This is a genomic window from uncultured Psychromonas sp. (genome assembly GCF_947489755.1).
GTDB lineage: Bacteria > Pseudomonadota > Gammaproteobacteria > Enterobacterales > Psychromonadaceae > Psychromonas.
In genome coordinates this window covers 1-46,224 of the sequence record NZ_CANLFB010000030.1, presented here as the reverse complement: position 1 = coordinate 46,224, position 46,224 = coordinate 1, and the positions used below count along the sequence as shown (strand labels likewise).

Below are 46,224 nucleotides of genomic sequence, written 5' to 3'. Positions count from 1 at the left end.
ACCCAGACAGAGATAAAAAAAGAGGTAGATTGCAATATGGTTTGCACGCGGTTACCTCTTAATGTCCAACCTATGAGTTTTTATTAGTTATTTTTTTGTTTGTATATCAGGGTAGGAAAAAAAGTTTATGATGAATAAAATGTCTAAAGTAGCGGTTAAGAAAGTTGCGATGGTAGCGACAGTCGCTTCATTAACAAGTGCTTTATCGGCTTGTGTTGGTAGTAACGCTGTGACAGACAAGGTGATGCAATTTAACTTAGAAGTTGTCGATAACCGATACGCCCGTGGCGGCGTAAATATATTATTATTCCCTGTTTATGCGTTAACGCTCGCTGTTGATGTTGTCGTTTTTAACTCTCTTGAGTTTTGGACTGGAGCAAATCCATTAAACGGTAGCCCACATATTTTTGATTCTGAAGTGAAAACACAATATCAAATTAATGATGATTTAGACCCATCATTAAGAAAGGCTCCTTTAAAACCATTGTCTCAAAATTCTGCTACTAAAACATCGGATACTGAAAAGTCTGTCTATTCAGTAGAAGTTAATCCTGTTAATGAAAACACTATCGATTACGATATTGTTTATACAAACGGTGAAAAAGCAGTATTACGTGGTGAGAAAACGGGTGAGCTTGTTAATTTCTCATTAAATGGTGAGCATGTGACAACGGCTTCAATTGATGATTTACAAGCTTATATGACACCTAAAGATAAAACAAAATCTTAGTCGATTCACTGACGAGGTTCATTGTTACCTGCTTGTAGAAAGAAGCAGACAATAAAAGTAGATAACCAAAAGCCTTAACTATCTAATAAGTAGTTAAGGCTTTTTTGGGTTTTAAATAGTTTAAAAACTACTTAAAAACTACTTAAAGGCTATTTTAAAACTATTTAAAAGCTATTTAAAAACAACCGTTCGATTAGCGTAAACAAATACTTTGTCGTCTAGCACTTGCTGTAAAGCACGACTTAATACCGATTTCTCAACATCTCTACCTGCTTTTGCTAAATCTTCTGCGCTGTAAGCGTGATCAATATGAGCGACATCTTGAGTAATAATTGGACCTTCATCTAAGTCATTATTAACAAAATGGGCGGTTGCTCCAATAATTTTTACGCCACGATCAAACGCTTGCTGGTAAGGTTTAGCGCCGATAAAAGCAGGTAAGAATGAGTGGTGGATATTGATTAGTCTATTTGAATACGTTTCAACAAATTTAGGCGTTAAAATACGCATATACTTCGCTAAAATAACGTAATCAGGCGTATAAGGTGCAATCGCTTCTAATACTTTATCTTCATGCTCTTCACGTGTTAGCCCTTCATGGCTTACCGTGTGATAAGGGATATTAAATTTAGTGACTAAATCTTCTAATGCATCGTAATTACCAATGACTGCCGCAATTTCTACATCAATCCCGCCATAGGTGCTCTTCATTAAGATATCACCAAGACAGTGTGCTTCTTTAGTGACTAAAATGACAATACGTTTACGCGTTGTTGCATTAATAAGCGCGCGTGAAGAACCTTTTGGTAAATTTAAATCTAAATCGGCCAATAACGTGTGATCATTAAATATGCCTTCAATTTCTGTACGCATAAAAAATCGATTGTATTGATGATCAACAAATTCATTATTTTTAACGATGTTTAATTGGTGCTTTTGACAGATATTAGTAATTTGTGCAATTAACCCTTTTGAATCAGGGCAATTTGTTAATAGTGTTTTCTTTTCCATTATTTTCTCTATTGATTCGATTCTACTGTTAAGCACAGCATTTTTTATATTTCTTTCCACTGCCACAGGGGCAAGTATCATTGCGCTGTATCTTACCTGATTTTTCACCAGGATAAAAAGTACCATCGCAATAAAGCCATTGATCATTTTCTTTCACGAAGTTAGAACGTTCATGATGACAATGCAGCTGATCTTCAAATAAATACCAGGCTTTAAATTCCACAGTACCTTTATCTAATCCATTATAAGCATCAACAATCTCTAAATTTGTCCAATTTAATGATTTTTCTGAGAGTTGCTCAATCGTTAAATCACCACGAAAGTTGGGATGGTAAGTAGAAAATAAGTATTCACCTAACTGTAAACAAAAAGCACTGAATCGAGAACGCATTAATTGCTCACAAGTATCAGGTTTTTGCTGTCGTTGATGAAAAGGCTGACAACATTGTTGGTATGTTTGACCACTTTTACATAAACAATTATTTGTATTCACTTTCTTACTTCCCTAAAAATCTATAAAAAAAGGGTATAAAAAAAGCGCTCAATGAGCGCTTTAATTATTTCAGTTTATACTGACATTATTTTTGCGCGTAAGCATCGTTATGAATGCCCGCTGCACGACCCGATGGATCTGCATTGTTTTGGAAACTTGCGTCCCATGCTAATGCTTCAACTGTTGAACAAGCAACAGATTTACCATGAGGAACACATTCTGCTGCACTATCAAGTGGGAAGTGACCTTCAAAAATACTACGGTAGAAGTAAGCTTCTTTCGTATCTGGTGTATTAATTGGGAATTTGAATTCCGCACTCTCAAGTTGTAGATCTGTTACTTGTGTTTCAATATGTGCTTTTAATGTATCAATCCAGTTGTAACCAACACCATCAGAGAATTGCTCTTTTTGACGCCATAAAACTTCTGGTAACAATTGACCATCAAACGCTTCACGTAAGATGTTTTTCTCAATTTTGCCATCTTTGATCATTTTAAGTTCAGGGTTAGTACGCATTGCTACGTCTAAGAACTCTTTGTCTAAGAATGGTACACGCGCTTCAATACCCCAAGCGGCCATTGATTTGTTAGCACGTAAACAGTCAAACATGTGTAGTTTGCTTAGTTTACGGTTTAACTCTTCATGGAACTCTTTTGCATTAGGTGCTTTATGGAAGTATAAGTAACCACCGAATATTTCATCAGCGCCTTCACCTGATAGTACCATTTTGATACCCATCGCTTTAATCTTACGCGCCATTAAGTACATTGGCGTAGAAGCTCGAATAGTCGTTACATCGTAAGTTTCTAAGTGATAGATAACTTCTTTAAGTGCATCAATACCGTTTTGTACGGTAAAGATAATAGGGTGGTGAACCGTACCTAATTCATCAGCTACTTTTTGTGCCGCAGCTAAATCTGGCGAACCTTCAAGGCCAACAGAGAATGAATGTAGTTGTGGCCACCAAGCGCCAGTTTCATCATTATCTTCGATACGTTGCTTAGCAAATTTTTGAGTGATTGCTGAAATCACTGATGAATCTAAACCACCTGATAATAATACACCGTAAGGTACATCACACATTAGTTGGCGTTTTACCGCTGCTTCTAATGCCTCGCCAATTTCAGCCGCGCTGCCGCCATTGTCTTTAACTGCATCAAATTCCATCCAATCGCGTGTGTAGTATTTTGTTAACTCGCCGATTTCACTGTCTAAGTAGTGCCCTGGTGGGAATTCAGATACTTTTGAACAAATAGGTGTTAATGCTTTCATTTCAGAGGCTACATAGTAGTTACCATGCTCATCCCAACCTTGATACAGTGGGATAATACCCATGTGATCACGGCCGATTAAGTATTTACCTTTTTCTTCGTCGTATAAACAGAAAGCAAAGATACCGTTTAGGTCATCTAAAAATGCATTTCCTTTTTCTTCGTATAAACCAAGAATGATTTCACAATCAGATTTAGTTTTAAACTGATAGCCACACGTTAGCTCTTTCGCTAATTCTTTGTGATTGTAGATTTCACCATTTACAGCAAGTATGTGTGTATTATTTTGATTGTATAAAGGCTGTGCACCTGTATTCACGTCAACGATAGAAAGACGTTCATGAACAAGGATCGCTTTATCAGAAGAATAAACGCCAGACCAATCTGGGCCGCGATGACGAAGCAGTTTTGACATTTCAATTGCTTGTTGGCGCAATGCGATAGGATCGCTTTTAATGTCGAGCACACCAAAAATAGAACACATAGGGTTACCTTTTTTATTGTAAACGGATAGTAAAGTTACCCGTTACTTCTTGAATTACTTTTAAGCACAAGTTTATTAACTGACGTGCTTCGTGATCAAACTAGATCAACATATTGAGAGATATGATTTTTGCAGAATAAGCATCAAAAGTCACACGAAATCAGTACAATTTTTTAACAAAAATCACTGATGTATTGATATTTCTCTTTATAAGTCCATTTTCTGTGGACTTTTACCTAAAATAGCTTGGAAATCTGTCCATACATGGCGGGCAAAACCTGCACCCGCTTCCTCGTACATATTGAAGACTAAATTAACGCCTAGGGCATTTAACTCTTGTTCATCGGTTTTATAATGAGCAAGTGCGGCGACTTTGAAGCTACAGTTTTGAATATTATTTAATTGCTCTGCTGCATAACGGTTACCATTATGATCCGGCATCGCTAATAGAATCAGTTTAATATTATTAGTCAGTTGTAATTTAGTCCAAAAATCAGAGTCGAGCGCATCGCCTGTGATCACGCGTCTTCCGACTTCTCTATGCTGTAATGTTGTTAGGTGGTTATAATCAATGCCCATTACTTTTTCACCATAGGTAGTTTTTAACGCATCATAGGCACCTACGCCAATTCGGCCCATACCCATTACTAATATTTGCGCATCACCCACACGAACAGGTCTGTCATCTAAATGTAAGCGTGTTGCTTGATAACGCTTCAGTGCGATTCGGTAGCGGTCGTAAATTGCATCTGCATATTTATTTAATAAAGCGGCAATGATAAAACTTAACGAAACAGCGATAGCGGTAATGATTAACCAATCTCTAGTTAGCCAACCTTTATGGGTGGCTAGTGAAGCTACAATGAGTCCAAATTCGCTGTAATTCGCTAAACTAAACGCGGCAAATAAAGACGTACGTGAGCGTAATTTAAATTTACTGAGGGTTAAAAAATAAAGAGCAATTTTACCAAAGAGTAATATTGATAAGACAGCCGCAATCATTAAATGATCGACATTAGGTAACCCACCAAAACCTATATTTAAAAAGAAGCAGACTAAAAATAGTTCCTTTAAATTAAATAATGAGCGTGCCATTTCTTTTGCACTTGGGTGCCCAGCTAATAACATACCTGCTATTAATGCCCCTAAATCAGCTTTCATGCCGACGCTTTCAAATAAACCTGCACCAACGACTAGCGCTAAAAAGAAGCCATATAAAACCAGTAGTTCTCCATGTCCTGCTTTGTCTAATAATTTATATAGCAGCGGTCTAACCAGGGGAAGGGCAATTAAACCGATCGCCCAAATAGACGGTATTTTACCCACTGAAATAGTTAAAAAGAGTACTGCGAAAATATCTTGCATGATCAGTATACCGATCGCAATACGCCCATAAAGCGAGTTTGCTTCGCTCTTGTCTTCTAATATTTTAACTGCAAATACAGTACTGGAAAAGCTTAAAGCAAAGGAGATGAGTACAATGCCGAAAATATCTAAACCTGCAAAAAGAGACACACCAAGTTGCTTGATAACAAATAAAATGCCGGTATAGAAAATAAGACTAGCGATAAGATGGATACTTGCCCCGCCCCATACTTCAGACTTGAATAGGGTACGTATATCTAGTTTTAGACCGATTGAAAATAATAATAAAGTAACACCCAAATTAGCTAATGTGACAAGGTTATCGGTTGATTCAAAGCCAATAAAGTTAAGGGTAAAGCCTGCTAATAAAAAACCCACCATAGGAGGGAGGCCAGTTAAATTGATCAGCATACCAAAGGTAAATGCAACGCCTATAAAAAGTAATATTGTGCTATCCATGAATTCACTTATTTGAATGTTTAATTGTTTGTCGATGGTTCATTATGTTGTAGGTTTTTGTATTCTATCATTTTCCAATAGTTAGGTTTTAATATTTAACCCCAATTCTGCTTACTTAATAGAAACGTAATTTAAATTAAAATTAATTAGTTATATTTTTTTAATAATCAATGGCGTGTCATTCAAAGCAATTTATTAAAGTAATAACAGGGTATTGGGAAATAATGTCATGTTTTCTCGCTTAATGTTATTGAGCCACGAGGGCTCATAAGGAAATAAAAATATAAAAATGAGGCAATGTAAAAGTAGCGATGTTAGTGGAACGATGCAATGTGAGAATCATTATCTTTAGTTAATTAAGAATAAAAATAAACAAGTGAATCAGCCTTTGGTGTAACGCTGGCTTATTGGTTCAGGGGGGGGTAGTGCTATATTGGTATTTATTGGAAAAACTCTGCCTGTGAATATTCAACAAATGTTGTTGTATCAGGCCAAAGACGGAAAACACGTAGAATAATGTTATCTGTTAATCGCCATTGAAAACTAGCTTCGCCTTGCAATTGATTACCTTGTGAATAGCTCGGTTGGCCATAAGTTTCTACTAATTTATCTTTAACGGTTATTATGAGTGATGGATTATTTCGACCTACAAAAGTATACGTTGCTTGCGTAAATTCATTGTCTTCAGTGTAACGAATTGTTAACTCACTCGATCCTTTTGTCATTGCTGCGGTGAAATACGTATCTGTCGTTAAATCATCATCTTCAGAGATGACTTTGATTTTCTGTAGTTTTATTTTTTCTCTTAACAACTCACGGTTGGCGCAACTTATTTTTTCATTGAATAAAAGAGTCGTTGCTGTTTTCAAGCATCGAGCATGTGTTATTAATTTAAATAAACGTTTCTTTGCCCATTTCTGAGAGGATTGTTGATATAGCAAAATAGCTGCTTCTTTATCTACTTTAGTAAAAATACCGTGCTCATAAAAGTATGCCAATTTTGCATGGGCTAAAGGGTAGTTTAATGAAGAAGCATATTGATAATTTTTAAAAGCTTTTTGTAAATTGGGAGAAATATTATGCTTAAAATCAGTCGTGCCATTTTCATAAAGTTGAGCTAGCTTATAATAAGCTTCTGCATGATCACGACGTGATGCTTGTGTATACCAATCAATAGCGCGTTGAATGCTTTTGGTAGTACCTGTTCCCGTTTCTGATAAATGACCTAATTGAAATTGGGCATCAGTATTACCTTTCAAAGCGGCGAGACGGTACCAAGCAATCGATTTTTTATAATCGATTTTACCTGCATTTCCTGACTCATAAATCTGACCTAGTTTATAAGCGGCTTGCGAGAAATTATTATTCGCAGATTGGTTATAAAGTTGAATGGCTTTGTCGTAGTCTTGTTCTTTACCTAAACCATTTTCATAGATGTAGGCAAGTTGGTACTGGGCCAACGGATTGTCTTGATCAGCGGCCGATTGATACCAGTAAAATGCTTTTTTATAATCTATTTCAAGCGCTTCGCCTAACTGATATATATTGCCTAAATCTATTTGTGCATTGACATGACCTTGTTCGGCGGCTTTTTGATACCAAACAATGCTTTTTTTGTTGTCTTTTTTTGTGCCAATTCCGTACTGGTAATAATTGCCAACTTGATATTGAGATATTGCATCGCCTTGTTTTGCTGCAAGAAGATAATAACTTAATGCTTTACTGCTATCTTGTTCAACACCGGTTCCTTTTTCATACAGTGTTGCAAGAACATATTGTGCCGCTTTGTATTCCTGTTTGGCAGATTTCAAGTACCAATATATAGCCTTTTTTAAATCTTTTTTAACACCTTGACCACTTTCATACATCCATCCGACTGTATATTGCGCTGGTGCATCACCTTTTTCTGCAAGGGGAACCCATATCTTAACGGCTTTTTTATAATTACCTGAGTGAGCGGCTTCGTAGCCTTCCGAAAATTTCGCTTGTGCTAGTAAGCCCCCAGAGAAAAGGATGGTGATTGTAAATGCAATAAATATCTTATATTTTTTTTGCTTCATGCAAATACTAAATTCCATATGATAAAAAAATGATATTATTTATTATGCCATTAGACAGTGATTAAAGCAGGTTTTAATTGCTTATATTGATATACAAATCGCTTTTGTGGAATTTATTGATCATGAAATTGTCAATTTTAAGTGCGGGTGTATTTGACGTAAGTTTGGGAGGTAATGAATATGGTCTCTATAGACTTTTAATGGTGATATTTTTTTCACTTTTACTACAACAAAGCAAAATTTCACCCTCTTTTAGATAAGCCATCGGAAAACTACTGTATGTGACATCACCAGAAACGAGCATTGAACGACAAGCCCCACAATGTCCATCTCGGCAATGAAACTCGACAGACACTGCTTGAGACTCTAAATTCTCAAGCAGTGTCTTATCTGCATCTAATGTATATTGTTGATCATTATAAATTAGTTTAGATGGCATTATCTGTACGCTTATAGTTCAAATGTACTTAAATCTTCGCTATCGACAGTACTGTTAATTTGACCTACTAAGTAAGAGCTAATTTCAGCTTCTTGAGGTGCTACTTGTACATTGTCGCTTACTAACCAATGGTTAATCCATGGAATCGGGTTACTTTTAACTTTAAAAGGGGCTTCATAACCAATGGCTTGCATACGTTGATTAGCAATGTATTCAACATACTGACATAGAATTTCTTCATTTAAGCCTATCATCGAACCATCTTTAAATAGGTATTGAGCCCATTCTTTTTCTTGTTCTGCTGCTTTTAAGAAAATCGCTTTACCTTCTGCAAAACACTCTATCGCAATTTCTGCCATTTCAGGGTCGTCTTTTCCATCTGCCCATAAATTTAGCATTTGTTGCGTTGAGTTCAAATGTAAGGCTTCATCACGTGCAATTAATTTGATGATCTTAGCATTGCCTTCTAACAAGTCGCGCTCAGCAAAGGCAAATGAACAAGCAAATGAGACATAAAAACGTATTGCTTCTAGTGCATTCGTTGAACAAATACAAAGGTAGAGTTTTTTCTTAATATCACGCAATGTTAAGGCTTCAGTTTCACCTTGAATATTGACGTATTTAATATCAGTTTGTGCAAATCCGTGTAGTTGCATAAATTGCACTGCATGGATTAGTTCATCGTAATAAAAAGAGATATCAACAGCACGTTTTTGAATTTCGTCATTATTCACGATATCTTCAAATACTTCATTCGGATCTGTGAATAAGTTACGTAAAATATGCGTGTAACTACGACTATGGATAGTTTCAGAGAATGACCATGTTTCAATCCATGTTTCTAGCTCTGGTAATGAAACAATAGGTAATAATGCAACATTTGGGCTACGACCTTGAATCGAATCTAATAGCGTTTGATATTTCAAGTTTGAAATGAAGATATGTTGCTCATGATCTGGCAAGTTCAAGAAATCGATACGGTCACGGCTTACATCGATTTCTTCAGGGCGCCAGAAAAACGATAGCTGCTTTTCGATTAATTTTTCAAAAACTTCGAACTTTTGTTGATCGTAACGAGCCACGTTAACAGGATTGCCAAAGAACATCGGTTCTTTCATAGCGTCATTGGAAAGGGTAGAGAAAGTTGTGTAAGCCATGTGACTCTCCGTTAGAATTATAATTTTGCGTATACTAACAACTTACTACGTTACAATCACTGATTTAGTTTAATTTTGTCTTTGTTTTTTACCGTAAAAAGTATTGGATTAGCTTACTTTTTACGTTTAAAGGGCATGAACAGTAAGCCTAATAAATTTGCATTGTCTTTTGCATCTGGAAATTCCTTGATGCCAATATCAATCTCTAAATCTGGTTTAGTCGCTTCAGCTGAATAACTACCAAATAATCTATCCCACCATATAACACTGAACCCATAATTTGAGTTACTTTCTTTAAATAACTGGCTGTGGTGAATGCGATGTAATATTTGTGTCATTAAAATTAAACGCGTGACCGCTTCAACTTTTTTAGGTAAGCGAATATTGGCATGGTTAAACAACGCAAACCCATTTAATAACACTTCAAATAAGATAACGGCAAAAGCAGGAACACCTAATAAGATGACAGCGATGGCTTTGACGAAGATACTGGCCACTATTTCTAATGGATGAAAGCGTAATCCAGTGCTGGCATCTACATGTGAATCTGCATGGTGTACTTTATGTAACTGCCATAATAAGGGGATTTTATGAAATAAACGATGTTGCCAATAAATGAGCATATCTAACAGCAGTAAACTTAATGCAATCGTTAACCAAGAAGGTAAGTTTAAAAGATTAAATAACCCCCATTGTTGTTGAGTGCAATAAAGTGCGATACCCGTTAATCCAATAGGGAGAGCTAACCTCGCTGATAACCCTGATATGAAAACAATACCAAAGTTTCCAATTAATCGAGTGGTTTTTGTTGGCGCTTGTTTTTTAGTCGATAATTGTCGAGCGGGAAAGGCCTGCTCGACAATTATCATTATCGCTAAGATACTAATGAATATGCCAAGGCGAATAAAAGTATCATCGATCATCGTTATTTATCCTGTTCTTTTTCTAGACTGTCAGTCTGATGACTTTTTAATGTTTGGTAACCACCGTGGAGACGAGTAAAAACAGTGATCGCCCCTAAAAAAGCAAAAGTATAAGCTAGTTCAGGAAAGTAGGCAGGCCATAAACAAAAAGCAATAAAAAAGGCGATAGTTTCAGTACCTTCAGTTAATCCATTTAAAAAATAAAAGCTTTTATTCGCAAACTGTGGCCTTGCTAAGTTAAGTTTTTCAGCGGGTATGGCAAAGGCTAGAAAGGTTGAACCAGTGCCAATAAAAACACATAACAATATAACAGCAGGTAAAGCATTAACGGCTGGGTTCGCTAAAGCAAAGCCGACAGGGATGGCTGCATAAAAGAGAAAGTCGACACAAATATCTAAATAACCGCCAGCACTACTACTGCTTTTTTGATGACGGGCTAATGCACCATCTAAACCATCTAAAACACGGTTTAGTATTATCATTATTAATGCTGCACCCCAAAGTTGCGCTGTTAATAACGGTACTGCTAATAAGCCAATAACAAACCCTACTAAAGTGACTTGGTCTGGATGTATGCCACGTTTATCTAACAATTCCACGACAGGTGTTAGAATCGGTTTAATGTAGGGAGTGACAAATTTATCTAGCATGTCTTTTTCCTATTTTTCAGTGTTATGAAGCCGCTTTATTTAAAGAGAGAGCATCTAATGTAATTACTTTTCCTTGCGCGGCAATAGCATCACTTTCATCATGCGTTACCATTACTGCAGGCAAACTATATCTTTGTATTTGTTCAAAAACTAACTGACGTGTCTCTTGACGTAATTGACTGTCTAATTTACTAAAAGGTTCATCCAATAAAATAGCCTTTGGTTTACTTAATAATACACGTAACAAAGCCACTCGTGCTTGTTGACCACCAGATAAGTTTTGCGGACACCGTTTTTCCATACCTGCTAAACCCACTTGATTCAACGCTTCACTGATTTCATCTTTACGCGTTTGCTTGTCGCCTTTGGGCATAGCAAAAGCAATATTGCCTTCAACCGTTAGATGCGGAAATAATAAAGGGTCTTGATATAGCAAACCGATATTACGAAGATGACTGGCTGTATTCGTAATAATTTGTTGGTTTAAGTAGAGCTCACCATTCGCATAAAAGTCATTTGGCAACATACCAACTAACCAATTTAAGAGTGTCGATTTACCGCTACCCGATGGCCCCATAATAGTCAGGACTTCGCCGCCTTTTACTTCTTCATTAAGGGAAAGTAACAACTTACCTTGCTGACTTAATTGTAAATTATCGATTTTTAGTGATGACATTGATTGTGATTTCATTTGATTTCCTAACCTCGGTTCCGAAAGAACAACTTTGGTGCCGCCCAAGCTAATATAAAAAATAATGCTGGTAGTAACATTTGCATTAACGCGTAGACAGCACTGGTTCTTCTGCTTGCACCATTGGCAAGTGTAACGGCTTCGGTGGTAATGGTGTTGATTCGGCCTGCGCCTGATAAGAGTGTTGGTAAATATTGGCTAAAACTAATCGCTAAGCCTAACGCACTGGCGATTAAAATGGGCGATAGTAGTAACGGTAATTTCAACTGCCAAAATATTTTAGAGGGCGGTACACCAAGGCTTGCTGCGACAGTGCTAAAACGAGGATCTAAGCGGCGGTAACTATTTGCTAACGATAGAAATACATAAGGTAAAACAAATAGTAAGTGTGAAAAAACCACGTTGATGTAAGCATGTTGACTATTGACCTGCTCAAATAACCAGACCAGTCCAAATAAGAAGGCAATGCTTGGTATTAATAACGGTAAATAAATAATAAAGCCGCTAATCGCTGAAATAGTTTTAGTATTTTGTTGTTCAGCTTCAAGTACAAATAAAGTCAATGCAATGGCAATTAAAGTGGTACTGATAGCAATCACAAGGGTGTTAAACAGTGGGGTTTGCATTTGCAGTAAAGCGGATGACCAATGCAAAGTGACAAGTTGCTGAGGCAATAAATCAGGGAAAGACCAGAAGCCTGCAAAAGACCATAACACCATCGCAACAAGCGCTAAACCGATAACACTTAACATGACGGTGGTGATTAAATGAGTCACACGTTGAATCAACATGCCACCGTACTCTCTTTCTCCATTGACTAAGAATGAAGCACTGCATTTTTTAACTAATAATTCTAATAAACACCAACTGCCTAATAACGATAGAGTGATCAGTATTTGTAAAATGGCACCCGATGAGGCTTTGATACGTAAACTCAAATCAACATCACTAAACCACTGCATAATAGCAACGGCTAAAGTAGGGGGAGTATTAGAGCCTAAAATTAAAGGTATTTCGACACTGGCACTGGAATAAGCGAGTACCGCCAAAATAGGTAAACGCATATAACCGTAAAGACTAGGTAAAATAACCTTGAAAAAGCCAGTCATCGGACAATAACCTAAACTAGATGCCACTTTATGTTGTGCTTTTAATGTTTTACCAATTTCAGGTTGAGCCAATACACCTAGTGCAATTAAAAGTAGGAAAGGGAGTTCTTTGAGCGTTAGCCCTAATATAATACTCAATCCATAAGGGTCATGTGGAAATAACCAATCAGGTGGGACATCCCAACCACTTAACCATGGTGAAACAAGTCGTGATAAAAAACCAGAAGGAGTGATTAAAAATCCAATGGCAATCGCAGCGGCAGCATGGGGAATCACTAATATAGGTCCGAGTAGACGCTGAATTCGTTTCAACCAAGGGCTGTTAAAATAACTGGCGAGTATCAAAACAGTAATGACAAAAGCTAATAACGTGCTAATTAAACTTGTACCGAAGCTTAACATCACCATGCGCTCAATACCTGGAGTGTTAAACAGTTGAATGAACCCAAACAAACCAAATTCATTGGCACCTAGTGCAGGGAACCATCCAAAAGCGGGTAATAATACGCCTAATAAACCACCTAAAACAGGCACTACTAGCAAGGCAATTAAAAGGTACGGACTATTACGAACTAAGCGTGTGAACAGGGTATTAGCAACAATCATTGTTTATTGTACTCCATAACGAGTAAGCCATTGTTCAGTTATGACTTTAACCCAGCTAGGGTGTAACTCACTTAACAAACGGGTGTTATCTATATTGATGATATTGGCGCTTAAATGTTGTTTTTCATTAACATCAAAAAGTGCTTTTTGTGTCGGTGTTAATTGCGATAAATCAAGCACGCTACTATCTCCCCATATCGCTGTTTTTTGCTTTCTAGCTTGTGCTTCTGGGCTTAATAAGAAATTAGCAACCAGTTTTGCACCTTCAATATGAGGTGAATTATAAGGAATAGCAACAAAGTGAATATTACTTAAGCTACCGTCTTTCATTCTGTAGCTTCGAGTACTATCTGGGAGGTCATAACGAGAAATGGCAGAAGGAATTTCTGCGGCTGAAAAAGTAAATGATACTTGTAATTCAGTGTCACTCATTAAGCGTCGTAATGCTAAGCCGTTGGATACAAAGTGTTTACCTTGTCGCCATAACGTTGGGTGTAATTGGTCGAGAAATTGCCATAAAGCAGGTAATAATGCTGCTTCACTTTCTGCTGTTACTGGTTGGTAAAGTTGGTCTTGAATGCTGCTTGGTTGTGATTCACTCAACACCAGTAATGCATATTTTAAAAAGCTCATGCCTAAAAAGTCAGGTGGTTTCGGGTAAGTAAAATGACCTGGATGTTTTTCGCTCCAAATTAATAAATCAGAAAGTGTCTCTGGAACATCATTTACTTTTAAACTATCAAAATAAAAGGTGAGTGCAGCCTGTCCCCACGGTGCTTCCATTCCTTGTGTTGGAACGCCAAAGTCACGCGTCATGGCAGGGTTGTTAGTTGGATTTGTTAATTGAAAGTTAGGTAGTTCACCAGCCCAGTCTGCGGCTAGTAATTGATATTTTGCCATTGAAGCAAAGTTTGCGCCATTGATCCAAACAAGATCAACTTGTCCATTACGATGATTGTCAGCGGCTTTTTCTGCTAACACCCTACTCACTGCTTCACTTGTGTCGGTGAGTTTTACATGGTGTAAATTAATTTGGTATTTTTCTTTAACTTGTTCTGCAACCCATTGAATATAATTATTAATTTGTTGATCGCCTCCCCAAGCATGAAAGTAAACATTTTGTTTAGTGCCACGCATTTCAACGTTTTTCCAAACTCGGGAAGTTGATTCAGCCGTGCTATTTACCTGATTGGCAAATGAGTTGCTGCTAAGCGAAAAAACGCTTAGCAGGCAAAGGCTAATAACCAATTGACGCCAATATTTATTTAAATAAAGACTAAAATAGCTATTTACTTGCATTAAGCTTCCAATCGTAATCTAAAAACTTAACATTAAAACCTTGTTTTTTTAATGTTGCCGATTGCTGATCATCTAACTTCAATGCGTCAGCATATAACCCAATAAAGCTTTGTATTGATTTAGTGCCACGGAATCCCGCTTCAAAGTCTTCACCATACCACTTAAAAATAGATGATAAGTAAATCGCGTTACCTTTGATGTAGTTACGGCTTGAATCCGTTAAAAATCGTTCAGTTTGTTGTGTTAACTGTTGCTCAAGTTTATCTGCGGTATACGCTTCTTCACGAAGAGCAGGGCAGCCGATACTTGCACAGTTTACTGCAAAATGAATACGTGGATCATTGTAACGCTTACTGCCACGAATAAGACCGTGTTCAATATCATTTAAGCTCACTGTTTTGCCCAATAGTGGAATAAATTCTTTATCCCACGGAGAGCTAAATAAACTGCCTAAATCTTTAATCGATTCTAGATCAGGGTATTTAGTTAAAATAAACTCAACGGTCCAAGCATTGTAAGCATTGATCAGAAAAGCTAATTGCTTCTCTTTTGGCCAAGCATCAAAGTCTCCACGTGAGACGCCACTTAATGTATCAAGATAAGCTTGTAGTTCGCTTTCTTGGTTTTTAAAAGCTGCATAGTCAACCGCTGTGCTGTGCCCTTGATTAATTGGCGAGATATTTTGCTCAAGTAATTCAGTCCAACCAGCATGTAAATTATTAGCGGTCTCAGCATATACATTACTCATCATTGAACTGCTAAGTATCGCTGCTCCTAGGGTGAAGCGCACTAGGGCGCTTACCTTGTTTGTTGTCTTAAGGATTGCTGATTTCATTAGCCGCGTCTCCATGTATGGTATTTCTCTAACCAGTTTAATACTTTTTCTGGTGCGTGATTACGTTTCCATTCACCGGCTGCGTATTTGTTACCTTCAGCCCAAGTCGGGTAGCTGTGGATAGTACCAAGAATTTTATTAAGCCCTAAACCATGTTTCATTGCTAATACAAACTCAGCAATCAAATCACCAGCATGTTCAGAAACAATCGTCACACCTAATATTTTATCTTTGCCTTTAGGCGTAATCACTTTAATGAAACCTTTGGTTGCACTGTCTGTGATGGCACGGTCTAGCTCTTCGAAATCAAAGCGAGTGATTTCATAATCAATGCCTTTTTGTTTTGCTTCATCTTCATTAATACCAACACGTGCTACTTCTGGGTCGATAAAGGTTGTCCATGGGATCACTCGGTAATCCACTTTAAATTTCTTCAAGTTACCAAATAAACCATTTACAGCAGCATACCAGCCTTGATGTGCAGCAACATGAGTGAATTGGTAAGGGCCAACAATATCGCCAGCAGCAAAGATATTAGGGTAAAGCGTTTCTAAGTACTCGTTAGTTATAATAGTACGGTTTGTTTCAATACCTAGTTCTTCTAAGCCATAGCCTGTTAAGCGTGCGCTACGACCTACTGCACATAATAGTTGGTCATATTCGATTTCAATTTCTTCTTCATTATGTTTAACAATGATGAATTTTTTGCCATCTTTCATTTCACAGCGTAATGCTTGATGCGATGTCAGGATGTTAACGCCACTTTCTTTTAGCGACTCTGTTGCAAACTCAGACACTTCAAGATCTTCTTTGATCATGATGCGCTCAGCCATTTCAATCTGTGTTACGTTCGAACCTAAGCGTGCAAAGCTTTGTGCTAATTCAGAACCGATTGGGCCGCCGCCTAATACCACTAGTTTTTCTGGTGGTTTTTCAAGTTTAGCGAATTCAGTCCATAACGTATCACTTGTTACGTAACCTGTTTCTTCGATACCTGGTAATGGTGGAACAAATGGGCGAGCACCCGTTGCAATTACGATAGTTCGTGTTGTTAGTTTTTTCTTAGTACCATCTTCGTAGCTAATTTCTACAGTCCATGGGTCAAGAATTTTTGCATAACCTTTTTCTACTTCCACACCCAAGCTTGTGTAACGCTCAACACTATCGTGTGGTGCGACATCTGCAACGACTTGATGTACACGTTCCATTACTTTTTTGAATGAAAACTGAGGTGTTGTATCTTCTAAGCCGTAATGGTGTGCATTTCTAATTTGCTCTGCAATTTTTGCACTTTTGATAATGGCTTTACTTGGTACACAACCATAGTTAAGACAATCACCACCCATTTCACCAGCTTCAATAAGGGTTACTTTCGCTTTTACAGCTGCTGCAATGTAACTTGTTACTAGACCACCTGCACCGCCACCAATAACAACCATGTTACGGTCAAACTTAGCTGGTTTAGTCCATTTTTTGTAGACTTGACGTTTTTTAATCATATTAACAATACCTTTTGCAATGAGAGGGAATACACCCAGTAAAACGAATGAGATAATTAAGCCGAACGATAAAATACCTGATAGACTTTCTATTTGAGCTAATTGTGTACCTGCATTAACGAAGATAAACGTACCCGCCAACATACCAACTTGGCTAACCCAATAAAACGTCCAAGATTTAAGTGCAGTCACACCCATTAATAGATTAATAAGGAAGAATGGGAAGATAGGTACTAAGCGAAGCGTAAATAAGTAAAAAGCGCCTTCTTTTTTAATGCCTTCATCAATCGCTTTTAAACGTTCAGGGAAACGTTTTTGTAGAGAATCTCTTAACAAGTAACGAGACACTAAGAACGAACATAAAGCACCAACACTTGAAGCAAAAGAAGCAATCACTAAACCTTCAAATAAACCAAATAATGCGCCGGAAGCTAAGGTTAGAATAGCTGCACCAGGCAATGCAAGCGCTGTAACTAAAACATAAACAATGAAGAAAGCACCAATCACAAGCACTGGAGATTGTTCCTTCAATTCACTAAATTGATCCATTGAACCTTTTAAACCCTCTAGTGTGAGTAGTTGGTGTAAGTTAAAATGGAAAAACAATCCTATTAATCCGATTGCCAGTAACAGTAGTACTATCTTCTTTAACATATTTTAGTAGCCTTTAAATGAATGACGATATGGCAGTTGTCTTGAATCTATCCAAGCAGCAACATCGAGTTTATATCTTTTATATTTATTTATTATTTTGTCTGTTGTTTGTGTTGAGCAGTTTTCATTATCGATATTTTAACTGCGTAATTCATAACTCTCACATAAAGACCTTACAGTGTTTAATTTAATTGCTTAATTATTCAAATAATTACAATTTAATTTTTAACCGTACCAAATGAGTCGTTATTAACGTCTATTTAATAAGTAGTATTTTTATTTTAGTCCAAGAATCTAAAAGGATAAATAAATTAGATATTTAAAAGACTTTATTATTTTATATAGGAAGTTTGAAGGTATGAATTTTAAGGACTGAGCTAAAGCGAGGAGTAGAACACCTGAACGAATAGGCATAAAAAAGGATGTGTTAAACACATCCTTTTTTAGTTGTTAATTCACAGTCTTGTATAATAATGAATTAACTGAGGCTGACTAAATAGTAAAATAATCGTTATATTTTACAAGCACCGCCAGCACAGCTGTCATCTTCAAATACTTTCTCATCATCTGCACCATCACGGGTGTTATGGTAATAAAGCGTTTTTAAGCCCATTTTATAAGCCATTAACAGATCTTTAAGCAAGATAGTCATTGGTACTTTACCGTCATCAAAACGTTTCGGGTCGTAGTTGGTATTGGCTGAGATAGCTTGGTCTACAAACTTCTGCATAATACCAACAAGTTCCAAGTAACCTTTATTATTTGGAATGCTCCATAATAACTCATAGTTGTTTTTGTATTTATTAAACTCAGGTACTACCTGTTTTAAAATACCATCTTTACTTGCTTTAATACTGATGAAACCACGTGGAGGCTCAATACCGTTAGTTGCATTTGAAATCTGACTTGATGTTTCTGAAGGCATCAATGCTGATAACGTTGAGTTACGTAAACCATCTTTTACGATATCCGCACGTAATGTATCCCAATCTAAATGATATTCTTCATCACAAATTGCATCTAATGATTTTTTGTACGTATCTAATGGCATAATACCTTTAGCATAGTTAGTTTCATTAAATTTAGGACATGCACCACGTTCTTTAGCTAACTTATTTGATGCTTTCAATAAATAGAATTGAATTGCTTCAAAGGTTTTATGGGTTAGATTGTTAGCACTGCCATCTGAATATTTCACGCCATTTTTAGCTAAGTAATAAGCGTAGTTGATAACACCTATACCTAACGTACGACGATTCATGCTGCTTTTTTCTGCTGCGATGATTGGGTAATCTTGATAATCCAATAAATTATCTAATGCACGAACAGCAAGCTCAGATAACACTTCGATTTCGTCTAATGATTCAATCGCACCTAAGTTTATTGCAGATAAAGTACATAAAGCGATTTCGCCTTCTTCATCTTTAATATGCGTTAACGGTTTTGTCGGTAATGCGATTTCAAGACACAAGTTACTTTGACGAACTGGCGCAACCTTACTATCGAATGGACTGTGCGTATTACAGTGGTCAACATTTTGAATGTAAATACGGCCAGTACTCGCTCGTTCTTGCATCAACAGTGAGAATAATCTGACTGCTGGAATCGAGCTTTGACGGATTGACTCATCACCTTCGTAAAGGTGGTATAAACGTTCAAATTCATCTTGGTCTTCAAAGAATGCATCGTATAACCCTGGTGTGTCAGAAGGACTGAATAAAGTGATGTCTTTTTTGTCGATCAAACGTTGGTAGAATAAACGACCTAATTGCACGCCGTAATCAAGATGACGAACACGGTTAGAGTCAATACCACGGTTATTTTTCAATACTAATAACGATTCAACTTCTAAATGCCAAATAGGGTAGAAAACCGTTGCCGCACCACCACGAACGCCACCTTGTGAACAAGATTTAACTGCCGTTTGGAAGTGCTTATAAAATGGGATACAACCGGTATGGTAAGCTTCACCACCACGAATGTTACTGCCCATTGCACGAATACGACCTGCATTAATACCGATACCCGCACGTTGCGATACATATTTAACAATTGCACTTGATGTTGCATTGATTGAATCTAGGCTATCGTCTGCTTCGATTAATACACATGAGCTGAATTGACGCGTTGGTGTACGAACGCCAGACATAATCGGTGTTGGTAATGAAATTTTAAATTGAGAGGTCGCATCGTAAAAACGTTTTACATAATCTAAACGTACGTCTTTATCGTAATCTGCAAATAAACATGCTGACACAAGAAGGTATAAGAACTGCGCACTTTCGTAAATTTCACCCGTAACACGGTTTTGGATAAGGTACTTACCCTCTAACTGTTTAACGGCTGCGTATGAAAAGTTTAAATCACGTTTGTGATCGATAAACTTATTCATCTCTTCAAATTCTTGCTTGGTATAATCTTCTAGTAAATGTGCATCATATTTACCTTTAGTAACCATCTTACTTACATGTTCAAACACACTTGGTGGTGTAAAACGTTGGTATGCGCGTTTACGTAAGTGGAATACCGCTAAATGTGCAGCTAGGTATTGGTAATCAGGCGACTCTTCTGAGATTAAATCTGCAGCAGCCTTGATAATAGTTTCATGAATATCGTCAGTTCGAATGCCATCATAAAACTGAATGTGTGAGTTTAACTCTACCTGTGAAACTGAAACGTTGTTTAGACCTTCCGCAGCCCATGTAATGACGCGGTGGATTTTGTCAAGATCTATAGGTTCTTTTTTCCCATTTCGCTTAGTAACAGATAGGTTTTTGTTCATTATTTTGCCTTTATCAAAAAGCGCCAGTAACTATTTGATAAAATACAAGCAGTTACTCACACTAGTGTGAATTGTTTAATTAAAACACAAGATGTAGTGTTGGTTTCAAAGAAGAGACACAAGATAACGTTTTTTAGAATAATTTCAAGGGATAACTTTTACTAAATTAGTGGATAAAATTGTGGACAAATTGGCATGCTTTATTACGGTTAGTGGTTACTAACAAAATGCTGTAAGTGAGGTCTGTTTTATACAAATTGCAATAACTATTTTAGTTTTTTTTTTACCTCTAAATTGCTTTCTATATAAACAATATTTTTTTTAAATTTATTTTTTAATGTCTCAATTTGAATAAATAATATGGTTTAGTATTATTGACATAACCTATCAGTTTGACTTTTAAATGATGTGATGCCGATACCCTAAGTTACTAGATCTCATTCCCTTACGATATTCTAAATATCGTAGATGCTTAATCTTTATGAATCTTGTTTTTTATTTACTGATAGCCATTTTATTTATTGGTTTTTTAACTTCATTAAAAAGTAATGCTAGTGGACGTCGCAATGACTTTTATTGTTATTTTTGGTGCTTTAAACGCAATCAATCATGTTGCTTATCGCCAAATGCGAGACATAGTTTTGTGTTTGTTGATAATCGTTTTCTCATATAAATTGGCTGTCCGAAGATTGAATTCATATAACGCTTATTAAAGATAAAAATAATGGCTAAACCCCTGTATTTATATGGTTCAGCGCTAAAACTAGTCACTCTATTACAGATAAAGAAATAATCCAGATAAGTAAAACGATACAACACCGCTATTTCCGAGTTAAATTCTCTCCTAATAACCTATTATTGCGTCAATCATTTGTCTTGAATTACGAAAAACTAACTGCACTATATAGCAATAACCAAATAACCAAATAACCAAATAACCAAATAACCAAATAACCAAATAACCAAATAACCAAATCCAAAATACCCATAACCAAAAATATGCATTAAATTTGTAACTTTTTGATTTTGAATGAAATTTTGTATTCGTTAACCAGGGCCGAGATTAAGTCATGCTATTGAATCTACATGCTATAAAAATTTAATTTAGTTAAGTTAATGATATTGGACTTTCATTTATCACGTGTTGAAATTAAGTTAAATTTCACTCATAAGTTATTGATATTTTTTTGGAGTGTAGTAAACTCCTGCGTGAAAATAATTATAACAAATAAATCATTATTGTAATTATTAAGTGGTATTTGCAATCGTGCTGTTAAGCTTTGCATTCACCCTAGTCTAATACTTAAACATTCACCGAGCGTGGGATAAGAAGATGAAAAAAATAATATTATTGTTAATGGTGTCAATTTTAACTGGTTGTGCAACTCATGCAGAAATAAAAATGCCAGTGACGACAAAAGTACATGATGTTGCATATGAAAATAAAACTCTCAATTATGAAATCTTATATAGCCAACCTAAGCCTGGTATTTTCAGTGGTGGCGAGCAATTACCATTAGCGCCATTGGAAAAAGCGGAGCTCTCTGTTGCATCAGCATCTACATTAAAAGAACTGCCTAAATTGATCTTTGAACAACTCCCTGTTTCAGTTAAGTATTTAACTAATAACCCTGATTTAATCTTAAAGCTTGAAATTACAGCACATGATAAATATGGGCCTGCTTATGCTGATTATGAATTTGCAAAAAGCTTTGGAAAAAACTTATTAACATTTGGGCTTGCTTCTTCTGAGTACAATATTGTTGCTGATTTCGACGCAAAATACATTTTAGAGCAGGAAGGTGAAGTGATCTTTACTAAAGATTTTCGAGTGAGAGATGAAGTCGACCATGAGAAAGGAGACTTTGATTCTTTTAATAGTTTAAATGAATATACTTCTCAAATATTAGAGAAACATTTAATCTTAACATTACATGAGTTCTTTAAAGCCGCTGCTATGCATGTCAAATCTTAAAAAAGATAAGTTTATGTATTCGGATTAATATGTAAACTTGATTTTAGAGTAGATAATTTTATCGAAAAGAGCGTTTATACGCTCTTTTATTATTTTGAATAGGTGTAAAGTCGCTGTTACGAAAAATGACGACATCACCTTAAAATACCTTTGTTTGGATGTCGATTAAAGCTTTGGCTTACTTCGACCCTGTAAATAATTCTGTGTAAATGCTCCATTAACAAATAAAATCTTCGTTCATTATAATTCCCTCTGTTGATTCAAAGAGTTTTCCTTTGGACACTAAAAATTCTATTAATTGATCTGCGGTTAAATCGCTGCACATGCAAGTATGAAAACGTATATTTTCTCCAAACTTGATTGCTATTTCAGTTTTTAAAATTGGTTTAGTATATATGTTTTCTGATTCTGCGATCATTTCCATTACTTGATGACCATGAATTAATTGACTCATATTTTACTCTTTGTAGTCTTGTTTAATGCTTCATACTATAACCAAGTGCATTGCTCTGGTATTGATGCAAAACAAACTCCGTTTATAAATGAACCTAGGAGTAAGAATTTTTTGAATGTGAAGCAACCAGGGGGCGATGGACAAAGCGACATAACCGCTATTTAAGTGAATTTCTACATTAAATTATTTCTCAATAATCCGTGATCGCTTCAATAGTTCGCCTTGAAATCCGCAAAACTAACGATATTTTATAGCTAAAAAACAGTTAAAAAATAAACTTATGACTTTAGATATAATACCGCTTTCATTAACCAGAATTAAGGTTAAGTAATGAATAGAATAGTTATTTAACGTCTTGTGATTGAATATTTGAAATGCAGTTAAGGATGAAGAATAAATGTCTAATTCCATATCTGCTATAAGCAGTATATGAGTAATAGATGGGGCAACAGGTAAGCAGAATTATTGACAGAGGCAAACTTATTCATTAATCGAGCAATGATAGATACCTTTAATAAAACGTCACTGTATATAATAATAGTGACGTTTTATATTTTAAAGATACGCGTTAGCTATTTTTTAAAGGGTAAAGCTAAGCGCTTTCTTCAAATTTTTTCTTACCATCGAAGATGTCTTTATCAAGCTCACCTTCACTTTTAGCCACTAACAATGAAACCATCATGTCACCACAAATATTAACTGTTGTACGTGCCATATCAAGAATACGGTCAATACCAGCAACAATGGCTAAACCTTCAAGCGGAAGACCAACCGTTGTTAATACTAGTGAAAGCATAATTAAGCCTGCACCAGGGACACCAGCAGTACCAACAGAAGCTAACGTTGCCGTTAAAATGATAGTAACGTAATCAGAAGCTGCAAGGTCAACGCCAAAAGCTTGTGCAATAAATAGGGCACAAACACCTTGATACAGGGCTGTTCCATCCATGTTGATAGTCGCACCTAGAGGCAGTACAAAACTTGAAACACCTTTAGAAACACCTAACTCTTCGCGAGAAGCTTTAATGGTTGCTGGAAGTGTGCCTGAGCTACTCGTTGTCGTAAATGCAACCGCGGCTGGATTCATTAAACTTTTTAAGTAACGTACAGGGTTTAAACGACCTAAGATACTGATCATACCGCTATAAAAAACAACGATGTGGATTAATGCACCTAAGTAAACAACAGCGATTACTTTTACTAATGGTAGTAAAACATCTGCACCGTATTTACCTGAAACCCAAGCCATCAAACCGAATACGCCATAAGGTGCAAGTTTCATCACTAATTCAGTTAACTTGTACATTGCTTCAGCTAGACTTTCAAATAGTCTAATCGCTGGATTACCTTTCTCACCAATTAAAACAAGTGAAATACCTAGACCAATAGCAAATACGATAATTTGTAAGATATTACCGGCAGCAAGAGCGCCCACTGGGTTTTTAGGGATCATGTTAAGTAATGTTTGTACTAAAGTAGGTGCATTTGGTATTTCTGCATCAGCAGTCATTGCAACCATATCTAAACCTGCACCCGGTGTGAAAATGGTAGCAAGGCCAAGACCAATAGTAATCGCGACAGCGGTTGTTCCTAAATAAAGCACAATCGCTTTAAGACCAATTCGTCCCATTTTGCTGGTATCTTGCATTGAAGTAATGCCAACAATAAGGGAGAAAAAAACCAGCGGTACAATTAGCATTTTAATTGCGTTAATGAAAAGCGTACCTAAGGGTTTAAAAACCTCTGCATCGGGGCCCATCAAAGTACCCGCGATAACACCCAGAATCATCCCAATAAGAATTTTCTTCCATAGTTCTAGGCGAGTCCATGCTCCAGCAGATTGAGTTGAGTTTTTTTTGTTGTTCATTACAAGTCTCTAAAAGTTGTTAAAAGTGGTGAAAAAATGACGTTTTAAATCATCCAGATTGTAAAGGGATGACATCATAGTCACTTGACTTGTGAATTGATATAGGTTGGTTTTTATTTTATTTATGAAAATAAAATCTACTGTTACAGTTATTTCAGAGGCAGCGGTCAGTAAAATTGTGATGTGAAGAGTGATTAATCATCTGTGTTATGTAAAAAGGCTGATAATAGAAAGACAATGAATAAGTTAATTGAGCTTCTTACTCTATATATAGCCCCCCAAAAAAAGGGGGGAGGGGCTCGTTACAATCAGCGGGGGCTGTGTTAACTATAATGGTGCACATTTCAGATTAAGCGTAAGCTATTTGATCTACTTCATATTTATTGTTCTGTTTTTTATCATCCCATGCTTTTTCATGGAAGAAGTAGGCAAAAGAGTTAATGGTTGGTTCTATTGCTGCCATTAAACCACCTAAGAAAGCATCGCCGGTTAAAGCATAGGTGACGATGAAGGCAACGTTAAAGTGAATGACTGCAAAGCTCACTGTTTTTGCCTTTGTCATTGATGCGCGTTGCTTAAGGAAAGGCACATGTTGCCAAACTTTTTCGTGGAAATAAAAAGCAACCGTGTTGACTGACGGTTCAATGATAGCGATTAAGCTACCTAATAAAAAATCTCCAGTTAAAGCAAAAGCAAGTAACGTTGCGATACTGAAGTGGATAACTGCAAAAGTGATTGTTTTTATCATAATATTTGTCTCGTATTAGGTCTCTGTGTTTGTGTAAGTATTATTGATAATTATTATCATTAAGTAAAATGGGAAGATTCTATTCTATTGATAGGTTTTTTGATAGGTTTCTTTGATTTTGATAGTTTTTTGTTTTTAAATGCTTTGTTTGTAAATATCACGACTCAGAGAGGAAGATTGAAAAACCTGATTCAACAGGCCGACACTAGGTACTTAAGATAAGTGTAAAAGCCTAAGAGAAATGTAGAAATATAGCCTGTGATCGTTAACAGGAACACCGTTCAGCTTTACACAATAATATAATTTAAATGAAAAACTCAAAACACGTTACATTAGTCCAATAAAGGAAATTACATGAGTAACATCATAATGGTTAATAAAGTCATACCTGTCGTCATGTTGTGTTTATCTATGAATGTGTCGGCGGCTGACATAGAGATTGATTCACGTGAATATAAATTACTATTAAATGCTGATTTATTTACCGGAGATGCCGCTAGCCGAGCGAGTAAAGTGAATGATTACTGGAATGCTTTACACAATGCCATTCAAAATAGTACAAGAGAAAAGAGCGCAATAGAAAGCAATGCGTCGGGTAGCTTAAGTTTAAATAAAAATAGAACAGTATCATTTTACGATGTACCAGGGAGTTGTGATTTATCTAATGCAGGTTACAGCTTTCGAGAGCGCGTAGAAAAGGGGAAACGTAAAGTCACGTTGAAATTCCGCAGTGCAGATCAATCTATTGCGAGTACTAAAGATCTTCATGGAACAAAATCTAAGGCTAAAAGTAAATTTGAAGAAGATATTGCCGTATCCTTTGTGAGTACTTACTCCTCTTCAACGACTCAAAAGATAGGAAACAGTAAAAACTTAAATAAAATGGATGATCCTGTTGGCTTATATCCCGGTTTAAAGAGTGAAGACTTTGATCAACATTTAGCGATTAAAAAAGTCAGTGATTTAACCGTCAATGAATATGTCTATGAAAGTGCCATTGTTAAAATTGGCGGGATAGATGAAATAGCAGCCTTGAATACAGCGTTTGCATTAACCTTATGGTACAACGAGTCGGTTAGTACAACACAAGCGATTGTTGCTGAGATATCTTTTAAATATAAATCTGATCATGGACACTTTAATAGCAAGGTCGATACACGTGCAAAAGCATTGTTTACTATGATGCAATACAATCCGCAGCTAACCCATTGGAACTCAACAAACTCACTGAGTAAGACAGCGACTATTTATCAATATGACCCTCATTTTTGTTACTAAGCCTATAAGTTTTACTCGCTGACTCATTTAAGTCATTTTTTCTACGTAAAATTTAGATCGTATTATTTAGAACACATTATTTAATGTAATGGGTATAACCTTAATCGAACATCATTTTTTGGTATTGTCAAAGTGAGGTTCATGATAGCTTTTAGTTAAACTTTTTTAGTTGAATTTTTGAAGTCGCTATCTTGTTTTATTCGCTAATGTTTGACATTAATTCACGTACTTCATCAGCTTGCGATGGCCTTACCAAACGCGCCAGTTCATTGCCGTTTTGTAAAATAATGAATGTTGGCCAAAGCTTAACCTTAAACGCTCGACCCAATCGTTTACCTTTCCCGTCATAGATTTTTACATGAGTTAACTCCGTTAACTTTGCATGTTCCGTCAACACTTCTTTCACTGCGGAGTGTGCTGCCTGACAGTGTCTACACCAAGGTGCACCGAACTCAAGTATCGTATTACCAGGTAGTGTACTAACTTGTTCAAAGGTCATTGTTTCTTCTTCATAATCAGCTTTAAAGCCAATACCATTGGTTTCCATTTTATTTACTCCAAATAATGCGTGACATGGATAGTCGTTAAACACTTTTGCATTGACTAACAAAATATCTTTACTATTTTACAATAATAAAATGGTTGATATTTAAACATGGCTTATAAAGTAGAGCAATTGACTCGGAACATTAAGTTAATTATTTGATTGATAAGAGGAGTTATTAGAGGTGTGGATGTCACATCAGACTAATGGTTGAAATGGTGACATTAAAAGCAAAGCATTTGAGTAGCGCTAACAATTTATATGCGTTGAGAAAATAACTGCCTTTAATAAATTGAAGGCAGTTACACAGTTTTTATTACAGTCTCGAAAAATTAGTTAACCAATATTAATATTTAAACTGTTCGAGTAGTTTATTTAATTCAGTCACGTTAGTTTTAAGTCTTTTTCCCGTCGTATGCACGACTTCTATATTGTTTTTGTTTGAATGGGAAACGGTAGAAATATTACCAATGCTTTCTTCTACTTCTGACATAACATGATTTTGCTCTGTCGTAGCGGTTGCGATTTGTGCATTCATTTGATTAATGTTCTTCATATTTTCAGAAATAACACCAAACGATGCGGTTAATGCTTCCACTTTGCTATGTGAGTTTGTTGCGTTATCTCGGCTGGTTGTAAATACATCGATCACTTCTTCAACGTTTTCACGTAAGCGATTGACGATAGTTTGAATATTTTGTGCTGACTCCTGTGAGCGACCAGCAAGCGAACGTACTTCATCGGCAACGACTGCAAACCCTCGACCACTTTCACCAGCACGAGCGGCTTCAATCGCAGCGTTAAGCGCCAATAAGTTTGTTTGATCAGAAATACCTGAAATGGTATCGAGCATTGCCCCAATGTTGGCACTATCGTCACCTAGTCTCTTAACTACATCTTCAGCTGAACTCATTTTATTAGCTAAATCAGCCATCTGTTTTGATGTTGCAGTACAAATCGTCATACTCGTTATAATGTGTTCGTTAACTGATTCCGTTTCATTAGAAGCATCAATCGTAAATTGTGATACTTCTGCTGATGTTGCAGTTAATTGATTAATAGCTGTTGCAGTTTGATCGGTTTCTTTAACTTGCATTTCCATCGCACTTTGTGTCTTTTGAGCTGAGTTTTGTAATGAATCAGACGTGTCACTGAGTTCCTTCATCGTTTCACTGACTGCTTTAATGACGGTCTGTGTTTTTTTAATAAAGCTATTAATGTGGTGCGCTGTTATGCCTAATTCATCATTTTTAGATTCATTGAGTCGCTTGGTTAAATCACCTTCTCCATTGGCTAAATCATCTGCCATGTTAGTCATTACGTCTAAGGGTTTTAATAAGCCTCGGCTTGTCATTAAGTATAACAACACCAATACGAATAAAAATATTGCCGTTATCAAATAAGTAGAGGTTTCTATTAACGATGAATCAGTCGTTTGTTTGTTCAGGTTTTCCTGTGAATTCAACTTTGCTATTTTCATGATACTTTCGACTTGATCTGTAATAGCCGCTGCCGCATCGTCAAATTGAGGCATTATTTGATTACCACCACTTGGCCCTTGCTCAATATAAGCATTCGCCATTCGTTTACCCGTTGTAAAGTAATTATTAAGGGTCGGTAACATCTTTTGATAAAACTGTGCATTTTTATCATCTAATTGTGTTAACTCTGACAATAGTCTTACTGCAATGTCATAGTTCTCTTCAGCCACTTCAATGCCATCATTTAGCCCATCTTGTGCTCGTGTTGCACTGATATCTGTTAGCCATTGTTGAACCTGAATAACAGCTATTTTTAATTCATAATTTTTGAAAAGAATCGGTTCAATTGTTTTATCTATGAGAATAGAGGCTTTATGAATTCGGTTACTTTGATAAATCATAAATGCAGATTGAATAAACAATACCGCCACTAAACAAAATAAAGCTACATACATTTTTTTTCTTATGGTCATTCCGGTTCTCATTAGATTAGTTTTAGTATTGTTAACTAGGATCATTTCAAATATTTGTGATTGGAAAATGAAACTGATAATTAGCGAAGTCACTTATCAAGTGACTTTATTCTATGATCGCACTACCAAAATAGTAGTATTTTAGATTGTTGCAAGTAAACCAAGCTAAAACTGTGGTTATTTACATAAAACCATATAAAAAAGATGGGTTCCTTTAAATGTTAATTGACATTATTCTTTAAACTCTGAATACAAACGCCTTCTGGTTTTTTGTGTTTTCTTCGATGAGCTTCGAGGTTTAGGTATATGGGTATAGAGGGAAAGCGATTCAATGCTAGTTCCATTGCCCTAATTTTGTGCTTTAATACTTATTTAATCTCAGCTATTTAAATAACCTCAGTGCCGGATAAGAAAAGCGATACAACACCACTATCGTTAACCAGAATTGAGGTTAAATAAGATAAAAATCATCATTCTAATTAAGGATAAATTATGAAATTATTACCATCATTAGTACTTGCGTTAAGCCTATACCCTGTACTCGGATTAACTGCTGAAGAAAATTTGAATTGTACTGATGTCGAAATGAATCAAGTGAGTTACTACTCTGTTGTTAGCATTACTAAAGCGCAAAGTGTTGGTGAAATTTACAAACAAAAAATAGAACAATTAAAAGCATTCGGTCAAAAGCATCAATTAAAACGTTTTAAAATATTGTCACATGATGTATCAACTAATCAAAATAGTTATATTCAGGGAGCATTTGAAGTTTCTATTTCAATAACATTTGAAAGTACATTTGATTATACTTTAGTAGATAAAATCCGTAGCGAGCTTCAATCAAATAGTATTTCAAGCAGCCGTACTTTAAGTTCTGTCTGTAAATAAAAAAGATGATAAAGAGCAAAGTGACTAAACCTATAAACCTATAAATCATCGTCAATAATCAACAACTAATAAGGCCATATTCATGACAATATTAATTATCCTAGGCGCGTTATTTTTGGCTTTAGTATTGATGGTGATCTTAGGTGAACGCTTTGCCAAACCAATAGATGAAAAGCAGCAAGCTAAATACAGTAAAATTTTGCCTATATTAGTGTTCATCATGTTGCTCGTTGCATTTATTAAAGCAGGGGTTGAAAGCGCTTACTTTTAGCCAAACCATTTAACTAAGCTGAATTACCAACTTATAATGATCAACCATTGAATTAAACTATTTATCTTTATAAAGTGATTTTAGTCTTGTCGCTCTTCGAGTGAAGTAAGAATAAAGGTGAGATGCTATTTCACATCAAATATTTGGACGTTCTGCAATTTTTTGATAAAAAACCATGTCTTATAGATACTCATTTTAGAATTAAAATTAGAGTGTAATAAGTAAATTTGAATCAAAGGAACAAAGAATGAAAGACACATGTCCTGGTTGCCAAGCAAAAATTAACGCCAAAAATATTAAGAAAAAAGGGCTGTATGTAGAGAAACAATGTCCTTTGTGCCTTGTTTGGTTTAGCTTAAATACAACACTCGCCTTTATCAAAATGCTAGGAATATCATTATTACTGGTCACTAGCTTGCTTAATCTTTCTGGTACTAAAAGTGAATATAGTCTGTTGTTTTCAAGCTTAGGCGCAGTGGGAATTATTGTTGCACTATTAATCACTTTTTTCGGTAAAAATGAAATAGTTAAGAATTCAAAAAAATAGCTAAGCTATTCTTGAAGAAGTTAATAAGTTAATAAGTTAATAAGTTAATAAGTGAATAAGGTAAGTAAAAACGCAGACCGAATATATCGGCCAACGTTTTTTATTATTTGATACGATCTTTTTAAGGGGACTCTTTTTAAAAGGGCATTCAGAGAACGGTCTTAAAAAACGGTATCGATATGATTTTTATATTATTTTTCTAAACGTTTTTTAAGGCTTAATGCCGCATCAGCGGCTAATAAACGCATAAATTCAGATCCATTATTTTGCTCGCCTTGACTGCCGCCGATGACGATTTCAGGCACTAAACGACTATTACCCAAACTGTTAAATAAAGCCGTTTGAATTTTAACCTCTGCTTTTAATGTTTCATCAAATACGTACTTAGGGTCAAGGGCCGCTGATTTAGCTCTTAAACGCGCTTCAGCTAAAACATCCATACCTAATGCCTCTAAACGTTGCTGCTTTAAGATCTCTTCTTGCTCTTTCGCTAATTCAGCTTTTACAGCAACACGTTGTTGTGCAGATATAATGGCATTGGCTTTAATACGTTCAGCATCAATTTGTTCTTTGATCTTGAGTTTCTCAGATTCTGCACGTTGTTTAGCAATGGCTTGTTCACCTAAAGCAACTTCAGTACGCGCTTGTTGTTCTGCTTTTTTAAGATTCTGACGAGCTAAAGCTTCATCTGCAGCGGCTTGTTTTTGTGCCTCAAGACGTGCGTTTACTTTATTTTCATAATCAATATCAATGATACTTGCATCAACAACGGTAATACCATAAGCGCCTAATATCGGTGCATTACGTAATGGATTACCTTCTTTGTCTTTTCTAATATTAATAGTAACGCGTTGTTGCTTACTTAAATTACTCAAATTACTTACATCATCAGATTTGTTACGTTCACCGGTACTAATAATTTGTTCAGTAACAAAAATGCCGTTAGTTAATTGGTCAGAGAAATCTTGGCTTAATTGACCATTACCACCAGAGTAATGTTGTTCAACGGACATCATACGTGCCGATGCTTTTACATTTTCTGTTGTTGCACGCATTAATAAGTTAGAAATCAACGTTTCTTGCGAACCAAATTCTTCATGTATTTTAAGTAAACCGCGTAAGGCACCTGATTCACTTGGCGATACATTACCAGGTAATCTAAAGCGAGATACACCTCTAGCACCCCCGGTTGTTGTATCTAAAAATCGAATCGGTATTAATGGCACAATTGCGCTGGCTGTAGCAGTGGCGTCACCTGTAAAGTTAATTGAAATGACCTTTTTATAAGCTGATGTGGTACCAAACGCTTTTAAATAGGGACCTGCCTGATTTATGACTGTTAAGTTACCTGTGAAAGCTGATTGGTGAACTAAACGTTCATCTGCTTCATTCCAAGAGACAACTTGTGATGTAAGGGTTGCTATTACAGCTAATACAACAATTATTGATGTGATGATAATAAAGTTTTTACTACCAAATCGTGCCATAAATGAATCTTTTTCTACTGCCGGAACCGATTGTTCACTAGCCATTTTTGTTACTCTCCATGTTTAATTTATTTTTAACAAAGAAGATAATTTCCTGCTCACTTAAATGCGCACAAAAACTACCTGAACGGTGAAGTTCTACAAATGTTGCCAGAATATCTTCTTTGCTTTTTTTGGTTTTTTCTTGGTTTTCTTGAGTTTGATCTTTTTCAATTAGTTGGTTGATCAAATCATCCACTATCGTGTCTTTATCAAACAGCACGTTATATTCCTTTATTTTTCTTACCCGAGTTTTATGTATATTGCTGTAAATGACATAAAGAGCGAGACACAGAATCATAACCAGGGCACTTAACCCAATCATATAAAAAATCATAAAATCTACTTAAGTTTAGTTGGAATAGTTAACGCGTTATAACAGGTGCAAATATTGATAGGCAAATGTTAAGGCGAGGATTTTACACAAATAATTATAAAAAAGTAGAATAATGAACATTTAATGAAATTTTAGTCAATATCTGGCTTTTATAGGTATCGTTTAAATGTAATGACTGAGAGATAAAGAGGCAGTTGAATAGAGTAGAAAAGCCTAGTTCAAAGCACTCACGATTAAGTGCCTTTATTAAGCATACTAAATATTACTTTCAGACATTAACGCTTGATCGTATTAATACCATTGATACATCGATGATTAATGAGGAGAGTAGCTAAAGGTTAATATTAGTAACTTTAATGATAATAGCTATCATCTTGGTTGATCTGCTGTGTATTTGTTGTTATGTTATAACATAACTTTAAAGTGGAGAGTCAACAATGAAAGAAAATATTCACCCTGATTACCAAGATGTTGTGTTTCATGACACTGCAGCAGACGTTTATTTTGTAATTGGATCAACCTTACAAACAGATAGAACGATAGAACATGAAGGTAAGGTTTACCCTTATTTACCTATCGATATATCGAGCGCATCACATCCTCAATACACAGGTAAACAACGTGCTGCTAAACAAGAAGGGCAAATTGCTAAGTTTAATAATCGTTTTGGAAGCCTTAGGAGCAAGTAATGAAGGTATTGAGTTCTTTAAAAAGCGCCAAAACACGCAGTCCAGATTGCCAAGTGGTGAAACGACGTGGGCGAGTCTATGTGATTTGTAAATCGAATCCGAGATTCAAGGCTGTGCAAGGCATGAAGAAAAAAGGTTAATGTTATTGATGAGTCAATTTGATAGATAATTAGCTAGTTGCTTGATTAGTTATTTGCATGGCTATTTATCTATTTATTTATCTATCTACTTAGTTAGCTACCTCACTATCAGATTGACTCATCAACAGATTAACTGTTGGCTTATTCGGTGAGCCTATTTTTAAACGTTAACGAGATTTTTTAAATTGTCATCTTTTTTAATCTTTGAAAATAGGCGTTAAATAACCCGTTCCAAGTTGCCTCATTTGTCGTTCAATCCAAATCACTCTTTGGCTTAGTGTTGCAGTCAAACGGCGAGGGTCGCGAGTTCGTGGGCTAGGTAATAACACGGCTAATTGTGCTGTCTGATACTTAGTCAGATAACGTGCTGACTTCCCAAAATAATGTTGGCTAGCCGCTTCAACACCATATATGCCTTGACCAAATTCGGCTACGTTTAAGTATACTTCTAGGATTCGTCTCTTTCCCCAAATAGCTTCAAGGCTAAGTGCTAAACCTGCTTCTAAACCTTTACGAACAAAGCTTCGACCTGACCAAAGAAAAAGGTTTTTGGCGGTTTGTTGAGTAATTGTACTTGCACCACGAAGGCCATCACCATCTCCGTATTGTTCTACCGCATTAATGATAGCGGTAAAATCCACACCAAAATGCTCAGGAAAACGTTGATCTTCAGAAGCGACAACGGCTAATGCCATATTCTGCGGTAGCTTATCAATACTGATCCATTGTTGAGTCACAGGATAAGGGCTTTGTAACATAAACGCTGTGGTTGGTAGAGGCACAAAACGAAACATGAGCAATACCAGACTGATCACCAACACCAGTGTTAATAACATTCGCCATATTTTGGCCCATATTTTACTCAAAAAACGAGGTTTACGTTTTGCCATTTATTGTCTCTAATTGGTGTTTAGCAACGTTATCAGGATTGATTGCGTCGGTGTTAGTGCTTACTATCAAATAATTAGTAATCAAATAAGCAAATGATTCGCCATCAAATAATTATTTTAACTCATTTCTGCTCGTTATTTGAAAGGGAACAGCCGTTAATGATGCCATATTTTTAATATTTTATCTCTACCCTTGAGGATAGATCATTTTTGATAGGTTAATAAGGAAAGCGATAAGCATTTTATTTTTGATATCAAACAGTTATTAAGTCAATACTGTGGTGCTGATCAATTGTGTTTACGTTTTGGGTTACTTAGTATGATGGCTTACTTTTTATCCGTTGGATTTTTATTAATATGAAAAATAGTTTATTAATAGGTATCACATTGGCTTTTGTTGTTTCTTGTAAAAGCACTTCCACTGTTGTTACTGACGATGTTACAGATGATGTTACTGAAAATTTGAGCGGAGCCTATTCTCCTGTTCTTGACCAGTCAAAAGCTATCTTTTTGTTTAATGGAAAAGATTTAAGTGGTTGGAAAGTACATGGTACTGAACAGTGGTATGTAGAAGATGGATTATTAGTGTGTGAAAATGGTGTTGATAATACGTTTGGTTATTTAAGCACCGTCAAACACTATAAAGATTTTGAATTGACCCTAGAATACAAACAGGAAAAAAGAGGTAACAGTGGCATCTTCGTTCGCTCAACCGTCAAGGGAAATAAAGCAACTGGCTGGCAAGTTGAGATAGCACCTCCAGGACATAAAGCTGGTGGAATCAATGCATACAAAAGCGGATGGTTAGTTAAACCTGATTCGGCAAAAGATGCCGTGATTAAAATGGGTGAATGGAATGAAATGAAAATTCAAGTGAAAGGAAGCTCAATCACATCATGGTTGAATGGCACTCAAATGGTGACGGTTAATCGCTCTGAAATAGAGAAGGGCGAAGGCGGCATTTCATTACAGATTCATGGCGAAAATGAAACAAAAGTGAAATGGCGACATATTAGATTGGTTGAGTTATAAGTTGTAGAGGGTACTTGATCTGTACCCATACACCGCGTCATCATTTTTATAAAATAAACTAAAGACATTGGTTGATTCAGAAAAATGAAGGCAGATGCCGAAGTCGCCATTTTTGACCCTGTGATTAATATTGGTTCCTCTCGCGTCGTTCTGACATTTTATTTTCTTTTAATGTCTATTTTGCGCTGTTGCCACCTCTTTTTTTCTTACTTGAATAGAAGGGGGGACAAAGACTGGTCACCGAATCACTTTCTATCTAACCTATTCATTCATTTTAAATAAATATACCGTTTCGAATGAGCATCCATGGGCTAACTTCAATTAATCCATACATCCTGTGTGATTGACTAAAAAAAATTAGGAAGGTTCACGGTCGAAAAATAGTCGCCATTTCAGTCAGGTTTTATGTTTAGCTTAAAATAAAACCTGAAACCTGGAATACCTTATACCTTTGATTCTTGTGTATTCAATTTAAAAATCGTCGTTAATTTATTGGCCGGTAAAAGTGCGAGTAACATGCCTACCAACGAGCATAATCCTCCTGCAATATGGAACCAGTAGATTGATTCATCAAGAAAGATAATCGCTAATATGGCACCGAATAACGGCATTAAAGTGATCGATAATGAAGCACTTTCAGGACCAAGACGCACCACCCCATTAGTCCAAAATATGTAGGCTAATATTGATGGGAAAACCCATAGATAAACAAATAAATTTAGGTGTGCTAATGAAGGGAAATAAAATTTAAAAAAGATTGCTTCAATGGCATAACCGATCATTAAAAAAGGCAGTCCGAGCATGATCAGTAGATATAACACCACGATAGGCGGTAATTTAAGCGACATCTTTTTTAATAACACCGTAAATAAAGCCCAGACTACGACAGCGGCAAGCATAAATAGATCACCCTGACTAAATTTAAGGCTTAATAAATGGGGTAAATGTCCCTTTGTTAAAATCAGTAACACGCCCAATATTGATATCGCCATCCCAATGGATTGCATTAAGCGCGGGCGATTACCTAGCACTCTCCATGCAATTAAAAGTGTCGCAATCGGTATTAGTGTATTAATGAGCGTAATATTAACGGCTGTTGTAAAATTGGCAGCCACATAAAGCAGGCTGTTATAAAACGCGATACTTAAGATGGCGAGCCCTGATAAGGCAAATAAATGAGGGCGGATTATCGGCCAACTTTTCATCACGCGAGGTAAGGCAAAAGGGGTTAGTAGTACAAAAGCACCAATCCATCGGAACAAGTTCATGGCAATGGGGGCAACCTCAGGCATAAAACCACGTGCTAAAATCGCATTAATCGCCCAAAATAAATTGGTCATTAATAAACCTAAAAAAGCCATCCATACAATGCGATTGTTTGTTGATGTTGAGTCCGTCACCATTTTATTCGTCAATGTTCTCTCCATAGAATTATTTGATAAAGCCGTTTCATGTTAATTGTTTAAGTCGTTAAAAGACACAAATTAAACAATTAATCTTAGGTTTAAAGAGAGTTGAGTTTAGATAGTTGTGTATCAAATTATTTTATTGGATATTGTTTTTTGAATGTTGAATGTTGAATGTTGAATGTTGAAGTGCTTCTCCTGCTAACGTTTAGTTAAAAACGTCAGCAGGAGGAAAGGTTTTATCTTTATCGCTTTAATTCACAATATGTTTCTTTAAATCTAAGTCTTTTTAAATCTAGGCTTATTAAGCACACATCGCTGGTTCAATGTCGTAATCTGCATTGTTAGCTTTCTTATTCCATGCTTTTTCATGGAAGAAGTAAGCAAAAGAGTTAATTGCTGGTTCAATGCTTGCCATCAATCCACCTATGAAAGCATCACCGGTTAAAGCATAAGTGACAGCAAAGGCGACATTAAAGTGAATAACTGCAAAGCTCACTGTTTTTACCTTAGTCATTGACTCACGCTTTTTAAGGAAAGGCAGTTGTTGCCACGCTTTTTCATGGAAGTAAAAAGCAACCGTGTTGATTGACGGCTCGATAACTGCGATCAAGCTGCCTAATAAAAAATCACCTGTTAATGCAAAAGCAACTAAGGTTGCGATGCTGAAGTGAATAACTGCAAAAGTAATTGTTTTAGCCATGGTGTGTTCCTCGTTATATATTCTTTATTTTGTGTAGTTATTATTGATAATTATTATCATTAAGTAAAACGGGAAGTTTCTATTCTATTGATAGGTTTTTCGTTTTAATTTACTGTTATTGATAGTTTTGTGTTATTAACTGGCGTCTTGAGTTAGTGATATTTTTTAGATGGGTCAGATAGGTTAGGTGGCTTAGATAGATTAAATAGGTTAGAAAGGTTAGAAAGGTTAGAAAGGTGCAGGGATAAGTAGCGGTTTAGTTTTGTATCTATTCTCGTTAAAGGCCATCATTGATTCAGAAAACTTAAGGATGAAAGTGCTAACCCTATTAAGTCATGCCTTATGGTAGTTGCTGATATTATTTTATCATTAGGTGCGCTAGCCCCTTTTTTACACTTCAACTACCATCGCATCTACCTCTCATGATTTAAATTATACTGCTCAACTTGGCTCATCATCCTTTGGTGGAGCAGGTTTTTTACTTACCTTGATTTTTTCAACTAGATTAAATGGTGCAATTTCTACGCGATCACGGCCATTTTTCTTAGCAAGGTATAAAGCTTCATCAGCAATACTAATAACTTCATCGATAGTTTTAGCATGATCTGGGTACATGGCTAGACCAATAGAGGTCGTTACTGTACCTAACGATAATTGATTCATATTAAGTTCAAGGGAGCGAATTCCTTTTCCAATACGCTCTGCGATAATCAATGCTTGCTGGTCATTAGCAGATGGACAAACAATGCAAAACTCTTCACCACCGTAGCGACAAGCAATGTCTTCTTGACGTATAGAATCGATTAAAACTTGTGATACCGCTTTTAAAACATGATCGCCTGCGTCATGGCCAAAATTATCATTAAACAATTTAAAGTGATCAAGGTCGATCATCATAATAGCAATACTGGTATTTGTTCGTTCAGCTCTGCTACAACATTGATCTAAGGACTCTGTCATATAACGACGATTAAATAAGCCAGTAAGCGGATCTCGAATCGCTTGTTCGCGGAGGTTGTCACGTAATTGAATATTGGCAAGGGTTAACCCTATTTGTTCGGCAATGGCATGGGACATGGCTTGATGTTTTTCAATATCAATATCCTGTGACATGACAAAATGTAAAACCCCAATGGTTTCCCCTTGTGCAAGTAAAGGTATACATAATGTTTGTTCAGTAGGTTTCTCCGTCCAATGTTGACAAGCAATTTGAATATCGTGATCAGTAGATAAATGTTGGTGTCCTTTACGTAAGGCCCAGCATTCATTAGGTGCAAAACGTTCGACCCATATACAATCGTCACCCCATGTCGCAACAGTATCTAAGCGGTTACGAGAAGATTTTATAATTGAGATAGAGCCTTTAAATTCTGGTAATAATTTTGGAATGACAGTATTCATTACTTGGCCTGCTTCTTTCAATGTAGAGCAGGCATTGAGTAAACCACCGAAGGTTTGCAGAATCGATATTTCTGTTGTGCGATCCTCCACTCGTTGTTCAAGTAAAAAACGCTCTTTTTGTACTGTTTTATGCATGGTTCTCGCACTCAATAGACCGAGTATGAGCACTGCAAAAAGGCTGAGTGCACCAGTAATAAATAACGTAATTCTCAGTTCGTTAATGGCAATTTGAATAGAAGCTTGAGAGCGTGCAATACGAGCGACAATGGGATGGTCAAGATGAGAAGTGCTATCAGTATAGTGTGCTTCACCTGAGCGTATCGCCACATAGAGCATTTCATCATTCAGAGTATTACTAAATCGTTCAGAGATACCCAAACCAGATTTTAATGCGAGCGCAATTTCAGGGCGATCTGCATGGTTTTCAATATGGATTAGCTGATCAAAACTGATATCAGAATCTCCTAGTACTTTTCCATTAGCATCAATATAAGTCATACGAAAATCACCCGCATGGGCAATATTTTCAGCTAAGCGTTGGAAAGCACGAATAATATATCCTTCATCTTCAGTTTCTACGGATTCCAACGTTTTAATCGATTCTAGGGATGCCTTCGCCAACGTTGTTAATTCAGTAGAGTTACGTTCTAATAAATGAGATTCAAGATACCTTTCTATCATCAGTATAGTAACAGTAGTGACTAACAACATCACGGTAAGCGGGATGACGACAAGTTTTTGCTGAATATTCATATTAACCTTAACCCACTGTGGGGATTAGATTTTAATAACAATAATTTACCCAAGATTGAAAAATATAAATGCCTTGCCAATTACTTTTGTTATTAATGCCATAGAAGAGTGAAAACGGGATAACTATAAAACGCCCGAACTATAAAACGTGATAACTGAAAATAACGCTAAAGTGGTTACCATAAAGTTATATTTGTAACCCTATAGTGATAATTTTAGACTAAATTTTAGAGTTAATTAGAAAAGATGAAAGAAATCGTCTTTTTAAACTGAAAATCGTTATGTAGCTCAATATATTGAAGAAAAGTTTGAAATTAATATTATGTAATTGAACATATATTAATCGTTCTAGAACAATTAATGGGATTCATTAACACTGTATGTCATTGAATAACTATGAAATCTCACAGATAATCAACCTATTTTATAAAATCAAACAGAAGGTTTGTGATATTTAAGTTGGAATACTTAAGTCGATATAAAAGAGCCGATTTAGATGAGTTAGTATAAGTGAGTTGATACAAGTGAGTAGATATAGATGAGTTAGTATAAGTGAGTAGATATAGATGAGTTGATATAGTTAATGTCGTTGTATTTAGCGTAATTAAGCAGGGGGGATCGAGTTTCATATGCTCTTTTATAGTCTAAAATCAGCGGCTTTTTCTTTGGCCTTCTAGGAATGCTACTTTGATTAAACAGTGAAGGTAAAAAGCCGCCGCTAATGAGGTGATCCCATTAAGTGAGATAGATGAGTCAACGGCTTTTAAAAATACCTTGTTTACTTGGTTACTTGGCTAATAGGTAAAATAACTTAATCACTTATTTAGTCGGTGCTTCAGAAGCGCTCAGCACGATATTAGAGAAAGTAGCTTGCACGTAATCACCATCTACTTTATCAATCGCCCAATCACCTGTACCTGGACAATTCGTATACCATATTCCCGGTGCATCTTTGCTACTACACTGGTTATAGGCACCCGCTTTAAAATAAAACCAATCTTTTTGGTAGCCATTTGGGTTATCCAGCGCATCTACTTTGCCATTAGCATCAACATTATTGGACAAATCGATTTCATACTTCACTTCAGGCTGATTTTTAGTGGTGAAGGTAAGGTACATAATATTGTCGTGAACATTAATGATGTAGTTAAACTCTTCTCCTAATGCGATACCTTGCTCACCGGGTTCAGCAGAATTATCCCACGAATTTCCCCAAACAGGGTAAGCGACATCAGTTCGGTTTGGATCTCTTTTAGGCAGGTTTTTTTCGTAAGTCCAAAAAACAGAACCTGTTGCATGGTTTGGCCATTTCTTATAATAAATTTTAATCGGCTCATTACCCCAACCAAAGGCATCATCGGTGTTATGTAATAGGTTGTCATCTTTCCCTGCATGTATTTGCCCAACAACAACAGAATAAGCTGGTGGTTTATTCGGGTAACCTGCATGTACAGAAACGGCATCCACTTTTAAGGTGGCTTCTAATCTACCGCCTATATCAGCAAAGTTTTTTGCATTAGGGTTAGCAGCCAGTGCAAAATTATTACGTTTAGACTTGGTATCTCCACCAGAATCACCACTCATCATTTGCCTAAACTCACTACGTGTATTCGTTGAGCCTCCAGTGGTTGCTGCTTTGTTTGGCGCCGCAAAGACAACACCGTTTTCAGTATTTGCATAGAAGAAATTAGGATGATAAAAAGCGTCAATACGACCAACATCAACTTCTCTTGCTTTGCCGCTGCTACCTTCTAACGGAAGCGTTATTTTCCAATAACTCAAATCGATAATATCGGCGGGTAATACACCACTCGCAGGAGGTGGAAGCGTACAGCCAGATAAAAGCAATGATGCACTGATACTGGTTAATAAGCATTTCAGGTGAGGTAGACGCTTCATGGAAACTTCCTAATGTCATGTCGGTGTTAGATTAAAGCAAAGTGTAACCTTAACGCTGACATTATTTGCAATACAATAATATTTATTGTGATGTTAATCTCTCAAAATAAATATATAGGCGATTGATAAATAAGAGGTAATATGAGTGATTTGTGATATTTATATAAACTACTTCCTACCTTAATAGTCTTAAATTCATGCTTAAACTTACTAGAGCCGTCATCGATTTAGAAAAACTCAAACAGGGAGAGTGAACGTGGGAAAATTGAATGAATATCTTCTGTAAGAAATTGATTTTAAATATGTAAATTTTAAAGTGCCTAGCTTTGAGTTATAAAGTAAATTAATTGATTGTGAAAGTTAGAGGCAGAAATTGTAGCCATATTGAGTAAGTTTTTATCGTTAACTTTAAGCCGATTATCACATCAACATAGTCGTTAAATTAGTCATTTTTTATTTTGAATGAAATCAAACTCCTTCCTGCTTGGTCTATTAAACGTGACATCAACTATTTTAATAAAAAACGATGATGTTCAATCAAATAGGTATCGGGTTCAATGGTATTCATTTTATACATTTCAGCTGGTTTTAGTTTTTATTATCAGGGGAATTTAAAATTAAAAGGTAGACACTGACAGCATAGTTCAAGTCTATTCGTGCAGTTATTACTTGAATTCAAAAATAGAAAAACGAAGTAAAAATAAGTTAAATTTTCTCGTTATCAAAGAGGGCGTTATGAAAAAATTAATTACATCTGGTTTGTTGACCATGGCTATATTCAGTCAACAACAAGTATTAGCTGAAACGTTTAATAGTGGAGTCGATTCTGTTGCGTTAGTTGAACTCTTTAGTTCTGAAGGTTGCCATTCTTGTCCGCCTGCTGATGAAAAATTAAGTGGGTTATTGGATAGCCCACAATTATTTAAAAAATTCGTTCCTGTCGCTTTTCATGTCGATTATTGGGATAGATTAGGGTGGAAGGATCCCTTTGCAACCCCTGAATATACTACTAGACAATATAATTTATTATCAGAAGGGGGTCGTAGAGGCGCTTATACACCAAATTTCATTATTGCGGGTAATGAATGGAAAGGTTTCTTTAGAGGGCAGTCTATAGAAAATGGCGTAGACACCTTTGCAAAAAGCTCAATTGGTAATTTAACAATAGATTATCAATCATCAGGTTCTCAACACGAAGTTAAAGCAGTTTTTTCACCTGACAAAGAATTTATTGTAGATAAAGGTAAGCCGTTGATTTTATCCGTTGCACCGCTAGGGATGGGGCTAAAGAGCGATGTGAAACGTGGTGAAAACAGTAATAAGCAATTACGCCATGAATTTGTCGCATTAGATTGGCAAAAAATTCCGATGACATTTGAAAATAATCGATGGGTAGCGACGTTGAATTTATCTAAAGAGGCACATAAAGAGCAAGCTCAGGCGATTAGTGCATGGATAAGTAACGAGAATAGTTTAACTCCTATTCAAGCAGTCGGTGGTTATATCAAATAACATTTGTAGACGATATGTAATAAAAAGCTAATCACTGTTTATGTGATTAGCTTTTTTATTGGTTTCTCTTTTAAAGCATAACGATAGCGGTGACGAATTGAGTTAATAACAGCAAAGGGCACGCAGAGCTTAGCTCGCTCATATAACGAGACACTGCTGCATAAACCGCTCTCTGCCTTAGGTTGCTAAAGGTAGTCTTGATTCAGGAAAACTTAACGTGGGGAAGTGGACATAGCCATGTGAGTAAGATTTTATCGTAACTAATTGATATTGCTTGTTTCAATGAGTGGGTGTCCGGCACTTTTTCAAAGTCGATGGGTGTCCGCGTTTTCCATTGTAGTCATTAATTCGTCTGCGCTCATCGAGTCTATTTGATGTTTATTTGCAGTGTTTTCGCCCTGTCAGCGACATACTTTTTCTTACCAGAAGAATACTTTTTACCCACAACATGCAAAAAGACTGGCTCCCAATTCGTTTTTTAATCTCCTTTTTTGTAAATAAAGTAATGACAGCCTTCTTGACGCACCGCTCATACTCGACATCCATGTCTCGAAATGAGCTAGCAACGGCATCCATGCCTAACCTTGCTAAAGGCAATCATTAATTCAGAAAAACTCAACGGGAGGAATGGACGTAGCCATATTGAGTAAGGTTTTATTGTAACTATTTGATATTATTAATTTCAATGTTTGGGTGTCCGGCACTTTTTCATTCAGTACTTTCTCAATCGTTTGTATCTTTCAATAAGTTTGAAGAATTGAAGAATTGAAGAATTGAAGAATTGAAGAATTGAAGAATTGAAGAAGAAAGAACAGGAATGAGTTTTGGAGAGTTGAAGTTAAATCAAGTCTATTCGAACTGCCATTTTTATCCAATAAAAACATAAAAGTCCAATACGTTTAATGTATTGGACTTTTATTGAAATGAAGTTATTGGAAATACATCATTTTATTTAATATCGTTATATGCGATTAATGACGAAATATACGATTAATGACGAAAACTCGATATTAATGCCGGAATACCTGGCAACATACCTACAGCAGCCATCACAGTTGTGAGTACCACAAACATAATGCCAGGTATAATCCAGCGATTCATTTGGCTCAATTTCGCACTACGTTCTTTACAACCAATTAAACCAAGGTTATCAAGTAACATAGTAAGCGACCACCCAAACGCAGGGTTAACAAGCGTCGATGCAAATACAACAATAGCGGCGGATTGCGTCGTTTTACCTTCACGTGTCATTTCCATTCCTGCTTCAAGTAATGGGATAAATACACCTACGATTAATGCAACACACAACACTGGTTGCCATATCGCTAAATCCATAGGGTATCCCCATATTGCTGCTATGACACAAAACAGCGCGGTTAATAAAGCGCCAGCGGGAATAGGGCGTTTAGCAATTGCCGCAGGTATCAAATAAGTTCCCCATGATGAAGTAAAATTAGACCCACCTAAAAGGGAACCAAACACTTGGCGAATAGACGCAGTGGTCATCGTATCATCTATATTCATTTGTACTTTTTCAGTACGCTCAGGGTAACTGATTTTTTGAAATACTTGATGTCCCAAGAAATCAGGTGACCACATTGCCACTGCTAAAATAGCAAAAGGTAATACAACCACAAAACTTTCTACTGTCGGTAAACCTAACATCCAACCAGTATTTTCTCCCCACCAATACGTTGGGCTCAGATGTGGTAAGCCAGGGTCAGTAATAAACTCAAAGGGCGCACCCATTGCAAAAGCAATCGAGCCCCCTAATAAACAGCTTAACGGTACTGCTAACCAACGTTTTTTCCAATGTTCAAGTAATGCATACAGTAAAATAGTACAAATAATAACGACAAAAGGGATGTGTGACATACCAATATCATCCCCCCAAGCCAGTAACTTTTTAACTTGAGAAATAGTCCCTACAAAACCAAGATATAACAGTAATCCACCACACACACCTTTGCTGGTGAGGTTTGCTAATCGACTTCCGCCTTTACTAACCGCTAAAATCAAACCAAACGCTCCAATGAGTAAACCAAATGCCATCGGGTGTCCGCCAGCAGCAACTACAATTGGAATAAGTGGAATGAGCGGGCCATGAGTACCCGCTAAGTTGGCCGTTGGCAGTAAAAATCCGGAAAAAAGAACAATAAATATAGAAACAATTAATAGCTCATAACGGACATTTTCTAACACAAAACCTTCATCAAGGCCAAGTGGTAAAGCAAAGGTTGCGGCGATTGCACCCACCATCACTATTTTACCTATCGTCGCGGCCATTGCTGGAATGGTATCTTCTATTTCAAAGCGGTAGTCTTTAAAAGGTAAGTTTGGTCGCCAACGTTTAGGCGACATTATTTGTAATTCATGCTCTAAGTATTCTTCTCGTGTATTAAAATCTGAACTCGGTTTGTGCTTTTGCTCGTAATTCAGCTGATCTTTATTTTTTTTGTTTTTTGATTCTTGCTCAAGTGTGGCATTAGCAGTTTTTTTCATTATTAATCCCTGTAGTCACTATTTAAAAAACACTCTGTATTTCAACGCAGTCACACTACGCTTAGGTGATATTGATTACTAATAACGAGATACAATCATTAGCTATACATCATGTTTTTCATTAATTTAGGGGAGTAAACTGTATTGCGTCACACAGATTATAAAATCTATTTTTTACGTTTTATTGATTTAATGACTATCTTCAACACAGTGAGTCATATGTCGATAAATAAAAGTCACCAAAGTAAAAGTACTTAATATATTTTACGTATTACTCAAAAGGAAAAAGAAATTGCGGAGGAAAAGAAATCGCGGACATATATGGTCACTCTTTGTAAATCAAGATTAGATTGATTTTTATTTTCTGTTTAATAATTGATTACGTACAGA

The 46,224-nt window shown here is 36.2% G+C and carries 38 protein-coding genes; 10 read left to right on the top strand and 28 right to left on the bottom strand.

Annotated features, from left to right (window positions below; genetic code table 11):
• The first annotated feature begins 127 nt into the window (after nucleotides 1-127).
• Nucleotides 128-730, top strand: a complete 603-nt coding sequence (locus tag Q0794_RS14810; RefSeq protein WP_298943159.1) for a DUF3332 family protein — start codon at nucleotides 128-130, stop codon at nucleotides 728-730.
• Nucleotides 731-901: 171 nt separating this feature from the next.
• Here the strand turns inward: Q0794_RS14810 and purU are convergent, their stop codons facing one another.
• The 15 genes from purU to nrdA form a co-directional block, all read right to left on the bottom strand.
• A complete protein-coding gene (gene purU / locus Q0794_RS14805; protein WP_298943158.1) occupies nucleotides 902-1,741 on the bottom strand; it encodes a formyltetrahydrofolate deformylase in 840 nt (279 codons plus the stop codon).
• A 28-nt stretch (nucleotides 1,742-1,769) separates the two neighbouring features.
• A complete protein-coding gene (locus Q0794_RS14800) occupies nucleotides 1,770-2,234 on the bottom strand; it encodes a YchJ family protein (RefSeq protein WP_298943157.1) in 465 nt (154 codons plus the stop codon).
• An 85-nt stretch (nucleotides 2,235-2,319) separates the two neighbouring features.
• Nucleotides 2,320-3,990 (bottom strand): asparagine synthase B, encoded by a 1,671-nt coding sequence (asnB, locus tag Q0794_RS14795; RefSeq protein WP_298943156.1) that lies wholly within the window; start codon nucleotides 3,988-3,990, stop codon nucleotides 2,320-2,322.
• 207 nt (nucleotides 3,991-4,197) lie between these two features.
• Complete coding sequence (locus Q0794_RS14790) at nucleotides 4,198-5,814, bottom strand: cation:proton antiporter (protein ID WP_298943155.1); 1,617 nt, start codon at nucleotides 5,812-5,814, stop codon at nucleotides 4,198-4,200.
• Nucleotides 5,815-6,254: 440 nt separating this feature from the next.
• On the bottom strand, nucleotides 6,255-7,874 hold the full coding sequence (locus tag Q0794_RS14785) for an SEL1-like repeat protein (protein ID WP_298943154.1): 1,620 nt from the start codon (nucleotides 7,872-7,874) through the stop codon (nucleotides 6,255-6,257).
• A gap of 187 nt (nucleotides 7,875-8,061) precedes the next feature.
• Nucleotides 8,062-8,313 (bottom strand): class I ribonucleotide reductase maintenance protein YfaE, encoded by a 252-nt coding sequence (gene yfaE, locus Q0794_RS14780; protein WP_298943153.1) that lies wholly within the window; start codon nucleotides 8,311-8,313, stop codon nucleotides 8,062-8,064.
• 11 nt (nucleotides 8,314-8,324) lie between these two features.
• Nucleotides 8,325-9,470 carry a class Ia ribonucleoside-diphosphate reductase subunit beta gene (nrdB, locus tag Q0794_RS14775; protein ID WP_298943152.1) on the bottom strand — a complete coding sequence of 382 codons (1,146 nt, stop codon included), beginning with the start codon at nucleotides 9,468-9,470 and terminating at the stop codon, nucleotides 8,325-8,327.
• Nucleotides 9,471-9,583: 113 nt separating this feature from the next.
• Nucleotides 9,584-10,393: a sterol desaturase family protein gene (locus tag Q0794_RS14770; RefSeq protein ID WP_298943151.1), complete on the bottom strand. Its 810-nt coding sequence runs from the start codon at nucleotides 10,391-10,393 to the stop codon at nucleotides 9,584-9,586.
• A 2-nt stretch (nucleotides 10,394-10,395) separates the two neighbouring features.
• Complete coding sequence (locus tag Q0794_RS14765; protein ID WP_298943150.1) at nucleotides 10,396-11,043, bottom strand: CDP-alcohol phosphatidyltransferase family protein; 648 nt, start codon at nucleotides 11,041-11,043, stop codon at nucleotides 10,396-10,398.
• Nucleotides 11,044-11,065: 22 nt separating this feature from the next.
• Nucleotides 11,066-11,734, bottom strand: a complete 669-nt coding sequence (locus tag Q0794_RS14760) for an ATP-binding cassette domain-containing protein (protein WP_298943149.1) — start codon at nucleotides 11,732-11,734, stop codon at nucleotides 11,066-11,068.
• 8 nt (nucleotides 11,735-11,742) lie between these two features.
• Nucleotides 11,743-13,449 (bottom strand): ABC transporter permease subunit, encoded by a 1,707-nt coding sequence (locus Q0794_RS14755; RefSeq protein WP_298943148.1) that lies wholly within the window; start codon nucleotides 13,447-13,449, stop codon nucleotides 11,743-11,745.
• Between the two features lie 3 nt (nucleotides 13,450-13,452).
• The gene (locus Q0794_RS14750; protein ID WP_298943147.1) at nucleotides 13,453-14,748 is read right to left on the bottom strand and encodes an ABC transporter substrate-binding protein; all 1,296 of its coding nucleotides are present in this window, start codon (nucleotides 14,746-14,748) and stop codon (nucleotides 13,453-13,455) included.
• A complete protein-coding gene (locus tag Q0794_RS14745) occupies nucleotides 14,735-15,583 on the bottom strand; it encodes a DUF547 domain-containing protein (protein ID WP_298943146.1) in 849 nt (282 codons plus the stop codon). The genes Q0794_RS14750 and Q0794_RS14745 overlap by 14 nt, the downstream gene beginning before the upstream one ends.
• A complete protein-coding gene (locus Q0794_RS14740) occupies nucleotides 15,583-17,736 on the bottom strand; it encodes a bifunctional TVP38/TMEM64 family protein/FAD-dependent oxidoreductase (RefSeq protein WP_298943145.1) in 2,154 nt (717 codons plus the stop codon). The genes Q0794_RS14745 and Q0794_RS14740 overlap by 1 nt, the downstream gene beginning before the upstream one ends.
• A 511-nt stretch (nucleotides 17,737-18,247) precedes the next feature.
• Entirely contained in the window at nucleotides 18,248-20,518 is a 2,271-nt protein-coding gene (nrdA, locus tag Q0794_RS14735; RefSeq protein WP_298943144.1) for a class 1a ribonucleoside-diphosphate reductase subunit alpha, read from the bottom strand.
• 1,333 nt (nucleotides 20,519-21,851) lie between these two features.
• Between nrdA and Q0794_RS14730 the strand changes: the two genes are divergently transcribed.
• Nucleotides 21,852-22,493, top strand: coding sequence for a hypothetical protein (locus tag Q0794_RS14730; protein WP_298943143.1), 642 nt, complete (start codon nucleotides 21,852-21,854; stop codon nucleotides 22,491-22,493).
• A 217-nt stretch (nucleotides 22,494-22,710) separates the two neighbouring features.
• Here the strand turns inward: Q0794_RS14730 and Q0794_RS14725 are convergent, their stop codons facing one another.
• The 3 genes from Q0794_RS14725 to Q0794_RS18315 form a co-directional block, all read right to left on the bottom strand.
• Nucleotides 22,711-22,947, bottom strand: coding sequence for a YecH family metal-binding protein (locus Q0794_RS14725; RefSeq protein ID WP_298943142.1), 237 nt, complete (start codon nucleotides 22,945-22,947; stop codon nucleotides 22,711-22,713).
• Nucleotides 22,948-23,539: 592 nt separating this feature from the next.
• Nucleotides 23,540-24,814 (bottom strand): dicarboxylate/amino acid:cation symporter, encoded by a 1,275-nt coding sequence (locus Q0794_RS14720; RefSeq protein ID WP_298943141.1) that lies wholly within the window; start codon nucleotides 24,812-24,814, stop codon nucleotides 23,540-23,542.
• Nucleotides 24,815-25,163: 349 nt separating this feature from the next.
• On the bottom strand, nucleotides 25,164-25,562 hold the full coding sequence (locus Q0794_RS18315) for a DUF2061 domain-containing protein (protein ID WP_366522561.1): 399 nt from the start codon (nucleotides 25,560-25,562) through the stop codon (nucleotides 25,164-25,166).
• A gap of 354 nt (nucleotides 25,563-25,916) precedes the next feature.
• On the opposite strand from Q0794_RS18315, the gene Q0794_RS14705 reads away from it, so the two are divergent.
• Nucleotides 25,917-26,840: a hypothetical protein gene (locus Q0794_RS14705; RefSeq protein ID WP_298943140.1), complete on the top strand. Its 924-nt coding sequence runs from the start codon at nucleotides 25,917-25,919 to the stop codon at nucleotides 26,838-26,840.
• 196 nt (nucleotides 26,841-27,036) lie between these two features.
• Here Q0794_RS14705 and Q0794_RS14700 read toward each other — a convergent pair whose 3' ends face one another.
• Together Q0794_RS14700 and Q0794_RS14695 are read right to left on the bottom strand one after the other, a co-directional pair.
• Nucleotides 27,037-27,387, bottom strand: coding sequence for a thioredoxin family protein (locus tag Q0794_RS14700; protein ID WP_298943139.1), 351 nt, complete (start codon nucleotides 27,385-27,387; stop codon nucleotides 27,037-27,039).
• A gap of 343 nt (nucleotides 27,388-27,730) precedes the next feature.
• On the bottom strand, nucleotides 27,731-29,338 hold the full coding sequence (locus Q0794_RS14695) for a methyl-accepting chemotaxis protein (RefSeq protein WP_298943138.1): 1,608 nt from the start codon (nucleotides 29,336-29,338) through the stop codon (nucleotides 27,731-27,733).
• Nucleotides 29,339-29,830: 492 nt separating this feature from the next.
• Between Q0794_RS14695 and Q0794_RS14690 the strand changes: the two genes are divergently transcribed.
• The 3 genes from Q0794_RS14690 (at nucleotide 29,831) to Q0794_RS14680 (ending at nucleotide 31,044) form a co-directional block, all read left to right on the top strand.
• Nucleotides 29,831-30,226 (top strand): hypothetical protein, encoded by a 396-nt coding sequence (locus Q0794_RS14690; protein ID WP_298943137.1) that lies wholly within the window; start codon nucleotides 29,831-29,833, stop codon nucleotides 30,224-30,226.
• Between the two features lie 82 nt (nucleotides 30,227-30,308).
• Entirely contained in the window at nucleotides 30,309-30,497 is a 189-nt protein-coding gene (locus tag Q0794_RS14685; protein ID WP_298943136.1) for a hypothetical protein, read from the top strand.
• Nucleotides 30,498-30,744: 247 nt separating this feature from the next.
• The gene (locus tag Q0794_RS14680) at nucleotides 30,745-31,044 is read left to right on the top strand and encodes a hypothetical protein (protein WP_298943134.1); all 300 of its coding nucleotides are present in this window, start codon (nucleotides 30,745-30,747) and stop codon (nucleotides 31,042-31,044) included.
• Nucleotides 31,045-31,235: 191 nt separating this feature from the next.
• Here the strand turns inward: Q0794_RS14680 and Q0794_RS14675 are convergent, their stop codons facing one another.
• The gene (locus tag Q0794_RS14675; RefSeq protein WP_298943133.1) at nucleotides 31,236-32,576 is read right to left on the bottom strand and encodes an SPFH domain-containing protein; all 1,341 of its coding nucleotides are present in this window, start codon (nucleotides 32,574-32,576) and stop codon (nucleotides 31,236-31,238) included.
• Entirely contained in the window at nucleotides 32,569-32,907 is a 339-nt protein-coding gene (locus tag Q0794_RS14670) for a methanolan biosynthesis protein EpsI (RefSeq protein WP_298943132.1), read from the bottom strand. The genes Q0794_RS14675 and Q0794_RS14670 overlap by 8 nt, the downstream gene beginning before the upstream one ends.
• Nucleotides 32,908-33,344: 437 nt before the next feature.
• On the opposite strand from Q0794_RS14670, the gene Q0794_RS14665 reads away from it, so the two are divergent.
• Together Q0794_RS14665 and ykgO are read left to right on the top strand one after the other, a co-directional pair.
• On the top strand, nucleotides 33,345-33,596 hold the full coding sequence (locus Q0794_RS14665; protein WP_298943130.1) for a type B 50S ribosomal protein L31: 252 nt from the start codon (nucleotides 33,345-33,347) through the stop codon (nucleotides 33,594-33,596).
• A complete protein-coding gene (ykgO, locus tag Q0794_RS14660) occupies nucleotides 33,596-33,736 on the top strand; it encodes a type B 50S ribosomal protein L36 (protein ID WP_298943128.1) in 141 nt (46 codons plus the stop codon). The genes Q0794_RS14665 and ykgO overlap by 1 nt, the downstream gene beginning before the upstream one ends.
• A gap of 197 nt (nucleotides 33,737-33,933) precedes the next feature.
• Here the strand turns inward: ykgO and mtgA are convergent, their stop codons facing one another.
• Nucleotides 33,934-34,626, bottom strand: coding sequence for a monofunctional biosynthetic peptidoglycan transglycosylase (mtgA, locus tag Q0794_RS14655; protein ID WP_298943126.1), 693 nt, complete (start codon nucleotides 34,624-34,626; stop codon nucleotides 33,934-33,936).
• Nucleotides 34,627-34,983: 357 nt separating this feature from the next.
• Between mtgA and Q0794_RS14650 the strand changes: the two genes are divergently transcribed.
• A complete protein-coding gene (locus tag Q0794_RS14650; protein WP_298943125.1) occupies nucleotides 34,984-35,658 on the top strand; it encodes a DUF1080 domain-containing protein in 675 nt (224 codons plus the stop codon).
• Between the two features lie 443 nt (nucleotides 35,659-36,101).
• On the opposite strand, the gene Q0794_RS14645 is transcribed toward Q0794_RS14650, so the two are convergent.
• From Q0794_RS14645 to Q0794_RS14625, 4 genes are all read right to left on the bottom strand, one after another.
• A complete protein-coding gene (locus tag Q0794_RS14645; RefSeq protein ID WP_298943122.1) occupies nucleotides 36,102-37,073 on the bottom strand; it encodes a DMT family transporter in 972 nt (323 codons plus the stop codon).
• 295 nt (nucleotides 37,074-37,368) lie between these two features.
• A complete protein-coding gene (locus tag Q0794_RS18310) occupies nucleotides 37,369-37,767 on the bottom strand; it encodes a DUF2061 domain-containing protein (protein WP_366522560.1) in 399 nt (132 codons plus the stop codon).
• 441 nt (nucleotides 37,768-38,208) lie between these two features.
• Nucleotides 38,209-39,921, bottom strand: a complete 1,713-nt coding sequence (locus Q0794_RS14630; protein ID WP_298943121.1) for a diguanylate cyclase — start codon at nucleotides 39,919-39,921, stop codon at nucleotides 38,209-38,211.
• An 819-nt stretch (nucleotides 39,922-40,740) separates the two neighbouring features.
• Entirely contained in the window at nucleotides 40,741-41,820 is a 1,080-nt protein-coding gene (locus tag Q0794_RS14625; RefSeq protein ID WP_298943119.1) for a polysaccharide lyase family 7 protein, read from the bottom strand.
• 735 nt (nucleotides 41,821-42,555) lie between these two features.
• Here Q0794_RS14625 and Q0794_RS14620 point away from each other — a divergent pair.
• Nucleotides 42,556-43,332, top strand: coding sequence for a DUF1223 domain-containing protein (locus Q0794_RS14620; protein ID WP_298943117.1), 777 nt, complete (start codon nucleotides 42,556-42,558; stop codon nucleotides 43,330-43,332).
• A gap of 990 nt (nucleotides 43,333-44,322) precedes the next feature.
• On the opposite strand, the gene Q0794_RS14615 is transcribed toward Q0794_RS14620, so the two are convergent.
• On the bottom strand, nucleotides 44,323-45,834 hold the full coding sequence (locus Q0794_RS14615) for a DUF3360 family protein (RefSeq protein WP_298943114.1): 1,512 nt from the start codon (nucleotides 45,832-45,834) through the stop codon (nucleotides 44,323-44,325).
• Between the last annotated feature and the right edge of the window lie 390 nt (nucleotides 45,835-46,224).

Bases quoted from the DNA above. Each gene is read 5' to 3' on its own strand.
- Q0794_RS14810 (WP_298943159.1), top strand. From the start codon at position 128: ATGATGAATAAAATGTCTAAAGTAGCGGTTAAGAAAGTTGCGATGGTA.
- purU (WP_298943158.1), bottom strand. From the start codon at position 1,741: ATGGAAAAGAAAACACTATTAACAAATTGCCCTGATTCAAAAGGGTTA.
- asnB (WP_298943156.1), bottom strand. From the start codon at position 3,990: ATGTGTTCTATTTTTGGTGTGCTCGACATTAAAAGCGATCCTATCGCA.
- Q0794_RS14790 (WP_298943155.1), bottom strand. From the start codon at position 5,814: ATGGATAGCACAATATTACTTTTTATAGGCGTTGCATTTACCTTTGGT.
- Q0794_RS14785 (WP_298943154.1), bottom strand. From the start codon at position 7,874: ATGAAGCAAAAAAAATATAAGATATTTATTGCATTTACAATCACCATC.
- yfaE (WP_298943153.1), bottom strand. From the start codon at position 8,313: ATGCCATCTAAACTAATTTATAATGATCAACAATATACATTAGATGCA.
- nrdB (WP_298943152.1), bottom strand. From the start codon at position 9,470: ATGGCTTACACAACTTTCTCTACCCTTTCCAATGACGCTATGAAAGAA.
- Q0794_RS14770 (WP_298943151.1), bottom strand. From the start codon at position 10,393: ATGATCGATGATACTTTTATTCGCCTTGGCATATTCATTAGTATCTTA.
- Q0794_RS14765 (WP_298943150.1), bottom strand. From the start codon at position 11,043: ATGCTAGATAAATTTGTCACTCCCTACATTAAACCGATTCTAACACCT.
- Q0794_RS14760 (WP_298943149.1), bottom strand. From the start codon at position 11,734: ATGAAATCACAATCAATGTCATCACTAAAAATCGATAATTTACAATTA.
- Q0794_RS14755 (WP_298943148.1), bottom strand. From the start codon at position 13,449: ATGATTGTTGCTAATACCCTGTTCACACGCTTAGTTCGTAATAGTCCG.
- Q0794_RS14750 (WP_298943147.1), bottom strand. From the start codon at position 14,748: ATGCAAGTAAATAGCTATTTTAGTCTTTATTTAAATAAATATTGGCGT.
- Q0794_RS14745 (WP_298943146.1), bottom strand. From the start codon at position 15,583: ATGAAATCAGCAATCCTTAAGACAACAAACAAGGTAAGCGCCCTAGTG.
- Q0794_RS14740 (WP_298943145.1), bottom strand. From the start codon at position 17,736: ATGTTAAAGAAGATAGTACTACTGTTACTGGCAATCGGATTAATAGGA.
- nrdA (WP_298943144.1), bottom strand. From the start codon at position 20,518: ATGAACAAAAACCTATCTGTTACTAAGCGAAATGGGAAAAAAGAACCT.
- Q0794_RS14730 (WP_298943143.1), top strand. From the start codon at position 21,852: ATGAAAAAAATAATATTATTGTTAATGGTGTCAATTTTAACTGGTTGT.
- Q0794_RS14725 (WP_298943142.1), bottom strand. From the start codon at position 22,947: ATGAGTCAATTAATTCATGGTCATCAAGTAATGGAAATGATCGCAGAA.
- Q0794_RS14720 (WP_298943141.1), bottom strand. From the start codon at position 24,814: ATGAACAACAAAAAAAACTCAACTCAATCTGCTGGAGCATGGACTCGC.
- Q0794_RS18315 (WP_366522561.1), bottom strand. From the start codon at position 25,562: ATGATAAAAACAATCACTTTTGCAGTTATCCACTTCAGTATCGCAACG.
- Q0794_RS14705 (WP_298943140.1), top strand. From the start codon at position 25,917: ATGAGTAACATCATAATGGTTAATAAAGTCATACCTGTCGTCATGTTG.
- Q0794_RS14700 (WP_298943139.1), bottom strand. From the start codon at position 27,387: ATGGAAACCAATGGTATTGGCTTTAAAGCTGATTATGAAGAAGAAACA.
- Q0794_RS14695 (WP_298943138.1), bottom strand. From the start codon at position 29,338: ATGACCATAAGAAAAAAAATGTATGTAGCTTTATTTTGTTTAGTGGCG.
- Q0794_RS14690 (WP_298943137.1), top strand. From the start codon at position 29,831: ATGAAATTATTACCATCATTAGTACTTGCGTTAAGCCTATACCCTGTA.
- Q0794_RS14685 (WP_298943136.1), top strand. From the start codon at position 30,309: ATGACAATATTAATTATCCTAGGCGCGTTATTTTTGGCTTTAGTATTG.
- Q0794_RS14680 (WP_298943134.1), top strand. From the start codon at position 30,745: ATGAAAGACACATGTCCTGGTTGCCAAGCAAAAATTAACGCCAAAAAT.
- Q0794_RS14675 (WP_298943133.1), bottom strand. From the start codon at position 32,576: ATGGCTAGTGAACAATCGGTTCCGGCAGTAGAAAAAGATTCATTTATG.
- Q0794_RS14670 (WP_298943132.1), bottom strand. From the start codon at position 32,907: ATGATTTTTTATATGATTGGGTTAAGTGCCCTGGTTATGATTCTGTGT.
- Q0794_RS14665 (WP_298943130.1), top strand. From the start codon at position 33,345: ATGAAAGAAAATATTCACCCTGATTACCAAGATGTTGTGTTTCATGAC.
- ykgO (WP_298943128.1), top strand. From the start codon at position 33,596: ATGAAGGTATTGAGTTCTTTAAAAAGCGCCAAAACACGCAGTCCAGAT.
- mtgA (WP_298943126.1), bottom strand. From the start codon at position 34,626: ATGGCAAAACGTAAACCTCGTTTTTTGAGTAAAATATGGGCCAAAATA.
- Q0794_RS14650 (WP_298943125.1), top strand. From the start codon at position 34,984: ATGAAAAATAGTTTATTAATAGGTATCACATTGGCTTTTGTTGTTTCT.
- Q0794_RS18310 (WP_366522560.1), bottom strand. From the start codon at position 37,767: ATGGCTAAAACAATTACTTTTGCAGTTATTCACTTCAGCATCGCAACC.
- Q0794_RS14630 (WP_298943121.1), bottom strand. From the start codon at position 39,921: ATGAATATTCAGCAAAAACTTGTCGTCATCCCGCTTACCGTGATGTTG.
- Q0794_RS14625 (WP_298943119.1), bottom strand. From the start codon at position 41,820: ATGAAGCGTCTACCTCACCTGAAATGCTTATTAACCAGTATCAGTGCA.
- Q0794_RS14620 (WP_298943117.1), top strand. From the start codon at position 42,556: ATGAAAAAATTAATTACATCTGGTTTGTTGACCATGGCTATATTCAGT.
- Q0794_RS14615 (WP_298943114.1), bottom strand. From the start codon at position 45,834: ATGAAAAAAACTGCTAATGCCACACTTGAGCAAGAATCAAAAAACAAA.